This window comes from Pseudoalteromonas sp. NGC95 (assembly GCF_015864705.1).
GTDB lineage: Bacteria > Pseudomonadota > Gammaproteobacteria > Enterobacterales > Alteromonadaceae > Pseudoalteromonas > Pseudoalteromonas arctica.
This window is the reverse complement of record NZ_JADYWR010000025.1, coordinates 1-57,671: the sequence shown is the minus strand read 5'-3', so window position 1 is coordinate 57,671 and position 57,671 is coordinate 1. Positions and strand designations below refer to the sequence as shown.

Sequence of the window (57,671 nt, the reverse complement as noted above, 5' to 3'; positions counted from 1 at the left end):
GCGTACAAATATACAAGATGGCAGTGTATTGCATTTATCTCGCGCAACTAAAAGCAATCCAGATGGTTATCCACTTATTATAGGTGACGATGTAACAGTTGGTCATAAGGTAATGCTGCACGGATGTGTATTAGGAAACCGTATACTTGTAGGTATGGGTGCTATTATTATGGATAACGTGGTTGTTGAAGATGATGTAATTATAGGTGGCGGCTCTTTGGTACCACCAAATAAGCGTTTGGAGTCTGGTTACTTATATGTTGGAAGTCCAGCTAAGCAAGCCCGCCCTCTTACAAAGCAAGAACTTGCCTTCTTAAAAATATCTGCCGATAACTATGTATCACTTAAAGATGAATACTTAGCTGAAATCGCTAACTTAAGTTAATAAGCTTACTTCAATTTGGCCTGCCGAGTTATAGCTCTCTTCTTCGATAAGCTCCTCGGCACGTTCTTCGTAATCAAAACGATACTTTTCAAAATATTCTGTTGCGTGACTTTCGTCTGTTAATTTAAGTGTATTTACTTCTATTATACATTCCACCAGCATGCCACTAACTTGTGCAAAAAAAACTAACTGATGATCGGGCTCTCTAAACTCTAGCCTATCTATAAACTGTATTGCCTGATTCATTTAAGCATTCCTTGTTTGAGCGCATCAACGACGGGAAGTATTTTTGGCATTTTGTTACGCCATACATAATATGCTTGAGCAGCTTGACCAACTAACATTCCACTGCCATCTAAAAGCTTAGCGTTAATATTATGCTGTGCAACCCAATTCATAAAAATGGTATTTTGCAGTGAATAAAACATGTCATAAGCGACTTCACAGTTAGTTATGTGTTTTTCATCAAGAGCAGGAAGCTCATTATTCATACTGCTAGATGTAGAGTTTATAATTAGTGAGTAATCGCTTACTGGTAAATCATCAAAGCCAAAGCCAGATACTGGTCCATATTGAGTAAACAGCTCTGCGAGTTCTTTGGCTTTTTGTGCTGTGCGATTAACTATTATTATTTCCTGAGGGTTATGCTCTAACAAAGGTAAAATAACCCCTCGAGCAGCACCGCCCGCACCTATGATTAAAATGCGTTTATTAGTTATGGCTACTTCATTAGCGAGTAAATCATTTACAAAGCCCACACCATCGGTGTTATCACCGAGTAATGTGCCATCATCTCGTTTTTTTAATGTATTAACAGCCCCTACAATTTTAGCTAATGGCGTAAGCTCATCAGCCATTGCATAAGCTTGCTCTTTAAATGGCATTGTAACGTTAGCACCAACACCACCTTGCTCAAAAAAAGACAATACTGTTTTTTCAAAGTTATCGATAGGTGCTAATATTGCGCGATAGTCGATTTGCTCACCCAGTGATACAGCAAATTGTTTATGTATCGCGGGGGATTTTGAATGTTTAATTGGATTTCCAAAAACCGCATATTTGTCCATTTTAAAGCAACCTCTTTGCAGCTATATACTGCCTATTAACGATGATAAGTAATATGATTAAACGACTTTTTTCTAAATCTAAGCCAGCTCCCGAGCAACAGACTCCTACTCCTGAAAAAACACCGTATGAAATAATAGGTGGAGAGAAAGGGGCGCGAGCTATCTCCAATCGATTCTACGACATAATGGAGTCAGATGAATACGCTAAACCGTTATATGATATGCATCCTCTGCCATTAGATCGAATTCGCCAAGTATTTTTTGAATTTTTATCTGGTTGGTTAGGCGGGCCAAACCTATTTACTGAAAAACATGGCCAGCCAATGCTACGTAAAAGGCATATACCTTTTACTGTAGATAAAGCATTGCGCGATCAGTGGATGTACTGCATGAATAAAACGCTGGATATAGAAATAGACAACCCGTTGTTACGTGAAGGCTTAAAGCAATCATTCTCTCAACTAGCAACGCACATGATCAATCAGCATTAAATTTGTATTTAGCCACAATGCAAAAAGGCGCTAATTAGCGCCTTTTTGATTACTGTGTAATTGTTATAATTGCCATTCTCTGGCTATTAGCTCACTTGGTTGACTAGTTAACCACTCTTGCGGGCGTAAGTAATACTGATATAGGTTAGCTTCTGGACTACTTGGCTCTGGTTTATAATTATATTCCCAGCGTGCAAGTGGTGGCATAGACATTAATATAGACTCTGTGCGACCGCCACTTTGTAGTCCAAATAAAGTGCCTCTATCCCATACTAAATTAAACTCAACATAGCGTCCGCGACGATAAAGCTGAAAATCACGTTGTTGTTCTGTGTATTCGTCATTTTTGCGACGTTCAATAATAGGTAAATAGGCATCTAAAAAGCCATTACCCACCGATTGCATAAACGCAAAACTCTTTTCAAAACCAAGTTCGTTTAAATCGTCAAAAAACAAACCGCCTACTCCGCGAGTCTCATCTCTGTGCTTTAAATAAAAGTACTCGTCGCACCATGTTTTGTATTTTGGATAAACTTCACTACCAAATGGCGCACAAATGTCGTGAGCAACTTGATGCCAATGCTGTACGTCTTCTAATACTGGGTAAAAAGGAGTGAGATCAAACCCGCCACCAAACCACCATATTGGCTCTTCGCCTTCTTTTTCGGCTATAAAAAAGCGCACATTGGCATGACTTGTTGGTACATGAGGGTTTTTAGGATGGATAACTAACGACACACCACACGCATGAAAGCTGCGTCCTGCAAGCTCTGGTCTATGTGCTGTTGCAGAACCTGGCATTGAAGCGCCAAATACGTGTGAGTAATTAACTCCGCCTTGCTCTATTACAGTACCATTCGTGGTTACACGTGTGCGACCACCACCACCTTCTGCTCGCTGCCAGTTATCTTCTATAAATTTAGCACTGCCATCTGCAGCCTCCAAACCTTGGCAAATAGTGTCTTGCAAAGCCATAAAGTATGCTTTTACTTGATCTAATAATTCGCTTTGCATATTAACCTCTAAATATTTTGCCAGTCATGGCGTCTTTTATTGTGCTTGGTTGAGTATTACCACCTAACGGCTCGTCAACGTAAAAGCCAACTTGTTCTGCAAATTGCGCTTTGGCTTGCTCAATACTAATTACTGTTTCTTGACCGGTTAAGTTTGCACTGGTTGATACTAGTGGCTTACCAAACTCTTGGCACAAACGCTTTACTGTTGGATGGTTTGTTACTCTTACTGCAATGGTATCAAACTGCCCTGTGAGCCATTTAGGCGTATTTTTAGATGCAGGCATAACCCATGTAATTGCAGCAGGCCAACTCGAAAAAATATCAGCGCGTTTATCCATTGGTATTTTTGCATCATCTACGTATTTTAATAATTGTCCGTAGTTATCAGCAATTAAAATAAGTCCTTTTTCAACCGGGCGCTGCTTAATAGCTAATAGTGCCTCAACGGCTTGTTGATTATCTGGATCACAACCTAAACCATATACAGCTTCTGTTGGGTATAAAATAACTTCGCCTTGCGTTAAGCATGTTATTGCAGTGGGCGTATTTGAAAGGTCTGACAAAGTAGTCTCCAGATATAATTAAACGTTATTCAGTTGGGGTGAGCTTATGCATGCAGCTTTTTTGTGGGCATTGCAATAATGTGCCGTTTGCCATATTTCTCTCTATGACGATAGGCCAGTTACATTCAGGACACGGGTGTTCAACCGGTTTATTATTAAGTGTGTATTTACAACTTGGATAGCAATCACAAGAATAAAATACTTTACCAAATTTATTACTGCGCGCGACTAAATGACCTTTTTTGCATTTAGGGCAACTTGGCAAAGTGTCTTCGCTTTGTTTTTCTTCATTTTCGTTAGCAATGTAATGGCACTCTGGATATCCCGTACACCCAATAAACATACCGTAGCGGCCATTTTTAACCACCAGCGGTTTGCTGCACTGCGGGCATGCTGAATCTTCAAGAACTTTAATTTCATTACTATCGTGATGTGCCAACGGCCTAATAAAATCGCATTCAGGGTAACTTGCGCATCCTAAAAAAGGGCCTGATTTACTATTGCGGATCACTAACTCTGAACCACACTGTGGGCATATCTCGTATTCTTTTTCGAGAGCGTGCTTGTTCGCCGAGAAAAGCGAATGGTCGATTTTACTCATGGTGATCCTAATAGGTTAGTGAATTTTCGCCTAATATACCCAAACCACTTAAAGATACAAGCAATGCCGTGCTTATCCGTTTAAGTAATTTGAGTACAATTAAGATAATTATCTCTAATGAAGAAGTTCGCTGGGTTCATCAAAAATCAAATCTTCCATTTGCTCATATGCCTCTTCAGAGCCAGGAACATTAAACAAAATCATAAGTACAATCCATTTTAAATCTTCTAGGCTTATGGTTGCTTTATCTAGTGAGGCTAAACAGTCCATTACCATCTCACGAGTTACATTGTTAATTACGCCTATTTGCTCAATAAACATTAAAAAGCCACGACACTCAGCACTGAGCCTTTGGCATTCACTATCGGTAAATATACGCACAGCATCTTTAGGGTTAGTAATAAGATAAGGAGACTCGTCACTGTGTTGTAAATCGGCGAGTTGCTCTAACCAATCGAGAGCTTTAAATATCTCAGGCTTATTAAAGCCCGCGCGCAGTAGCTCATCGGTTAATTCATTTTGCTCTGCAAATATATCCGCTTCGCTATGAATGTAATTTTCAAAAAGATATAAAAGAATATCAAACATATTACCTTCCTGCGCTCAACTTAATATAACCATCTAACACTCGCTCAATCTGATCGTCTAATTCTAAATCGAGCAACCTAGCGAGCACTTTGTCTATTGGCCACTGCGCACGACGTACAATGTCGTCTACGCTGGTTACTTCAAAGCCAATGCTATTTAAAACCTCGCATTGAGAATTTGCCTGAATAGGCTGCTCTTTGTTACATACATTATTGTCGTAAGTAAAACTCACCTCATCAAGAATGTCAGCCACGTTTTCTACCAGCTTAGCACCTTGCTTTATTAAAAAGTGACTTGCCTGCGCTAACGGGTTTTTAATAGAACCCGGTACTGCAAATACCTCTTTATTTTGTTCAAGCGCATAACGTACTGTAATTAACGAACCGCTTTTAATTTCAGCCTCAACAATAAGCACTCCCAACGATAACCCAGAAATAATACGATTTCGGCGCGGAAAGTTATGCGCATGAGCAGCTGCCCCTGGTAAAAACTCACTCACCAACAGGCCGCTTTCTAAAACTTGGTCTGTTAATAGTTTATGGCGTTTAGGATAGTAAATATCAACCCCAGTACCAAGCACCGCTATGGTTTTACCCGTACCAGCAAGAGAGCCCTTATGTGCTGCTCCATCTATTCCCCGTGCCATACCTGAGGTAACTGTAATACCCGCTAAAGTTAACTCGTATGCAAATTCTGATGCTATTTCAAGCCCAGTAGGTGTGGCATTACGACTCCCTACAATTGCAATTTGTGGAGTAGATAATAACGAGACATCTCCCCTACAAAATAGTAATAAAGGCGCACTGGCAATCTGTCGGAGATCTTCTGGATAAAGCGCATCAAAAATACAGACAACGGTAATGCCCTGCTGCGCAATTAATTGCTCATAATGACTGACTTGTTGCCAATTGGTATTGAGTAAATTACTCGCCTGATTAGCGGTTAATCCAAGCTGTAAAAGCTTGTCATGAGGTAAGTCGAATAACGACCCAAGGGAATAATTTGTAGATAGTGCTAAAAGGGTTTTGATACCCAACCCTTTACACATATAAAAGGCAAGCCAGTGGGCTAGCTTGCCAGATGATTGATCCATGCTCTCTCCTAGAGCACCGACTCGCTACTTCTTAATGAATAACTGCAATATCTCCAATGCGAATTGGGTGCTGGTTTTTAGTTATTAATGCATAACTTATTTTGTCATACACTTTAAAGACAATTAGCTCGCCAACTTTTTCTTTAGGCATAGTCCACGTTGTGCTCTCCTCGTCAGACTCATCACCAAATAATTGGCTCACATCAGATAAAAGCTTCTCGTATTTACTAGAATCTTCTGGGTAACGAGGGCCACGAGGACCATCAATAACCGTTGGCGATTGACGTTCTAGATCTAATACATGACCCGCTTCTATGTTTTGTTCACTGCCTAAGTTTAGCACTACAACATCCATTGTGCTGAATTCTCTAACTTGTCGTGGGGAAGCAATAATATTCCCTGTTACGGGCTCAGAAGGACGGTGAATATTAAAGTACGCAGGAAGCATTTGACCTTCCATTGCCGGCATTAAAAAATCGCCTTGCTGAATTTCTCGTTTAACAGACTCAACACGTAATGACGAAGGCACGCCATTGTGTTCATCACCCGCTCTAAACGCACGTGCGATACCCACGTAAGATGCACGCGTTGCTAACACTTCACCGGTTAAATCAGTGTAAGGATCACCTTTATGGTAAATGGCATATGCCTTATGTACTTGTAAGTCGCCTTTAACATATAAAATATGGCCTAACGTTTGTGTTTTAGTATTTTCGTTAGCACCTAAAATATAAGGTTTGCCTTTAATATCGTCACTATTCATTGCTTGCTCGTAACTGATATACGGTTTGATCATTTCAAGCGGCAAAGTAGTAATAGCATTACGCCCTTTTGGTGTAATACGACCCTGAGGAGATAGCTTTCTATATCCTTTATTAATCACTAAACGTGGGTTTCCATCTGCATCGTATATCAGCGCTAATGCATCACCGGGGTAAATTAGGTGCGGGTTGTCAATTTGTGGATTCATTTGCCAAAGTTCAGGCCATAGCCAAGGCTCATCTAAATAGATGCCAGAAATATCCCAAAGTGTATCGCCTTTTTTTACAACATACTGTTTTGGTGCATCTTTTTTTATTTTAAGCACGTCAGCAATTGCGGGAAACGCAGCACTTAACGTAAGCATGACTGCAAGTAATGGAGATTTCATTGAGCTTCCTTGTATTGTTTTTTCATTATTATTGCCCAAAACCTGTTAAAGGTGAACGCGAATGGCTAAAATAAGAGCATACAATACCCTAAATTAAGCACAAGTGAAAAAGGTAACTATGGCTAGGTTAGAAGTTTTAAGATTTCCAGATGAACGTTTACGTACTATAGCAAAAGATGTTGCACAAGTTGACGACACAGTACGCCAAATTGTAAAAGACATGCTAGAGACAATGTACGATGAAAATGGCATTGGACTTGCGGCCACGCAAGTAGATATTCATCAACGAATCGTTGTTATTGATGTATCAGAAGAGCGCGACGAGCCACTGGTATTAATTAATCCACAAATCATTAAAAAAGACGGCTCTACCGTTAGCGAAGAAGGCTGTTTATCAGTACCTAACTCGTATGCAAAAGTAGACCGCGCTGAAACAGTAACAGTCGCTGCACTTAACGAAAACGGTGAAGAGTTTGTACTAGATGCAGATGAATTACTGGCTATTTGTATTCAACACGAACTAGATCACCTTCAAGGTAAGCTGTTCATTGACTACTTATCTCCATTAAAGCGCCAACGTATTCGTAAAAAGCTTGAAAAAGAAGCTAAATTTGCAGATTAGTAATAAGTACCTTAGGAAAACTCAGTGACTCAACCATTACGCATTATATTTGCCGGTACGCCGGACTTTGCAGCACGTCATTTACAAGCGCTGATACAAAGCGAACACCAAATAGTGGGTGTATATAGCCAGCCAGATCGCCCTGCAGGTCGTGGTAAAAAATTAAAAGCCAGTGAAGTGAAAGCGCTAGCGCTTGAGCACAACTTACCGGTTTTTCAGCCACAGTCATTAAAAAATGATGAAGCACTAGCAGAGCTAACAAGCTTAAATGCCGACATTATGATTGTTGTAGCGTATGGCTTAATTTTACCTAAAGCTATATTAGAAGCCCCACGTTTGGGTTGTTTAAATGTGCATGGCTCTATATTACCGCGCTGGCGCGGCGCTGCACCTATTCAACGCGCAATTTGGGCTGGTGATGAGCAAACCGGCGTAACAATAATGCAAATGGATGAAGGGCTAGATACCGGCGATATGTTACATATAAGTCGCTGCCCTATTAGCACGACAGAAACTAGCGCTAGTTTATATACAAAGCTTGCTGAGCTAGGTCCAGACGCGTTAATTGAAACCATTAATAAATTAGCTAATGGCGAGATCACCCCTGAACCTCAAAATGATGAACTTGCTAACTACGCTAAAAAGCTTTCTAAAGAGGAAGCTAATATCGATTGGTCAATGAGTGCACTGCAAATTGAGCGAAACATTCGCTCTTTTAATCCATGGCCAGTGTGCTTTACCCAAATGGGTGGGCAAACAGTAAAGATTTATCAAGCGCAGGTTGTGCTGCAATCAGGTGATCCTGGGCAAATTTTATCAAGCGACAAAAATGGCGTAGTAGTGGCGTGTGGCGAACACGCTTTATGTATTACGCAATTACAGCCGCAAGGTAAAAAACCAATGGCAATTAACGACTTTTTAAATGGTCGTAGTGACTGGGTTACCCCTGGCACAATATTAGGCGAAAACAATGAGTAATGTTCCAAACGTACGAGCGCTGGCCGCTGAAACTTTATATAACGTAGTTGATAAAGGCGCATCGCTTAATCAAGAACTTCCATTTGCAAGCCAAGGCTTGCCGCCTAAAGATAAAGCGTTGCTACAGCAAATTTGTTATGGCGTTTTACGCTACTTACCGAGCCTTGAAAATTACTGCCAACACTTAGTAGAGCAGCCATTAAAAGGTAAACGTAGAATATTTCAGTTTTTATTATACGTAGGTATTTATCAACTGCAGCATATGCGCGTACCACCACATGCTGCAATTTCAGAAACTGTAAACGCACTGGCTCAACTGCGCGCTTTAGGATTAAAAGGGCTGATAAACGCCATTTTACGTAGTTTTCAGCGCCAACAAGCAGAGCTTGAAGAAAAAGCGAAGCTTATTCCGGTATGTTTATACAACCATCCAAATTGGTTTATTAAACAGGTGCAAACAGCCTACCCAGATAGCTGGGAAGCACTACTTGAAGAAAACCAGCAACAAGCACCAATGTGGCTTCGTGTAAATCAAGCACAATTTAGCACGCAAGAGTACAGCGAAATGCTTAGCGCTAACGATATTGAACACACCTTAAACCCTGACTTTATTGATGGGATTAAGCTTGCCAAACCACGTGATGTATTTTCGTTGCCTGAGTTTGATACAGGTGCATGTTCAGTACAAGATGCTGCAGCACAGTTGGCAGCCCGCTTTTTAGAACCTAAAGCAGATGACTATATTTTAGATGCCTGTGCAGCACCTGGCGGAAAAACGTGTCATATATTAGAGCTTGCTGATGCTGATGTACTTGCACTTGATAGCGACTCAACTCGCCTTGAACGCGTTAAGCAAAACTTAACGCGTATTGGCTTAGGTGCAGACCTACAATGTGGCGATGCCTCACAACCACATACTTGGTGGGACGAAAAATTATTTGATCGTATTTTGCTTGATGTCCCTTGTTCAGCCACTGGCGTAATTCGCCGTCACCCTGATATAAAATGGTTACGTCGCGCATCAGATATCGAAGACTTATCTAAGTTACAAAACGATATTCTTGATAGCATTTGGCCACTGTTAAAACCAGGTGGCACATTGGTATATGCTACGTGTTCGGTTCTTCCACAAGAAAACCAACAGCAAGTTGCTAAGTTTTTAGCTAATAACGATGATGTAGAACATATACCTCTACACGAAAATGATACCGTAACAACTCCAGGTTTGCAGTTACTGCCCGGTGAAAGTGATGGATTTTATTACGCTAAGCTAGTTAAAAAAGCCTAATAGCCGTACACTAAATAGTTAGCCATTTATGAAACATTAAATGGCTATTTTTTTAATTAAATTATGATCAATACCACGGGTAAATAATGAAAATAATTATACTCGGTGCCGGGCAAGTTGGTGCTACGCTTGCTGAAAACTTAGTTGGCGAACAAAACGAAATTACCGTTGTTGATATAGACGGTAACCGATTACGTGAACTTCAAGATAAGTACGACTTACAAGGGGTTATGGGCCACAGCGCGCACCCTGATGTATTACGCCGTGCAGGCGCAGAAGATGCCGATATGATTATAGCGGTAACCAGTTCAGATGAAGTGAACATGGTTGCATGCCAAGTGGCGTACAGTATTTTTAAAACGCCCACTAAAATTGCCCGCATTCGCTCAGAGCAATATTTAAAATACCGCGAAAAACTATTTCAAAACGATGATTTACCAATCGACCATTACATTGCTCCCGAAGCACTGGTCACTAAGTATATTCGCCGTCTAATTGACTACCCTGGTGCTCTGCAAGTATTGCAGTTTGCTGATGGCATGCTCTCGTTAGTAGCCGTAAAAGCTTACTATGGGGGTTTATTAGTAGGTTATGCGTTATCTGCACTTAAAGAACATATTCCTAATGTAGAAACTCGTGTTGCCGCTATTTATCGTCAAGGTAAAGCAATCAAACCACTGGGTACCACCGTTATTGAAGCCGATGACGAAGTATTCTTTATTGCCGCTACAAAACATATACGCGCAGTAATGAACGAGCTACAAAAACTTGAGCGTTCGTACAAAAAAATTATGATAGCTGGTGGCGGTAACATTGGGGCAGGCCTTGCCCGCTCACTTGAAAAAAACCACACCGTTAAACTAATTGAACGCAGTAAAGAACGTGCCGAGCAACTCTCAGAAATGCTCGATAACACGGTCGTTTTTTGTGGTGACGCATCTGATCAAGAACTGCTCTCAGAAGAGCATATTGAACAAGTCGATGTATTTATTGCCGTAACCAACGACGATGAAGCAAACATTATGTCGGCCATGCTTGCAAAACGTATGGGCGCACAAAAAACCATGGTACTTATTCAACGTGGAGCTTACGTTGATTTGGTACAAGGCGGCGAAATAGATATTGCCATATCGCCACAACAAGCAACTATATCAGCGTTATTAACGCACGTACGCCGTGGTGATATTGTTAACGTGTATTCACTGCGTAAAGGCGCAGCAGAAGCCATTGAAGCGGTTGCTCATGGTGATGAAAACACATCTAAAGTGGTTGGTCGTGCGATTGCCGACATAAAACTTCCTGCAGGTACAACCATTGGGGCAATAGTACGTAATGACGATGTGTTGATAGCTCACGATGATACAATTATTATGTCGGGCGATCATGTCATCATGTTTTTAATCGACAAAAAACACATTACCGTTGTAGAAAAACTATTCCAAGTAAGTGCTATATTCCTTTAACTAGTTACTCTAATTAGTTAATTTAATACACAAAAAAGCCGCTGACTAAGGCGGCTTTAATGGAGTATGCTTAAATATTGATTACTGTACTTTTGAAAACTCTTCTTTAGAGATTTCACCATTACCATCAGTATCCAAATCATCAAAAATCTTTACAAGCTGAGGGTTAACCTTTGCTTCTTCCATTGTAATAGCACCGTTACCATCTGCATCAAAAGAGGCAAAATCTACTGCGGCATATGCTGCTGATGAAGATGCTAAAACGATAACTGCAAGTGTTGTATTTAATGTTTTCATAATAATATTCCTAGTAATATGGGAAGTCCTTTTCAAAGATCCCTGACTGTGAAAAATGTTTAATCTGAAAAGATTAATTAGTAATTAGCGAATTCTTCTTTAGAAAGCTCGCCGCTACCGTCGGTATCTAGCTCAATAAATTCAGCCATTAAATCTGTATCGACTGCCGCTTCGCTTGGGCTAATTGTGCCGCTACCATCGATATCAAGGCTGTCAAAATCTGATGCTGCAAATGCAGCGGAAGAAGATGCTAGTACTATAAGTGCTAATGCTTTATTTAAATGTTTCATAACTTAATCCTTCAATGTTCTATCAAAAAAATTGCTTCGTTTAACTTAAAACGTAATTTTCCACTTCCTTGTTATCCTCTTTCGTAAGCTCCCTTGCCTACTTAGGTGTCTTTGGCAACTCAGGATAAATACTTTTTAATTAAGCTTCTGAAAATTCTTCTTTTGATAACTCACCATTTTGGTCAGTATCAAGCTCAGAAAACATGCTCATTAGCTTTGCATCTACTGATGCTTCTGCTTGGCTAATTGTGCCACTGCCGTCTACATCCAGTGTGTCAAAATCTGTTGCAGCAAAAGCGGCTGAAGAAGATGCAATAGCGATAAGTGCTAAAGTTTTATTAATACTTTTCATAATATGTATCCTTCAAATTTATGTGTGTGCGATTAAGTATTTCACTTTGAATCACGATTTCGTTCAGTACACTTAGACTATTACAACTTAGATGCCAACATTTAAAAGCTATTAATTTTCAATAAGTTAAATATAAAACGTACAACAAGAAGGCGTTTTTAGAATAGTTATTGTTGCCCTTTAGCAACACGTTTTAAAGAGATGATATTAAAGTCATTAAAAACATATAGTTATGTTTATATAAAAAGATACATTTTTAAATGTACGGTTTTAAAAGGAGGGATTTAAAATAATAATTGAGATAAATTTTAACGAGGTAGCTTTAATAACAAAAAACAAGCTGTAAAAAACAAAACGTAATCAATTGTTTTATTTAAATAATAATTTTAATTATGAAAGAGAGAAAAAACATTTTATAAATACTGACATAAAATGCCTTTTTGTTGCAAATAAGCGAAAACCTATTTATTCAACGGTAGGCTCAAGCGCAGAAGGGTCTATAAAATGCTCTTTCATAAAGGCTTTCATTTCATCCTCGCTTGCTAGTAGCTTAATTCCACAGTGCACACCGGCGGCATGCTCTTTAACACTGCAAATTTCACCTTCAAAATCTTTATCACTGCTATTAAGTACGACAGTGCATTGCATATCTTTAATACTTTCAACTTGCTGATCGCCTCTAATATCAAACATTACACCAGTGAGTGAAATGTCTTTAATAAGGCCTTCAAGTACCCTATCGTCACTTAGCTTTAGCTTTGCAGGTAATAAGGTAGGTATGCGTGTTTGTGAGCGTAGCGCAAATAACTGCACTTGCTTTGGAAAGTTTATAAACACGAGTTTAGCGGGATGAGAGGCTACCGACATAATTTGCTGGCGAAACGCAATAACTTGCCCACCACTACCTTCAATAAGCGCTCTTACAACAACCATTACGCCATCACGTAAATAGTCACTCGCCGCAGGTAAACGCTTTGCATTGGGATAATTTAAAATAATAAACTGTTTATCGAGTAAACCAACTAATTCAGTTTTAACACGCTTACTGCTTGTAGGTGTTAATATTTCTAGGTCGACTAAGCTGCCTACACTTATATGCTTTAGCTTTTCTAAATTTGTTGGCATATCCCTTTCCCAATAGTTCGTAATTTAAAACTTAAGCCGCTCGTTTATCCACGCCAAAAAGTAGGCGTAAATAGCACTAATAAAGTAAATATTTCTAAACGACCAAACACCATTGCAATGGTAAGCAACCATTTAGCACCATCGGTTATAGCGCCATAATGCGATGCTACATCACCCAGACCTGGACCTAAGTTATTTAAACAAGCCGCAGTGGCTGAGAACGCAGTTATGTTATCCATACCCGTGCCCATAAGCGCTAACATAATAATAATAAACACCAATGCATACGCAGAGAAAAATCCCCACACGGCTTCTACTACTTTGTCTGGCAACGCCTTTCGACCCAGCTTGATTGAATATATAGCCCGAGGGTGCACCAAACGATTAAGCTCACGCACACCCTGCAAGTAAAGTAAGAACACGCGCACTACTTTCATACCACCACCGGTAGAGCCTGCACAACCACCAATAAAGCTCGAAAATATAAGTAAAATAGGTAAAAACAAAGGCCATGTTGAAAAGTTATCAGTAGCAAAGCCTGCTGTTGTACTCATAGAAACAGCTTGAAATAATGCCTGATCGAGGGTTTCATCGCCATTAGCAAATATTTCATTAGAGGAAAGTACGGTAAAACAAATAACCACCAGCGCTAATTGAATACACAAAAACACCTTAAACTCAGGGTCTCGAATATAAACTTGTACGTTTCGACTCGCCACTGCAGCGTAGTGCAGGGAGAAGTTAACAGCGGCAATAATTAAAAAGAACACACAAATAAAGTTAATTACAGGGCTGTCAAAGTGCCCCATGGAAGCATCGTAAGTAGAAAAACCACCTATCGCGACCGTTGAGAATGCATGACATATCGCATCAAACCACTCCATCCCTGCTGCCCAATAAGCCAGCATACAAGCAATAGTCAGCGACACATAAATATACCAAAGGTGCTTTGCTGTATCGGCAATTCGCGGGGTCATTTTGGAATCTTTTACAGGCCCAGGTATTTCAGCGCGATATAACTGCATACCACCAACACCTAGCATGGGGAGTATAGCGACAGCGAGTACGATTATACCCATACCGCCAAACCACTGGAGTTGCTGGCGATAAAACAATACCGACTTAGGTAAGTACTCAATACCGGTAAGTACTGTAGCGCCGGTGGTTGTTAAGCCAGAGAATGCTTCAAACACCGCATCGGCGAGCGATAAATTAGGTTCTTGTAAAAATATAAGCGGCAAGGACGCAAACGCCCCAAGTACCAGCCAAAACAAAACAACAATTAAAAAGCCTTCACGTGCTTTTAAGTCACCGTTTTCATGGCGGTTTGGGTAATAAGCCATCATGCCAATAACAACACTAAAGATAAATGCTAAAACAAAAGGAACACCACCACCGTCTTTATATATTAAAGACACCAGTGCCGGAGGCACCATGGTAATACTAAACAGCGCAACAAGTTGGCCAAGAATTTTTATGATGGTACGAAATTGCATTTAGCTTGTCGCTTTTATTATTAGTAAATTCAGGCTGAGTAGTATCAACCAAATTAAATAGGGTCAGTATGCATTACATGCAATTTGTGTAGGTTATTACTCTTTAATAGTTAACTCAACTGCGCCGTGACTTAAATCAAAAATATCTTTGATTGCTTGCTGAGCTTCGCGGCTATCTATTGTAATCACCCATTCAATATTAGCAGTAAATTGCTTATCAATATTAAGCACTTGATACTTTGTTTTTAATAACTGCTCAATCGCACCTTGCATGCTGTACTCACTACTCCCTGTAATTTCAACACTGGGAACTTTAAGTACCGTTCGCAATTTTACTAATGCATTATTTAATGAGCCACCATAAGCACGTACTAATCCGCCCGTGCCTAATTTTATTCCGCCAAAGTAACGTGTGACTACAGCTGTGATTTCGCCAAGGCCTGAACCCACCAGCACATTTAACATAGGTTTTCCTGCAGTGCCATTTGGTTCACCATCGTCCGAAAAACCATAAACATGGCTGCCACCGGGGTTGCCTGCCACATGTGCCCAGCAGTTATGACGCGCATCGCTATACTTTTCTTCAATGCTTTTAATAAATGCTTTAGCTGAATTTAAATCGGGGGTATGTGCAATGTGAACTATAAACGTACTTTTTTTAATTTCTTCTTGATGAAAAACGTCAGCAGCGGGATATTTATATTCAGACATATTTTAAACTTGTAAAAAGGGGGCCAAAAGGCCCCTTCAAATAATGTACGTATTTTAACGTGTATAAACTAATTAGTGTTAACTAGAATTAATCGAGCGCTAAATCTCGTGTCATATTCTCTAAGCTATCTTCGTGAACAATAATGTTATCTTCAATACGAATACCGCCAAATGGTTTAAATGACTCAACCTTTTCCCAATTAATAAACTGCTTATTATCGGTTTGCGCTAAATCGCTAAGTAGTGAATCAATAAAATATAAACCTGGCTCAATAGTAAATACTTGGTTTTTTTCAATCAGGCGAGTACAACGCAAGAACGGATGCCCTTCAGGCGATGGTTGATGTGCGCCCTTTTCGTCACTCATAAAACCGCCCATATCATGCACTTGTAAACCAAGATGATGCCCTAGCCCATGTGGGAAGAAAGTAGAGGTAATTTTACGCTCAACAATTTCTGTCGCTGGTAGGTTAACAATTTTAAAGTCACTGAGTATTTGTGCGATACGGTTATGACATTCAACATGTAAATCACCATAAAGCATACCCGGCTTTAAACCTTTACCTAACTCTATTTGTTGAACTGTCATAGCTTGTACAAGCTCAGCAAACTCACCCTGCTTTTTAAAATCATACGTACGAGTAATATCAGCGGCATAACCATTAAAGTTTGCACCGGCATCAATTAAAAATGAGTTATGAGTGTGTGGCGCTTTTGGATCAAAGTGGGTGTAATGCAAAATAGCGCAGTTTTCGTTAAGCGCAACAATGTTGCCGTACGGCATTTCATTTTCGCTTTGACGTGTTGCCATTAAGTACGCTTGCTGAATATCGAACTCGCTACCACCATTAAAGAATGTGTCGCGTGCAGCTTTATGCCCATCTACTGCAATGCGGTTAGCGTTGCGTAAACATTCAAGTTCGTACTGCGTTTTATAAGCGCGGTGGTAATGAAAATAGTTAAGTACAGGCTCAGGGTTCATAATACTAAAACCAAGTGCTTGCGCTACTTCAATATATTCGCCCATGTAAGCGTATTTAGCTTTGTCGTATGGTAATAACTTTTCAACTTGATCAGGCTGAAGTAATAGCTCTATATCAAAGTACTCAGCCCAAAAGTCACGAGGCTCGTCTGGTACTTTATGCCAAAAATCTACCGGACGATAAAATATTAGTTTTGGTTTGTCGCTGCCATTTACCACAATCCAGCAATGAGGATTATCAATAACCGGTAACCACGCTTTAAACTGTGGATTAACTTTAAATGGATAATACATATCATCTAAAAACTGGCGCTTAGCTTGGCCTGAATGAATTACTAATCCTTCTAACCCTTCGCTATTACAAATTGTACGAGTACGCTGTTGCAGTGTTGCAATATGTTCGGCGTATAAAACGGCTAATTTATCCATTGTTAATCCATCTGTTAAATTTAACTTGCTCTGAGTCTACCACTTAAATACTAAGCGCTCAAAAAAGGGGGATATTTAACATGTAAACATCCCCCTTATTAATACCTATCGTGTTAAGTTATTGGTCGATTGGTCGATTGGTCGATTGGTATCATATATTCAACCGCCCATTTTCATTTCGAGTAGCGGCGCTAATACATTACCTTCTCGGCCCATTCTTGTATGGTAAACCTGCCTGTACGCAAATACATTTTTTACGTAATCGCGGGTTTCGCGATACGGAATAAGCTCTACCCATAACTCAGCCGGAATAGCGTCATCAGGTAACCAACGCTTTATACGGTGATAACCCGCATTATAAGAAGCTGTTGCCAGCACCTCATTGCCATGGTTTTTCTTTTTTAAGTACTGTAAGTAACTCGTACCCAACCTAATATTTGTTTTAGGTTGATATAAACGACTACTTGTCACACTGCCTTTATTTACATACTCAGCAGTACTAGGTAATAACTGCATTAAACCACGTGCATTAGCATGCGAGCGTGCATCTGGCGCAAAAGAGCTTTCGCGCCTTGCGATAGCAATACTCCAGGCAACATCTATCTTGCTACGTTTACTGTAGCGCTCAAAAACATCTTGAAACGCAAACGGAAAACGTTGCTCTACGTTATCCCACGCTTTAATTTTTGCTAAAGTAAAAATAGTACTGTCGTGCCAACCTAAATCGGTAGATAGTTGTGATGCTGCTAGCTTTTCTTCATCGCTAGACGTATCCGTTAAATAATTCCACTCACGGCGCGCCGACGTAAAGCGCTCAATATCATAAAGTGCTTTTGCACGCTTAAAGCCAGGTGCATTACTTACTTTATCTACAAGCACCTTATCGACTGCTAAAGGTTGATTATTTAAATCAACGGGCAAACCTAAACGTGCTGCTGCTAAAAAGCCGTAATAATCACGATTAGCCGCTACTTTTTTCCAAATATCGTCTGCTTTTTGTTGCTCGCCACGTTTAGCATAGCTATAAGCTAACCAATATTGCTGGCCAAGGCTTAAATCCTCTTTTCCTGTAAAAAACGCAGCAATCCCTTCCCAATTTTGGGTTTTGAGCATATTGCCCAGTTGCCATTGAATAAGCTTGCTGTCTAATCGCTCTTTCGGCACTTTATTTAGCCAAAAGCTCGCTTGCTTATGCCCGCTTGAAGCAAGTGACAACGCAAAGGTGTAATACACGTCAGCTTTATCTTCATCACTATACTTAAATATTTTTTCTAGTTTTTCCCATGCTTTTAAAGCAAGCTCTTTATCGCGCCAAACCAAACGCTTAACACCATAAATTGCTATTTGGCCTTCTTTAGCCGACTTATTTTTATATCGATATAATCCAGCTGCCGTGCTTGGATCTTTTCGCACTTTTAGATATAAATCAGCTAAGTAACGATCCTTACTTGGCAATAAAGTTTTTAAGTAAGGTAATAAGCTTTGCGTCCCGCCTTGTGCAGCAAGTGTTACACGCTTCCAAACCGTTTCTTCTTTCATGTAGCCTTTTTTACGCCACGTAGAAAACAAACTATCACAGCCATTAGGTTGCGATTTACCAACGGCCCATAAGTCGGTCACCTGATTTAGAATCGCCTTTTCAGGCGCGCCCAAGTCGAGCTGAAAATCTAAATAAGTACAGGTAAGCCCAGTATTAGAAGTTTCACGGTAGTTGCGTATATACGCCGCTTTTTCGTTGTTCTCTTTTAAATACTCCAACCACGCTTTGCGCACCGGCCACTCAAGCGGTGTATGCTGATATATATTTAAATAGTCTTCTATCTCAGCCTGATGCTTAATACTCGGGTGACGTTGCCAATATGTTTTTTCAACATACGGTTTTAACGGATGATTTAGGTTACTAACCGCTTGTTTAAAGTCTTGGTAACTTCCGTACCTTACTTTTTTTTCGGCATCTAAAAAGGCATCGTTATCGATACTTGCCTCGGCAGAGTGAAGAGGGAAAATGAATGCAGCTGCCGCAACACTTAGTAAATATTTTTTCATAATGTCCTTTAATAAAAATTAAAGTAGTGAATAAAAACTTTTCAACCACCTTAGCACCAAACCAGCTATATTTTAACCAGTCGATTGTAACCGAGTTAAATTTTTCGTTGCATTTTTAATTTAAAGCAAGCACACTGATTGAAATGCAAACTCATCGTACCAGTCTTAGTTCGTCAACTAGGGAGAATAATAATGTTATATAAAAGCGATTCCTTTGAAGTTAGCTTCCTAAAGGAAAACATCGCCGAGTTTAAGTTTTGTGTTGCAGGTTCTGTAAACACATTATCTCAAAAAACTCTTTCAGATTGCGCAGCAGCATTAAAAGAATTAGCTGCCAATACTGATATCAAAGGCATGATTTTTACCAGTGATAAAGACCACTTTATTATTGGTGCCGATATCTTCGAATTTTTACCTACATTTACTAAACCTGAAGAAGAATTAGTAGTGTGGATCAAAAACGCAACCGACGTTTTTGATGCAATCGAAGATTTACCATTCCCAACTCTAAGCGCTATAAACGGTATGGCACTTGGCGGTGGTTGTGAGTGGGCACTTGCTACCGATTATCGTGTGGCAAGCGAAACAGCTAAAATGGGCCTACCAGAAGTTAAGCTTGGCATAATGCCAGGGTTTGGTGGCACAGTGCGCTTACCACGTATCATTGGCGCCGATAACGCGATGATGTGGATTACCTCAGGCGCAGAAAACCGCGCAGCAGATGCCCTTAAAGTAGGTGCGTTTGACGCGGTAGTTAGTGCTGACAAACTTTTAGAGTCAAGTGTATCAACACTTGAACTGGCGATTGCTGGCAAGCTAGATTGGCAAGCAAAACGTAACGTAAAACTACAGCCACTTAAATTAAACCGTGTTGAGCAAGGCATGAGCTTTGCTATGGCAGAAGGTATGGTAATGGGTAAAACCAAAGGCCACTATCCTGCACCGGTTATGGCTGTACGTACTATTAAAGCAGCGGCAAACTGTACTCGCGATGAAGCAATGGCAATCGAAAACGCTAACTTTGCTAAATTAGCACGTACACCTGAAGCAGCTGCACAGACAGGTATATTCCTAGCTGACCAATACATTAAAGGTAAAGCACGTAAATTTGCTAAACAAAGCGATGTAGAAATTAAACAAGCCGCTGTATTAGGTGCTGGTATTATGGGTGGCGGTATTGCATACCAGTCTGCTTATAAAGGCACACCTATTATAATGAAAGACATCCAACAAGATGCGCTTGATTTAGGTATGGGTGAAGCGTCTAAGTTATTAGGTACAAAAGTTAAGCGTGGCCACATGCCAATGGAAAAAATGTTGGCAACACTTAGCAAAATTAAGCCAACACTTAACGCGTCAGACCTACAAAGTGCCAACATTATTGTTGAAGCCGTTGTAGAAAACCCTAAAGTTAAGCAAGCAGTACTCGCTGATCTTGAAAAGACCATGCCAGAAGGTACGGTACTTACTTCAAACACATCAACTATTTGTATTGATTTACTAGCACAAGCGCTAGATAAGCCAGAAAACTTTTGTGGTATGCACTTTTTCAACCCTGTGCCAAAAATGCCATTAGTAGAAATTATCCGTGGCGCAAAAACCTCAGATAAAACAATTAATGCAGTAGTTGATTACGCACTTAAATTAGGTAAATCGCCAATTGTTGTTAACGATTGCCCAGGCTTTTTTGTAAACCGTGTTTTATTCCCTTACTTTGCAGGTTTTAGCAAATTAGTGGTTGAAGGCGCTAACTTTGCAAAAGTAGATAAAGTAATGGAAAACGTATTTGGCTGGCCTATGGGTCCGGCTTACTTACTTGATGTTGTAGGTATTGATACAGCATTCCATTGTACTGGCGTAATGGCTGACGGTTTCCCTGAGCGTATGGCGCGTGCTGATAAAGACCCTGTGACTATTTTTGCCAACGAAAAACGTTTTGGTCAAAAGAACAAAGCCGGTTTTTACAAATACGAAACAGATCGTCGCGGTCGTCTTAAAAAGTCTCATGACGAGACAGCAGTTGAGCTACTAAGCCCAATTACAGACGCACCAAAAGAATTTGATAAACAAGAAATCATCGACCGTTGTATGATTCCAATGATTAACGAAGTGCTACTGTGTTTGCAAGAAGGCATTGTTGCCTCGCCGCAAGAAGCAGATATGGCATTAGTTTACGGTGTTGGTTTCCCTCCATTTAGAGGCGGCGCGTTCCGTTACTTAGATCAAACTGGTTTAGCTAACTTTGTTGCAGCAGCAGACAAATACGCTCACCTAGGTGCGATTTACCAAGTATCTGAGCAAACTCGCAAGTGGGCCGAAGAAGGTCGTGTTTTCTATAAGGTGGAAGGTTAATATCATGAATAATCCAGTAATTGTAGATTGTATCCGCACACCAATGGGTCGCTCTAAAAGTGGTGTATTCAAACATAAACGTGCTGAAGACTTAAGCGCACATTTAATGAAAGGCTTACTTGATCGCAACCCAGCAGTTGATCCAGCATCAATTGACGATATTTATTGGGGTTGTGTACAGCAAACATTAGAGCAAGGCTTTAACGTAGCACGTAACGCAGCATTACTTGCCGGTATCCCACACAGCGTACCTGCTGTAACGGTTAACCGTTTATGTGGATCGTCAATGCAAGCATTGCATGACGCTGCACGCGCAATAATGACAGGCGCTGGCGACACTTACCTAATTGGTGGTGTTGAGCACATGGGTCACGTACCTATGACTCACGGCAACGACTTTCACCCAGGTCTTGCAACAACAATTGCACAAGCATCGGGCTCAATGGGTTTAACAGCAGAATATCTTGCAACGCTTCATGGCATTAGCCGTGAGCAACAAGATGAATTTGCTTATCGCTCACATCAACGTGCACAAGCTGCAACTGTTGAAGGCCGTTTCCGTCGCGAAATTTTAGCAATGGAAGGTCACGCAGCAGATGGTTCTCTTATATTAGTTGAAGACGACGAAGTAATTCGCCCAGAAACAACAGTAGAAGGCCTATCAAAGCTTCGCCCTGTATTTAATCCTGCATCGGGCACGGTAACAGCCGGTACGTCTTCTGCACTTTCTGACGGCGCATCTGCAATGTTAGTAATGAGCGAAGAAAAAGCAAAAGAACTTGGCTTACCAATTCGTGCGCGCATTAAAGCAATGGCAGTCGCTGGTTGCGATCCATCAATTATGGGTTACGGCCCAGTACCAGCAAGTAAAAAAGCACTTGCTCAAGCCGGTATTACAATTGATGACCTAGGCGTAGTAGAACTTAACGAAGCCTTTGCAGCACAATCATTACCTGTAATGAAAGATTTAGGGTTAATGGATGTTGTTGACGAAAAAGTGAATTTAAATGGCGGCGCAATCGCACTTGGTCACCCTCTGGGTTGTTCGGGTTCGCGTATTAGCACATCGCTTATTCACTTAATGGAAGACAAAAATGTACGATACGGTTTAGCAACTATGTGTATTGGTTTAGGCCAAGGCATTGCCACTGTATTTGAACGTGTTCAAGACTAATTAGTTTGAGCATGTAAACCATCTTGGTGATTAAAAAGGCGGACTGATTTTATTCAGTTCGCCTTTTTTATTAGCTTTAATTAAGTGAAAATTATCAGCTATAACACCAGTATGTAGTACTACGGAATTATGTGATCGGGCGTATTATTAAATAACGTGTTTTGCAGCAATAAAGTTTCAAATAAAATGGGTATATTAAGATAAGTAAAATAGTTAAATTACACTTAAAATTGCGTTAAACTCCCAAACTTATTAATTGCTATACTTAAGCACTCGCGTACGCAGCAATCACTTTAATTAAACAGGTCAATTTATTATGAGCTTTGATAATCCCGATCACCAATTAGATGCCATAGGCCTTCGCTGCCCAGAGCCAGTAATGATGGTACGTGCTGCTATTCGTAAAATGAGTGATGGTGAAACTTTATTGATAACTGCTGATGACCCATCAACAACTCGCGACATTCCGAGCTTTTGTACGTTTATGGATCACACGCTGGTGGCTAAAGATGCAGAAGAAGCACCGTATAGATATGTGGTGAAGAAAGGAATTTGAACTAGAGCATATATATAAAACCAGTAACAACCGGAGCTACTGAAATAAAAATTAGAACTTTAAGTACCGCTTCATCATTGGTTTTATAGAAAAAATCTATTTCTGATTTATTTTTAATTTCTAAATACTTATATAAGCTTAAGAAGATAAAGGCTGAGCTGGAACTAATTAAAGCTAAACTAGCAGAAATAGAAGCGAAAAAAAGAACTACTGCTACAGCGAATAAAAGTAACGGCGCTATAAATATTGCTTTATACATTCTTGTACTTAAATTTTTATGTGCCAATGTCGAAAATTGATTACTTTTCCTTAACGCCATAGTAAACATTGTGTTTAATATCAGACTAATGCCAAATAAATTGCTAGCTACAAGAAGTAATATCCTATCTAATTTAGCGCTACCTAAAGCTCGGTAGCATTAGAAAATAAGCGAAACTCGCTCCAGCAGCAACAGAGTAATTAAACCAAATTTCCTTTTTCATAAACCCTCTATATATTTGTACTCTCGACCTACGTAAAATTTATTTCTTTGTCCCATTCTTTAGTTTTCATAAAACGTCCTTGTCACAAATCCATTAATTCACTCGGGCTGCTTTAAAAATACAGCTATCACTTCTTCGTTATCGTCACTTGTGGCTTGTCGTAGTCACTGTAATCAATACTTACTATGTATGTGCCTTTTATTGCTGGTGTGAAACTAAAGTAGTTATAAATAGTATTACAGTCTGCGATAGCTGGTTGGCCGAGTGTTAGGCTTTGCCCTGCTGGTTGTGCGTCGCTGTAACCACAGTTGTAACCTTCACTAAAATCGACATCGGCTATTTTAAATTCGTACACTTTACCAGGCGTCGAAAATTTCACTTCTGCTTGATAAAGCGCAGGGCCAACTGGTGCAAACTGATACTGGGGTTCTGCATCCCACAGTGTAAAGTCACCACGTAAGTAAATTGTGCGATCAAGCTCTTGCTGTGGTAATACATCGTTAATCGAAATTTGGCTTGTACAGGCAGTCAGTAAACCAGCAATTGCTAAAGTTAAAATTCGTTTCATGGAGATCATCAATGGTGTCCTTTGCATACAGTGAAAACTAAAAAGCCAGCAAAACGCTGGCTTTTAAAATTGCTAATCAGTGTTATTTTTGTAAAACAGAAATATCTGCAATACCTAAAAACAATCCGCTTAGCTGGCTTAAAAGCGCAAGACGATTTTGCTTAACTGCTTCATCGTCGGCCATAACCATTACGTTGTCAAAAAAGTTATCAACACTTTCACGAATACCCGCCAATTGGCTTAATGCTTCTTGGTAGTTTCCATCTGCATAAAGTGGTGCAAGGTCAGTGGCAAATTTTGCTACTTGTGATGCCAATACTTTTTCAGCGTCGTCGCTTAATAAGCTCTCATCAACACTACCTTGGCTGGTAATGTCGTTTTTAGCCAGAATGTTACCTACACGCTTATTAGCTGCTGCAAGCGCTTCTGCTGCGTCTAATGTGCGAAAATGGCTTACGGCTTTAACACGGCGATCAAAATCAACAGGTTTAGTCGGACGACGTGCAAGCACTGCTTGAATTACATCTACTTCAATACCTTCGTCTTGATACCATGCACGGAAGCGCCCTAGCATAAATTCAAATACATCAGCTGATACATTTAAGTTAGTTAGCTTGTCGCCAAACAATGTTTGCGATTTAGCTACTAGGTCTAAAATATCGAGTGGTAGCTCTTTTTCTACCATGATACGAAGTGCACCAATAGCAGCACGACGAAGAGCAAATGGGTCTTTGTCACCTTTAGGTGCTTGGCCTATACCAAAAATACCCACCAGCGTATCAAACTTATCAGCAATTGCTACTGCACAGCTAATTAAGTTTGTAGGTAAGTTATCGCCTGCAAAGCGTGGCATGTACTGCTCGTTTTGCGCTACGGCTACATCTTCGGCTTCACCATCGTGGCGAGCGTAATGCATTCCCATTACACCTTGCACGTCGGTAAATTCCATTACCATTTCAGTCATTAGGTCTGTTTTACTTAATAAGCCTGCACGCTGTGCAAGTTCTTTATCAGCACCTAATTGCTCAGCAATGTAACCCGCAAGTTCACTAATACGCTGAGACTTATCTTTAAGCGTACCAAGTTGCTTTTGGAACAATACGCTATCAAGCGATTCTAATCGGCTTTCTAGAGTTTTCTTTTTATCTGTTTCAAAGAAGAACTGTGCATCGGCTAAACGCGGGCGCACTACTTTTTCGTTACCAGAAATAACCACACTCGGATCTTTACTTTCTATGTTAGATACAAACAAAAATTTATTTAAAAGTTTGCCGTTTTGATCTAATAACGGGAAGTATTTTTGATCGTCTTTCATGGTATAGATTAACGCTTCGGCTGGTACATCTAAAAATGCTTCTTCAAATGTTGCCGTTAAAGTAACTGGCCACTCTACAAGTGATGTTACTTCTTCTAGTAAATCTTCATCCATAGCAACAATAGCGTTAACTGCTTTTGCAGCTTCTTCTATTTGTGTACGAATTTGCGCTTTACGTTGTTCGTAATCAGCAATAACGTAAGCAGATTTAAGTACGTCAAAAACGTCATCTGCATGGTTTATACTAATTTTTTCTGGGTGGTGAAAACGATGACCCTGAAGCTGGTTAGTTATTTTCTTACCAAGGATCTCACCTTCAAGTAACTCATCACCAAACAAAATAGTTACCGTATGCACAGGACGAATAAATTGTGTTTTATTCGCGCCCCAACGCATTGGTTTAGGAATTGGTAATTTAGCCAACGCTTTAGTAATTGCACCTGTCATTAGCGTTTTAGTTTCTTGCCCTGCTACTTTAGCAATGTGCAATAACCATGCGCCTTTGTCTGTTTCGAGTGTTTGTGCGTCTTTTACTTCAATACCACAACCACGTGCCCAACCCATTGCTGCTTTTGTTGGGTTACCGTCACCGTCAAATGCGGCTTTAGTTGCTGGACCGCGTTTTTCAACTTCTTTGTCTTGTTGCTTAGCTTCAAGCGCTTTTACTTGTAAACCTAAACGACGAGGCGATGCATACCAGCTTACGCCTTGATGTGCTAACTCTAGTGTTTCAAGCTCTGCAGTTAAGTTTGCAGCAAAGGCTTCTGCTAATTTACGCAGTGCTTTTGGAGGCAACTCTTCAGTGCCAATTTCTACTAATAAATTTTGTGCTGACATACTTACTTATCCTTACACAGCGGGAAACCAAGCGCTTCGCGTTTGTCATAGTAACTTTGTGCACACGCTTTTGATAACGCACGAACGCGTAAAATATAACGTTGACGTTCGGTTACCGAAATTGCGTGGCGTGCGTCTAGTAAGTTAAATGCGTGCGATGCTTTCATTACTTGCTCGTAAGCCGGTAGTGGTAAGTTTGCTTCAATTAACTTTTGGCTCTCTGCTTCACATTTATCAAACTGAGCAAATAAGTCTTCTACGTTTGCGTGTTCAAAATTGTAAGTAGACTGCTCTACTTCATTTTGATGGAACACGTCGCCGTAGGTTACGCGCCCTAGTGGACCGTCTGCCCATACTAAGTCGTAAATACTATCTACGCCTTGAATGTACATTGCTAAACGCTCTAGGCCGTAAGTGATCTCACCCGTTACTGGTGAACACTCAATACCGCCAACTTGTTGGAAGTAGGTAAACTGCGTTACTTCCATGCCGTTTAACCAAATTTCCCAACCTAGGCCCCACGCACCTAACGTAGGTGATTCCCAGTTGTCTTCTACAAAGCGAACTTCGTGAGTTAGTGTATCGATACCCATAGCCGCTAAAGAGCCTAAATAAAGCTCTTGGATGTTATCTGGCGATGGCTTTAAAACTACCTGAAATTGGTAGTAGTGTTGTAAGCGATTTGGATTTTCACCGTAGCGACCATCGGTAGGACGACGACACGGTTGCACGTATGCACTCGCCATTGGCTCTGGACCAATAGACTTTAAAAAAGTTTGCGGGTGAAATGTCCCTGCGCCCACTTCCATATCAAGTGGTTGAATAATGACACAGCCTTGCTGCGCCCAATAATCCTGTAAAGCCAGGATCAAACCTTGAAAGGTTTTTACGTCATATTTTTGCATATTTGGCTTTTTACTATCTAAGAAGTAGCGTGAAAATTACCCTTAGTATACCGTGTGTACACTCAGGTTTTAAGCAGTTTGTGTAATTGAAGAAAATAAAAAAGGAGCCATTAGGCTCCTTTTTCTATATAAGCAATATTTTTTACACGTCTAAGTTAACTACACGTAGTGCGTTCTTTTCAATAAACTCACGACGAGGCTCTACTTGGTCACCCATTAAGGTCGCAAATAATTGATCCGCGCCAACAGCATCTTCGATCGTTACTTGTAACATACGGCGAGCACTAGGATCCATTGTAGTCTCCCAAAGCTGGCTTGGGTTCATTTCGCCCAGTCCTTTATAGCGTTGAATATAGATCCCGCGCTTCGATTCTGTGATCAACCATTCCAAAGCATCCACAAAGTTATCAACAGGTTTTGTTTTCTCACCACGTTGAATATATGCACCTTCGCTAAGGATGTTTGCGATGTTAGTACCAGTCACAGCAATGCGTTGGTAGTCACGTGACGCAATAAAGTCATAATGAAGTACGTGTGCTTTATCTACACCGTGCTGACGAATATTCACAACCGGGTAATACATATTACGCTCAGCATCATGCTCTGTACCAGCATGGAAAATAGTCGCATCTTCATCACGTGCAATCAGGTCGTCAACCAACACTTTAGTCCAAGCAATTACTTTAGCTTCATCTGAAAGGTCATCAGTTTTCAATTCTGTTTGATAAATTAAGCGTTCCATTACCGTGTTAGGGTATTTACGCTTTAAACGCTCAATTACTTTAACTGTGTTTTGATAATCGTGAACGATTTCTTCTAGTGCCTCACCTTCAAGAGCTGGTGCATCTGTACTTGCATACAACGCTGCACCATTAAGAGCAAGCGATGTTAGGTATTCAACTAATGCAGGGTCATCTTTAATATAACGCTCTTGCTTACCTTTTTTCACTTTATAAAGTGGTGGTTGAGCAATGTAAATATAGCCGCGTTCTACAATTTCAGGCATTTGGCGATAGAAGAATGTTAATAGTAACGTACGAATGTGAGAACCATCCACGTCCGCATCGGTCATGATGATGATACGGTGGTAACGTAATTTCTCAGGGTTATATTCGTCACGACCAATACCACACCCTAATGCAGTAATTAGTGTTGCTACTTCTTGTGAAGATAACATTTTATCAAAACGTGCTTTTTCTACGTTTAAGATTTTACCTTTAAGCGGAAGAATAGCTTGGTTTTTACGGTTACGTCCCTGCTTGGCTGATCCGCCAGCAGAGTCCCCTTCCACTATATATAGTTCAGATTGGGCAGGATCTTTTTCTTGGCAATCAGCTAGCTTACCAGGTAAGCCTGCTAAGTCCATTGCACCTTTACGACGTGTCATTTCACGGGCTTTACGCGCCGCTTCACGAGCACGTGAGGCATCAATAATCTTACCTACAACAATTTTGGCATCAGTTGGGTTTTCTAATAAAAACTCAGTGAATTTTTCAGCCATTGCTTGTTCAACTGCAGACTTAACTTCACTTGAAACAAGCTTGTCTTTAGTTTGCGATGAGAACTTAGGATCAGGAACTTTAACACTAACAACAGCCGTTAAGCCTTCACGGGCATCATCACCGGTAGCATTGCTGGTTGTTTTAGCTTTTTTGTTAAAGCCTTCTTTTTCCATGTAGTTATTAAGTGTACGTGTTAGCGCTGATCTAAAACCGGCTAAGTGAGTACCACCATCACGTTGTGGAATATTATTTGTGAAACAGTAAATGTTTTCTTGGTATGCATCATTCCACTGCATTGATACTTCAACGCTAATACCATCTTCTTCACGTTCGTGAGTAAAATGGAATACACCTTTATGTATAGGTGTTTTATTACGGTTTAAGTATTCAACGAAAGCTTGAATACCGCCTTCGTATTTAAAGTGGTCAGATTTATTTTCTTCACGTTCATCATTTAAAATGATGCTCACACCTGAATTTAGGAATGAAAGCTCGCGTAAACGCTTAGCTAAAATTTCGTAATGAAAATCTAAGTTTGTGAACGTTTCACCACTTGGCCAAAAACGCAGTTCTGTACCAGTCGTGTCTGATTCACCAATAACAGCTAAAGGTGCATCTGGAACACCCATAGTGTAAAACTGCTCATGAAGTTTACCTTCACGGCGAACTGTAAGTTTTAGCTTTTCTGAAAGTGCATTTACAACAGAAACACCAACACCGTGTAAGCCACCTGATACTTTATAAGAGTTATCATCAAACTTACCACCGGCATGAAGTACCGTCATAATAACTTCGGCTGCTGATACGCCTTCTTCTTCATGGATAGAAGTTGGAATACCACGACCGTTATCTCGTACTGAGACAGAACCGTCTAAGTGAATCGTTACATAAATATCATCACAATGACCTGCTAAGGCTTCATCGATCGAGTTATCAACGACCTCAAACACCATGTGGTGTAAGCCTGTGCCATCATCGGTGTCCCCAATATACATTCCAGGACGCTTTCTTACTGCGTCTAATCCTTTAAGTACTTTAATACTCGACGAGTCATAATTCTCAGACATGGTTAATCCCACTTATCTTGTTATTAGGTTGCCATGTTTCACGTGGAACATTTGTAGTTCTCGTTGCATGGGTTCCACCACAGCAGAAATACTTTCAGACAAAATTGAAGAGATAAAAATTTGAGAACTGCAGTGAGCAAGTAATTGTCCCACTTTCTCTTTTGTATCTTCGCCTAACTCTGAAGGTAGATCATCTATTAGCAATATAGATTGCTTATCTGTCTCTGACTCAATTAAGCTATTTTGCGTAACTTTTAACGCATATAATAGTAACTTCAATTGACCGCGTGAGAATGTATTCTCCACGCTGTTGCCAGCGACACTAAAACTAAAATCGGCCTTATGAGGGCCTTTACTTGTAAACCCTTGGCGAGCATCTCGCTCAAAGTTTTGCTCTAACGCATCTGCAAGAGATTCGGTCTCTTTCCAGCCTGCGTTAAAGGTCATTTCTAAATCACGTACAAGCGTTAATTCTGCACACATTTTATCAAAAAACTGCTGCTTAAACCTACTTATATACGCCAATCTTAATTTATTTATTTCTTCAGCCAGTCTAACAAATTCTTTGTCCCAAAACTTAATTTGGTCAAAATAATTCTTGGGCTTAGTTTTTAACAATGCATTACGTTGTTTAAGTACTTTATTAAACGATTGCCATAAAAAAAAGAACTCATGTTCCACGTGGAACAAACCTAAATCTAAAAATTTCCTGCGCTCTTTAGGCCCACCAAAAAATAAAGAATAGCTCTCTGGTGTAATAATTTGCACTGGCATGAGTTGAGCTAGTTCGGATATTTTACGGCTCGCCTTACCTTGAATTTTTAAATTAGTTTCACCAGTTTGGGTTTTACTAATACCAATTGGAATAGATAAGTCGTGTATTGTTTTGCGCCCGTGAATTACAAACTGCTCTTGCTGATGCGCGATAATACTTTTGTGTTTTGGAGTACGAAAAGATTTGCCGTGAGAAAGGTAATAGATAGCCTCTAAAAGGCTGGTTTTTCCGCTGCCATTTTCACCATATATTATATTAACGCCGTTAACTGGTTCTAGCGTCAGCGCCTCAATATTACGAAAATATTTGAGGCTCAAATGACTTAAGCTCATTATGTATTTATAGTCTTATAAACGCATAGGCATAACAACGTACATTGCTTCTTCATCGCCTGCACCTTCAATTAATGCACTGCTGTTTGAGTCGGCTAATGTAAATAGTACGTCTTCTGTTTTTAATGTGTTTAGTACGTCTAATACGTAAGACACGTTAAACCCTATTTCTAGGTCAGCACCTTCGTAACTTACTTCAACAACTTCTTCAGCTTGTTCTTGCTCTGGGTTGTTGGCCGTAATTTTTAATAAACCATTTGACAAGTTTAAGCGTACGCCACGAAACTTTTCATTAGATAAAATAGACACTCGTTGGAACGCATTACGTAACCATTCTCGGTTAGCTGTAATTACTTTGTCGCCACCACGGGGTAATACACGACGGTAATCGGGAAAACGCCCATCAACCAGTTTACTTGTAAATGTAAACTCAATATCAATAATACGGATATGGTTAGCACCAAACTGAATTGTTACCAATTCATCGTCAGCTACCATAAGGCGCATAATTTCTTGCACACCCTTGCGAGGTATAATTAATTGACGTTGTGTATTAAGCGATTGCGTTAATTGCTTTTGCGCTATAGCTAAACGGTGACCATCTGTTGCTACTGTTTTTATGTCGGTATTATCTACTTCAAACGACATACCATTTAAGTAATAACGTACGTCTTGATTTGCCATCGAAAAATGCGTGCTTTCGAGTAACTTACGAAGCTCTAAACGAGTTAGTTGAAATTCAACCTCTCCGTCCCACTCTTCTAAATTAGGAAAATCATCAGCCGATAAAGTCGTTAATGAAAAACGGCTTTTACCACTGGTTAAAAGTAATTGATGCTCTTGCAAGCTTAAAGTAATGTCTGAACCATCTGGTAGACTTTTACAAATATCGAGTAACTTTTTAGCGGGTAACGTTAGTTTTGTATCGGCAATATCATCACCTACAAATACGCCAGAAACTAATTCAATTTCAAGGTCAGTACCCGTCATTGAAAGTTGTCCGTTTTCTACCACTAACAAAACGTTAGATAAAATTGGCAACGTGTGTTTGCGCTCTATTGCGCCCGACACTTGCACCAATGGCTTTAAAAATTGTTGTCTTGATATTGTTATTTGCATAATAAAGTCAGCCCTAAGATGACAATGTTCTTATTAAGTTTTGGTAATCTTCTTTAATTTCGTGGCTTTCGTCACGTAGTGATTTTATCTTACGACATGCATGTAATACGGTCGTATGATCGCGTCCACCAAATGCGTCACCAATCTCAGGTAAGCTGTGATTAGTTAATTCTTTAGATAATGCCATAGCTACTTGGCGCGGCCTCGCTATAGAGCGACTGCGGCGCTTAGATAACAGGTCTGATATACGAATTCGATAGTACTCAGCAACAGTTCGCTGAATATTGTCTATGGTAACCAGTTTATCTTGCAAGGCAAGTAAATCGCGTAGCGCTTCTTTTACAAAATCGATTGAAATAGGACGACCGGTAAAGTTCGCATTAGCGATTACACGGTTAAGTGCACCCTCTAGTTCACGAACATTTGAGCGTAATTTTTTGGCAATAAAAAAAGCAACTTCGTGTGGTAAGTTAATCTTACTTTGCTGGGCTTTTTTCATTAAAATAGCAACGCGTGTTTCAAGCTCTGGTGGCTCAATCGCAATTGTTAATCCCCAACCAAAACGTGATTTTAGCCTGTCTTCAACGCCTTCAATCTCTTTAGGGTAACGGTCAGAGGTTAAAATAATTTGTTGGTTGCCTTCAAGCAATGCATTAAAGGTATGAAAAAATTCTTCTTGTGAACGCTCTTTGTTAGCAAAAAATTGAATATCATCAATCATTAATGCATCAACACTACGGTAATAACGCTTAAATTCTTCTATCGCATTATTTTGAAGTGCCTTTACCATGTCTTGAACAAAGCGTTCTGAATGCATGTAAACAATTTTAGCATCTGGCTTATTTGCCATAATGCCATTACCTACTGCATGTAATAAGTGAGTTTTACCTAAACCAGTACCACCGTATATAAATACAGGGTTAAAAGCAGAGCCAGGATTGTCGGCAACCTGTGTGGCCGCAGCTTTTGCTAATTGGTTTGATTTACCTTCAACAAAGCTATCAAAAGTATAGTTTTCTTTAATGTTAGATTTGTAACCTGACTTAGGTGCAGGTTCAACAACTGGCTTTTGCTCGCGAGGCTGTTGTTTTGCTGAAGCGTGTGCACTTGGTGCCGATTGAGTTTCTATAACCGGTGCAGCTTGTGCATTTAATAAAGGTTTACTACCTACATCAAAACGTAGTTTTGGTGCTTCAACACCACAAATCTCTACTAGTAATTCGTTAATTCTATTTAGGTACTTTTCTCTCACCCAATCAAGCACAAAGCGATTAGGTGCATAAATCGTCAAGGTATCTTCGGTACTTTCTGCTTGTAGCGGTCTTACCCACATACTGAATTGCTGCGAAGGCAGCTCATCTTGCAATACATATAAACAACTTTGCCAAACCGACAGATACACAGTTAAACTCCCAGAGATATAATTTTTATTCCCGCACATCATTAATGATTATAAATCATACATTTATTGCGTTCAAATGGTCCAATAAGCGACCCAAGACCGCGTATTATGAAGACACTTTATCCACAAGTAAAAGATTGATTTTTATAAAATTGTTGATATCGATGTATAAAATCATTAACAAGCTGATTTAAAACAGTTTTTATTTTAGATCCTGAGAGGAGATCATAACAAAATAACACCAAGATCGCGAACCAAATTTACGATCCAATTTACTTTTCCCCCGCTTTTATTCACTTTTTATACAGGGGCTGTGGAAAACTTCTTATTTATGATGATCCTAACAGATCGCCTTATATGATCTCTTATATAGTAGTAGGTGGGTTATATACCCTTAACGTAATTATGATTGACTTTACATTACTTACTCTATAATATCTCGCGCTCGCAATGGCACCTATGCCAGGATCGCGACCTGTATAGGATGTTTTAACTTTAACCGATCGGATGAGATTGTTATGAAAAGAACTTTTCAACCTAGCGTTTTAAAACGCAAACGTGCACACGGCTTCCGTGCTCGCATGGCAACTGTAAATGGCCGTAAAGTATTAGCACGTCGCCGCGCTAAAGGCCGCAAAGTTCTTTCTGCTTAATTTATAAGTGGAAGACTTTAGCTTTGGCAGGGAGTTACGTCTGTTAACTCCCTCGCATTACTCTCGCATATTTAATGAACCCGCTCGGGCTGCAACTCCTTTCTTTACTCTATTAGCTAAACCAAATGACCAAGAAAAACCTCGGTTAGGTCTTACTGTTGCTAAAAAACGTGTAAAAAAGGCATGCCAACGAAACCGTATTAAACGTCTCGCTCGCGAAAGTTTTCGTTTAAATCAACACAGCATCGATAATATTGATATTGTGCTTATGGTTAAAAATGGTATTGATGAGCAGTCTAATGAAGAAATAACCAAACAACTTACTAAATTATGGCGAAAAATTAACGAACGCTGTAAACCAGGTGCACCTAAACCGCCACCTTTTAAGAAACGCCCAAACAAATCAGCTAAATCTAACAAACAAACCTAATTGCAATAGAATTGCAGGGTTAATTAATGTATCTTTAGCTCACCTTTTAATCATGCATTTAAATTTTCTAATTGAGTCTTTAAATACATGATATCTATCTCACTAAACTTAAGTAGGGGCATAAACATCATGAGGTTACTTAAACCACTTGTTGCTTTACCAACTTTTTGTTTAGTGTTATTTATCCGCGGTTATCAAAAGTGGATTAGCCCGCTGTTAGGTCCGCATTGTCGTTTTAATCCAACCTGTTCTAGTTATGCTATTCAAGCAATTAAATTGCATGGATCGGTAAAAGGTAGTTGGTTAGCTTTAAAACGCATATTAAAATGCCATCCTTTACATTCAGGCGGAGACGACCCCGTTCCTGAAAAATTAACCCATATTAACCACCAACACGAGAAATAAGAGCTGTTATGGAATCGCAACGCACGTTTTTATTAATTGGCCTAATGCTAGTGTCGTTTTTATTGTTCCAAGAATGGGATAATGATTACAACAAGCCTAAAGTCGATCCAAGTGCCACAACACAAACACTACAAGCAAATTCACCAGAGTCGGATGATTATATTCCTTCATCGTCAGATTCAGAGTTCCCTGCTTCAGCAACTTTAGCTAAGCGTTCAGTTATTGAAATTACAACTGACGTCTTTAAAGTTAAAATTGACACCAAAGGCGGTGACATTGTTGAAACAGACCTTCTTCAATACGAAGAGACAAAAGGCAGTGACACGCCTTATATGCTTCTTGGTCAGCTTGATGGTGGCAAACAATACTTTTCACAAAGTGGCTTAATTGGTTTAAATGGCCCTGACGGATCAGCTAATGGTCGCCCTACTTATAGTACCGAACAAAAATCATATACCTTAACGGGTGATGAGCTTCGCGTTCCACTTCAGTTTACTGATAGTAATGGTGTTAGTTTTACTAAAACGTATGTATTCAAAAAAGGTCAGTATGACGTAGGCCTAGAATACAAAATTAACAACACTACCAGCGCACCTCTTCAAGTACAGCTATACACGCAAATTAAGCGTACCGTACAAGAAAAAGGTAGCATGGTTGATCAAAACTATTTAGGTGCTGCATACGGTACTGATGAAGAAAAATACGAAAAGTATAGTTTTTCAGATATGGCTGATAAAAACCTAAATAAAAGCACACAAGGTGGTTACGTTGCCTTTATTCAACATTACTTTGTAAGTGCTTGGGTTCCAATGCAGGATCAATCAAATACACTTTATAGCTTAATTACAAAAAGTAATGCCGCTATTATTGGTGCTAAAGATCCCGCTGTAAATATTCAAGCTGGTAGTGAGCAAATACTAACTGCTACCTATTATATGGGCCCGAAAGAGTCAGATATTCTTGAAGCGATTCACCCAGACCTAGACCTAACCGTAGATTACGGTTGGTTATTTTTTATCTCGCAACCTTTATTTGTATTGCTAAAATGGCTACACAGCATTTTAGGTAACTGGGGTGTAGCAATTATTGCCATCACTATTATCGTTAAATCGTTAATGTATCCACTTACTAAAGCGCAATACACTTCAATGGCAAAAATGCGTGCCCTACAGCCTAAAATGGCAGCCCTTAAAGAAAAGTTTGGTGATGACCGTCAAAAGTTCGGCCAAGCAACTATGGAAATGTACAAAAAAGAAAAAGTTAACCCAATGGGTGGCTGTTTCCCTATTTTGCTACAAATGCCAATTTTCTTAGCCTTGTTCTACGTATTCTTAGAGTCTACTGAACTTCGCCATGCTGAATTCATTTTTTGGTTAACTGACCTTTCTGCGAAAGACCCGTACTACGTATTGCCAATATTATTTGGTGCGAGTATGTTTGTGACGCAAAAGCTACAACCTATGACGGTTACTGATCCAATGCAGCAAAAAATGATGACCTTTATGCCGGTTATCTTCTCTGTATTCTTCTTATGGTTCCCATCTGGTTTAGTTCTTTACTGGTTAGTGTCTAACCTTATTTCTATTGTCCAGATGTTAATCATCTACCGTGGCATGGAAAAGAAAGGAATTAAAGTAAGAGGCTAACTAAGCTCCTACTTATATAAAGGCGACTTCGGTCGCCTTTTTTATTGCCTGTTTTTCACCACAGCTATTCGCTACAAATAAATCGATAGGTTACAATACGGGCATAAAGTTACTCATCGTTGGCAAATTAATAGCATGATCAATCAAGATACAATTGCAGCACAAGCAACAGCACCTGGACGTGGTGGTGTTGGTATTATTCGCGTTTCAGGTAGCCTTGCTAAAAGTGTCGCCGAAAAAGTAGTAGGTAAAATACCTAAAGTTCGCTACGCCGATTATGTGCCATTTAAAAGCCTTGCTGGCGAGCAACTTGATCAAGGTATTGCCATTTACTTTGCAGGTCCTAACTCATTTACTGGTGAAGACGTACTTGAATTACAAGGCCACGGCGGTCCTGTAGTACTGGATATGTTACTTAAAGAAATTAGTAAAATAGAGGGCGTTCGTTTAGCAAAGCCTGGTGAGTTTTCTGAGCGCGCATTTATGAATGACAAGCTTGATTTAACACAAGCAGAAGCCATCGCCGACTTAATTAATGCCACTAGCGAGCAAGCCGCTAAAAGCGCCCTACAGTCTCTCCAAGGTGAGTTTTCTAAGCACATAGAAACACTCGTAGAAAAAGTAATTCACTTACGCATGTATGTAGAAGCGGCAATAGATTTTCCTGATGAAGAAATTGATTTTTTATCAGATGGTAAAGTGTCAGGCGACTTAGACGCGATTATTACTCAGCTTAACACTGTAACCAACCAAGCCAAGCAAGGCAGTATCATGCGCGAAGGTATGCGTGTTGTTATTGCAGGTCGCCCTAATGCGGGTAAATCAAGCCTGCTTAACGCTCTAGCCGGTCGTGAAGCCGCAATCGTAACAGAAATAGCCGGTACCACTCGCGACGTACTACGAGAGCATATACATATAGATGGTATGCCACTGCATATTATAGATACAGCAGGCCTACGCGAAAGCCCTGACCGCGTAGAACAAATAGGTATTGAGCGTGCATGGGATGAAATAAACCAAGCCGACCGCGTTTTATTTATGCTTGATGGCACTGATACTATAGATACTGACCCGCACAAAATTTGGCCTGAATTTATGGCAAAATTACCAGAAGGTATGGGGGTTACGGTCATCAGAAATAAAGCTGATTTATCGGGCGACATAGTCGGAATGGAGCAAGAGCAACAATACCCGGTCATCAGCTTAAGTGCTAAAAATGCTGACGATATTGAACTTGTTCGCGAGCATTTAAAGGCTTGTATAGGTTTTCAAGGCGCAACAGAAGGTGGCTTTATGGCGCGCCGTCGTCATTTGGATGCACTAGAAAGTGCTGCGTATCATTTAGAAACGGGTAAAACACAGTTAGAAATGCACATTGCTGGTGAAATACTCGCTGAAGAACTGCGTTTAACACAGCAGTATTTGAATGAAATAACCGGTGAATTTACCTCAGACGACTTACTTGGCAAAATATTTAGCTCGTTTTGTATTGGTAAATAAACACCCTATTACAGATATATTTTTATTATAAGAGCACTTAGGTGCTCTTTTTTTATGTAAAATATTCTGCTGTAAAATATGTATTTATACACCTGATGTCTGCAAATTACTGCCAATAAAATCATATCCAAAACTATCTTTATTACGTGCTAAGAGAGGTCTGATTATATAGAGTAGACAATACTGAGAGTGCTTATTGAGGAATTAATAGCACAAATCACACCTATTATTAAGGTTAAAATCGATACATTTTTAAACAACCGCACGCTTTAATAGCGTTATATGTCATACAAAAAGTAGTTATAAATGGCTTCCTTATACTTACTTTAGCGCACAAAAATGCACTAAAACACACCTGATACACGCAATAAATGATGCTATTCGCTCAATTAAAGAGCTAAAAAACACTGATTAGTACTCTAAAAAGCTTACTTTTGACAACATATAATTTGATAATCACTGTGATTTTTAAATAAAATAACTCAACTGCTAAGTATTCAAAACTTTTGATCTGCTAACTCCACCAGCAAAATTAATAAAAATAGCAGCTCTTAATTCGCATAAAATTAAAAATACCGAGATCACTTATCCACAATACCTAATTTTCAGCTCAAATAAATACCAAAACTAGGTAAATCAGTCGCAAAAACCTCATGATCAATTGTAATTTATCTATTTATGAACTTATTTTTAATTAATTTCATTAGATCTGCTTTATTAGATCATTTTAAAAAATTATTTTCGATCTAAATTTAAGGTTATCAACAGGCTTTATATCCACATTATGATCAACATGTATTTTTAATTGAGATATTTACAATTTAATTTTTTACTGACAAGTAATATCAATAACTTAGCGAATATAAAACAAACTAAAAAAACAGTTTAAGCAGAGCTTTCCCCACTGTTATCAACAACTTGATCAGAAGATTACATTTAAAGATAATTTGTTAAACACTATATTATCAACAACTTAAATAAACAATTTTGAATGAGTGTAAAATTACCGCAAAAATAGTTATACAAAAAAGCACTCTTAACTTTACTGTTATCCTCACTCAGTTATCATAGGCGGCAATTATAACCAATGTGATCACTAATATTCATGAGTTCAGTAAATCTTATTGTCGGCAGCCAAATGGGATCAGCCGAGTATGTTGCAGAGCAATTAAGCGACGCGCTTAATAACCTTGGTATTACTACGCAACTACATGATCAACCTGAATTTAGCGATATTGATCAGCAAAATACCATTTGGTTAATCTGCACATCAACTTATGGTGCAGGTGATTACCCTGAAAATCTTATTAGTTTTGTTGAAGATGTAACTCAAGCAGATGATTTATCTGAATTAAAATATTCAGTAATCGCTTTAGGCGACACTAGTTATGATACTTATAACCTAGCAGGACGTAATATAGATGCCTTATTAACTCAAAAAGGCGCTATAAAAGTAGCAGAACGTTTAGAGCTTAATATTCTCGATGAAGCACTACCAGAAGACACTGCATTAACATGGTTAGACTCTTGGATAGCTCAAACAGGCATAAAATAGATAGATCAAGTAAAAAGTTATATATAAAGTTACCCACAATTTACTAATAATTTAATAGGTTTTGTGGATAAAGATTGAATAAACTGCGTTTTAAAGCATGCTTATCCATTGGATAAGATCCAACTGATTCAACCCTGTGCATAAAGTGCCTTTTTGATCAGAGCTTATTTGCTGGATGATCCGATCATATTAACACCTTTAGATCTGATCTAATTTCATGTTTTAAATGAAGATCTAAACCTTATCAACAGAAAAGTCGATCAGTAGTAGTAATAGTAATAAAAGATCTCTTTAAAAGATCCTTTATATTATTAGAGATCACATACTTAGATCTTGCCCTTTGTTTAATCATTTATCTTCTGCCAATTTCTAGGTAGAATACGCTCCCTTTTGAAGTTTACCGGTTTGATTTAAGTAGGATCCCATTAATGATTTTTCACGAAAATTTTGACGTTATCGTAGTAGGTGGTGGACATGCTGGCACTGAAGCCGCATTAGCAGCTGCCCGTATGGGGATGAATACCCTGCTACTGACTCACAATATGGATACCCTTGGTCAAATGTCTTGCAACCCAGCAATTGGTGGGATTGGCAAAGGTCATTTGGTAAAAGAGATCGACGCGCTTGGTGGTGCAATGGCACAGGCCATTGATAAAGGCGGGATCCAATTTCGTACACTAAATTCTTCAAAAGGACCTGCTGTTCGTGCTACTCGAGCACAAGCAGATCGTGCTTTGTACAAAGCGGCTATTCAAACAACATTACAAAACCAAGATAACCTTAAGATTTTTCAACAATCATGTGATGATCTTATTGTTGAAAACGATCGTGTTACTGGCGTAGTAACTCAAATGGGTTTACGTTTTAGTGCACCAAGTGTTGTTTTAACCGTGGGTACTTTTTTAGGCGGCTTAATTCATATTGGTTTAGAAAATTATAAAGGCGGTCGTGCAGGCGATCCTCCTTCAATCGCTTTAGCTGATCGCTTACGTGAACATCCATTTAGAGTTGATCGTTTAAAAACAGGTACACCTCCACGTATTGATGCACGTACTGTTGATTTTACAAAAATGGAAGCACAGCCAGGTGATACACCAACTCCTGTGTTTTCGTTTATGGGTAAACAATCAGATCACCCACAACAGATACCGTGTTACATAACTTACACAAACGAAAAAACACACGATGTTATTCGTAAAAACTTACATCGCTCACCTATGTACTCAGGTGTTATTGAAGGTATTGGTCCACGATACTGCCCTTCAATTGAAGATAAAATTGTTCGTTTTGCAGATAAAGATAAACATCAAATATTTGTTGAGCCTGAAGGTTTAACATCATACGAATTATACCCAAATGGTATTTCGACTAGTTTACCGTTTGATGTACAACTTGAAATTGTGCAATCGATTACAGGTTTTGAAAATGCACATATTTGTCGACCTGGTTACGCAATTGAATATGATTACTTTGATCCACGTGATTTAAAACAATCTTTAGAAACTAAATTTATTGAAGGTTTATTTTTTGCGGGTCAAATTAACGGTACTACCGGCTATGAAGAAGCGGGTGCACAAGGCTTAATTGCAGGTATGAATGCTGCACTAAAAGTACAAGGCAAAGATTCTTGGACACCACGTCGTGATGAAGCTTACGTTGGTGTATTAATCGACGACTTAGCAACACTGGGTACAAAAGAACCATACCGCATGTTTACCAGTCGTGCCGAATACCGTTTATTACTTCGTGAAGATAATGCTGATATTCGTTTAACTGAAAAAGGCCGTGAACTAGGTTTAGTTAATGACGAACGCTGGCAGGCATTTAACGAAAAAATGGAAGTAATCGAAAAAGAGAAGCAACGCATTAAAGATACGTGGATTCATAAAGATCACGCCGTTGTAGATCAAGTAAATGCATTACTGAAAACACCGCTTACACGTGAAGCAAGTTTAGAAGAATTACTTCGTCGCCCAGAGATTCGTTATAACGATCTTATGGCTATAGAAGGATTAGGATCTGAATTTACAAACAAAGCGGCACTTGAACAAGTTGAGATCCATACTAAGTACGCAGGTTATATTGCGCGTCAACAAGATGAGATCAACAAACAGCTTCGTCATGAGCAAACAATTTTACCAAAAGAGTTTGATTATAAAACCGTATCAGGTTTGTCAAATGAGGTAGTTGCCAAGCTTATTGAGTCGCGTCCTGACACTATTGGTCAAGCATCGCGTATTTCTGGTATCACCCCAGCGGCGATTTCGCTATTATTAGTGTATCTGAAGAAGCAAGGCTTATTACGCAAATCCGCGTAACGGTAAGGGTACATAGTGTTACAGCAACAATTAACTACATTGTTAGCGCAAACTGATATTGCGCTAACAGAAAAACAACAGCAACAGCTAGTTCGTTACGTCGAGTTATTGAATAAGTGGAATAAGGCTTATAACTTAACCTCAGTACGCTTACCTGAAGAAATGATGATTAAGCATATTATGGATAGCTTAGTTGTTGCGCCTCACTTACCCGGTCATCATTATATTGATGTTGGAACGGGTCCTGGATTACCGGGTATCGTATTAGCAATTGCATTACCTAATACACATTTTGTGTTATTAGATAGCTTAGGTAAACGTGTACGATTTTTAATGCATGTTAAACATGAGCTTGGTCTTGATAATGTAACCCCGGTTCAGTCAAGAGTTGAAGAATATCAACCAAGTGTTAAATTAGACGGCGTACTAAGTCGTGCTTTTGCTTCATTACAAGATATGATTGACTGGTGTTCGCACTTAATCGATCATTCGGGTAAATTTATAGCACTTAAAGGCGTGTTCCCTAGCGAAGAGCTAGAGTCACTACCTGCAGGCGTTAAGTTTGAGCAAAAAATTGCATTAGAAGTACCTAATTTAGATGCACAACGACATTTAATTATTCTTTCTAAAGACTAGGGATCAGAGACACCGTGGCAAAAGTCATCGCATTAGCAAATCAAAAAGGTGGTGTGGGTAAAACTACAACCGCTGTTAACCTCGCTGCGTCTATGGCTGCAACGAAACGTAAAGTGCTGTTAATTGATCTCGATCCGCAAGGTAATGCGACTATGGGTAGTGGCGTAGATAAATATGGCGACGTGCCAACTATTTACGACCTACTTATTGAAGATAAACCTATAGAAGACGTTATCATTAAAGAAACGTCTGGTGAATACCATATGATTGCTGCAAACGGTGATGTAACCGCTGCAGAAGTTAAATTGATGGAATTATTTGCCCGTGAAGTGCGTTTACGTAATGCACTTGAAAAAATTCAGGACCAGTACGAATTTATTTTTATCGACTGTCCACCCTCTCTAAATATGTTAACTGTTAATGCAATGGCCGCAGCTGATTCTATTTTAGTGCCAATGCAGTGTGAGTATTATGCACTTGAAGGGTTAACCGCATTAATGGATACGATTACGCAGCTTGCTAAGTTAGTGAATCCTAGCTTACAAATTGAAGGCATACTTCGTACTATGTACGACCCGCGTAACCGTTTGGCAAATGATGTATCAGAACAATTAAAACAACATTTTGGCGATAAAGTATACCGTACGGTGATCCCGCGTAATGTTCGTTTAGCTGAAGCACCTAGTTTTGGTACTCCTGCTATGTACTATGACCGGGCATCAAGTGGCGCTAAAGCATATTTAGCACTCGCTGGTGAAATGTTACGCAGAAAAGAAAAAACAGCGTCCGTTGTCGCCTAACTTTGAGGTAAAAAAATAACATGTCTGCTAAAAAACGAGGTTTAGGCCGAGGACTCGATGCACTTTTAAGTTCGTCAAAGCCTGCACCGAGCGCAAGCAAGGAACAAGACACATCAAACGTGACTGACGCTGTGCAAAATGCCGCGGCTAATAATAGTGAATTACAAAAACTTCCAATAGAGTTTTTACACTCTGGTAAATACCAACCTCGTAAAGACATGTCTGAAGAGGCGCTAGAAGAGCTTGCTAGTTCTATTCGCTCACAAGGTATTATTCAACCCATTGTTGTGCGCCCTATTGCACACAATAGCTTTGAAATTATTGCTGGTGAGCGTCGTTGGCGCGCAGCGCAAATAGCTAAGCTTGAAACAGTACCTTGTATTATTAAAGATGTACCTGATGAAGCTGCCGTTGCGATTGCACTGATAGAAAATATTCAGCGTGAAGATTTAAATGCCATGGAAGAAGCAGTTGCACTTAATCGTTTACTAATAGAATTTGAATTAACACATCAGCAAGTAGCAGATGCGGTGGGTAAATCACGTACGACTGTAACTAACTTATTGCGTTTAAATAACTTAAATAGTGATGTAAAAATTCTGTTAGAACATGGCGATATTGAAATGGGCCATGCTCGTTGCCTGTTAGCCCTTGAAGGTGAAGCGCAGTCAGATGCTGCTCGTTTAGCTGTAGCTAAAGCATTAACAGTTCGAGAAACTGAAAAGCTCGTACGCTCAATTTTAGAACCTTTACCTGCTAAAGAAATAACCGAAAAAGATCCAGATGTTAAGCAGTTAGAACAACAACTCGCTGAAAATCTAGGTGCTAAAGTAGAGATTAACTACAATAAAAAAGGCAAAGGTAAACTGGTTATTTCGTATACTAACCTAGATGAACTTGACGGCATTTTAAATCGTATCAATCACGACAATACCCACCATTAGTTTTCTACATGTCTAAAAAGGGACATTTGTAGCTATTTCGTGTTACAAAGCATCTACTCAAGTTGCAAAACTGGCAGGATTAAGTATAATTTCGCCAGTTTTCACACCCTAACAATTAGAACGCAATAAAGGTTAACTAAACGTGACTGATAAGTTAGCGAGTCCATATCGACTTGCCGTATTAAAGTTAATTTGCCTTCAGGGTGTTGTAGCATTAGTTGCTGCTGTAATTATTTTTTTTAGTTCGGGAGTCAATGCCTCGCTTTCATCACTCGCTGGTGGAACTGTAGCAGTACTTCCGCACTTTGTATTTGCACTTTATGCATTCAGATATATGGGTGCAAGTCGAGCAAATCAAGCGTATGCCTCGTTGAAACGCGGCAACGGATTAAAGTTTATGCTAACAATTGTATTGTTTGCGCTAGTACTGAAGCATTTTCCGGTAATTTTATTACCCTTTTTTAGTACTTATATACTGGCGCTCTTTACTGGATTGTTCGCACCCGTTTTTTTTAAACATTAACTTTTGGGATATAACATGGCAGCAGAAGAAGTTACTCTATCTGGCCATATCCAGCACCATTTGACCAATGCTAAGATGTGTTCGACCGATACAGGTCTCGCCTTCAATAAAGCATGTACGGACAGTGGATTCTGGACATGGCATATAGATACCCTTGCATGGTCTATCGGTTTAGGTCTTATATTTTTATGGATCTTTCGTAGTGCCGCTAAAAAATCAACACTAGGTGTACCTGGAAAATTTCAGTGTTTTATTGAAATAATCGTAGAATTTGTTGGTGACAACGTACGCGATACTTTCCATGGTAAAAGCAAGCTTATTGCACCATTAGCCTTAACGATTTTCGTTTGGGTGTTCTTAATGAACTTAATGGATTTAATACCAGTTGATTTCCTTCCAGCATTTGCAGGTTTCGTTGGTGAGACTGCATTTGGTATGGATTCACACGATGTGTACATGAAAATTGTACCAACGACTGACATTAATATGACTTCAGCGCTAGCGCTGGGTGTATTTATACTAATGGTTGGCTTTTCAATCAAAATAAAAGGTATTGGCGGGTTTATTAAAGAGTTAACGCTTCATCCGTTCAGCTCAAATAACATGTTTGTTCAAATTATTTTGATACCATTTAACTTATTACTTGAACTGATTGCACTCGTTTCTAAACCGTTTTCATTAGCACTACGTTTGTTTGGTAACTTATATGCTGGTGAGTTGATTTTCATCTTGATCGGCGCTATCGGTTTTATGCAACTACCGTTGCACTTTGTTTGGGCTGTATTCCATATTCTAGTTATTACATTACAAGCATTCTTATTCATGATGCTTACGATTGTATACCTAAGCATGGCAAGTTCAGATAATCACTAATTTTTAGATTTACAATTTTACTTTTACTTTTAACTTTACAATTGAAACTTTGGAGAAATAAATGGAAGCTTTAGAATTATTAACAGGCTTAAAATACATCGCAGTAGCTTTACTAATCGGTTTTGGTGCAATCGGCACAGCAATCGGTTTTGGTAACATGGGCGGTAAATTCCTTGAAGCATGTGCGCGTCAACCTGAGCTTGCACCTTCGCTACAAGTTAAGATGTTTATTCTTGCTGGTCTAATCGATGCTGTAGCAATGATTGGTGTTGGTATCGCTATGGTATTGTTGTTCGTACTTTAATTTTATTCTTTGAACAGCTTACTATTTAAGGAGGAGCGGTTGTGAATTTAAACGCCACTCTTATCGGTGAATTGATTGCGTTTACGGTGTTCGTATTATTTTGTATGAAATACGTATGGCCACCACTAAACGGTGCAATTGAAGCTCGCCAGAAAAAAATCGAAGATGGTTTAGCTGCCTCTGATAGAGCCGAAAAAGACTTAGAACTTGCGCAAAAGAAAGCTGCTGAACAGCTTAAAGATGCAAAAGCTCAAGCGGCTGATATCATTGATCAAGCTAAAAAGCGTGCAGTGCTAATTGTTGACGAAGAAACACTTCGTGGTCAACAAGAGCGTGAAAGTATCATTGCTCAAGGGCACTCTGAAGTTGAGTCTGAACGTAATCGCATAACAGAAGAACTACGTAAGCAAGTAGCAACTCTGGCAGTGATTGGCGCAGAACGTATTTTAGAGCGTGAAATTAATCAAGCCGCACATAGTGACATCGTTGAAAAACTTGTCGCTGAGCTGTAATTAGGAGGGTATGAGCATGTCTAATTTGACTACTATCGCTCGCCCATACGCTAAAGCGGCTTTTGAACTTGCCGTTGAGAAAGGCACTCTAGAAAGCTGGAATGATATGTTGTTCTTTGCAGGCCATGTAGCCAGCAATGAGCAAGCATCGTCTGTTTTAGCGAGTATGCCTACAGCTACTGCACAAGCTGAATTATTTATTCAACTTTGTGCTGAGCAGCTCAACGAACAAGGTCAGAACCTAGTTAAGGTGATGGCTGAAAATGGACGTTTGACAGCTCTACCTGAAGTTGCACAGTTATTTGCTGAATTTAAAGCAGAATACGATAAAGAAATCGAAGTAGATGTGATTTCTGCAACTCCTCTTGTTGCTGCGCAACAAGAGTCATTGGTAGCGGCACTTGAAAAACGTTTCGCACGCAAAGTTAAGCTGAATTGTAGTGAAGACGCGTCAGTGGTTGGTGGACTTATTATTAGGTCTGGCGACACTGTAATCGACGGTACTATTCGCGGTAAATTAAACCGCTTAGCTACAACACTACAATCGTAATTGGGAAAAAGAGCATGCAACTTAATTCCACTGAAATTTCAGATCTGATCAAACAACGTATTGAGAAGTTCGAAGTTGTAAGTGAAGCTCGTAACGAAGGTACTATTGTATCTGTTACTGACGGTATCATCCGCATCCACGGTCTTGCTGACTGTATGCAAGGTGAAATGATTGAGCTTCCTGGCAGCCGTTATGCTATCGCACTAAACCTTGAGCGCGACTCAATTGGTGCAGTAGTAATGGGTCCGTACGCTGACCTTACTGAAGGCGTAAAAGTATATACAACTGGTCGTATTTTAGAAGTTCCTGTTGGTCCTGGTTTACTTGGTCGTGTTGTAAACACACTAGGTGCTCCAATCGATGGTAAAGGCGCTCTAGATAACGACGGGTTTGAACCTGTAGAAAAAATTGCACCAGGTGTAATCGAGCGTAAATCTGTAGATGAGCCAGTTCAAACTGGTTATAAATCTATTGATGCGATGATTCCAGTTGGTCGTGGTCAACGTGAACTTATCATTGGTGATCGCCAAACAGGTAAAACTGCACTAGCAATCGATGCAATCATCAATCAAAAAGACACAGGCGTTAAGTGTGTGTACGTTGCGATTGGTCAAAAAGCATCTACTATTGCAAACGTAGTTCGTAAATTAGAAGAGCATGGTGCACTAGCAAATACTATCGTAGTTGTTGCATCTGCTTCTGAATCTGCGGCACTTCAGTACTTAGCACCGTTCGCGGGCTGTACTATGGGTGAATACTTCCGTGACCGTGGTGAAAACGCATTAATCGTATATGATGATTTGTCTAAGCAAGCAGTTGCTTACCGTCAAATTTCATTACTACTTAAGCGTCCACCAGGCCGTGAAGCATACCCAGGTGACGTATTCTACCTTCACTCTCGTCTTTTAGAGCGTGCATCGCGTGTAAACGCAGATTACGTTGAAAAGTTCACTAATGGTGAAGTGAAAGGTAAAACTGGTTCATTGACGGCATTGCCAATCATTGAAACTCAAGGCGGCGACGTTTCTGCGTTCGTACCGACTAACGTTATCTCTATCACCGATGGTCAGATCTTCTTAGAAACTGACTTATTCAACTCAGGTATCCGTCCGGCAGTAAATGCTGGTATCTCGGTATCGCGTGTTGGTGGTGCTGCACAAACTAAAATCGTTAAGAAACTAGGTGGCGGTATCCGTCTAGCCCTAGCTCAGTACCGTGAATTAGCTGCGTTTTCGCAGTTCGCGTCTGACCTTGATGATGCAACTCGTGCTCAACTTGAGCATGGTGAGCGTGTAACAGAGCTAATGAAGCAGAAACAGTACGCGCCAATGTCTGTTGCTGATATGTCTTTGTCGTTATTTGCTGCTGAAAAAGGCTTCCTTCAAGACATCGAAATCGCGAAAATCGGTGACTTTGAAGCAGCTTTACTTTCGTATGCAAATAGCACATACGCAGTGCTTGTGGCTCAAATCAATGAAACTGGTAACTTGAATGCCGAGATCGAAGCGCAGCTTAAAGAACTTCTAACGAAGTTCAAGTCTACGCAAACTTGGTAATTTAGTTATTAATGGTGCGCTTTAGGAAACTAAAGCACACCTTGATTCGGAGAGAGAGTCATGGCCAGCGGAAAAGAGATTAAAAGCAAGATCGGGAGTATTAAAAATACTCAAAAGATCACTAGCGCAATGGAAATGGTTGCTGCGTCTAAAATGAAAAGGGCGCAAGAACGCGTTGCTTCAAGCCGTCCATACGCTGACAAATTACGTGAAGTAATTGGTCGTGTTGCTCAAGCAAATCTTGATTTTACTCACCCGTTCTTAAAAGATCGTGAAGTGAAACGAGTTGGTTATATTGTTATCTCTACAGACCGTGGTCTGTGTGGCGGTCTAAACTCAAACGAGTTTAAGAAAGTTGCACTTGATGTTAAAGCGTGGAAAGAAAAAGGTGTTGATGCTGAATTTGCTACTTTAGGTAGTAAAGCAGCTGGCTTCTTTCAACGTTTTGGTGGTCAACTACTCGCTAAAAAAGCGGGCCTAGGAGATAAACCTTCAGTACAAGACGTTATTGGTCCTGTAAAAGTTATGCTTGATGCATTTTCTGAAGGCAAAATAGACCGTTTATTCTTGGTATATAACAAATTCGTTAATACCATGAGGCAAGAGCCAATTATAGATCAGTTACTCCCTTTGCCAAAAGCTGAAGAAGAAGTATCTGCTCACACATGGGATTACTTATACGAGCCAAATCCAGAGGCTATTTTAGAGTCTTTGTTAGTACGCTTTATTGAGTCTCAAGCATACCAAGGTGTGGTAGAAAATGCTGCCTCTGAACAGGCTGCTCGTATGGTTGCAATGAAAGCTGCAACTGATAACGCAGGTGACCTTATGGACGAGCTACAGCTTGTTTATAACAAGGCTCGCCAAGCAGCAATCACACAAGAAATTAGTGAGATTTGTTCTGGCTCAGCAGCAGTTTAATGCTTCGGGTAAAGATTAACGAGAGGAATAGACATGAGTTTAGGTAAGGTCGTCCAAATTATCGGCGCCGTTGTGGATATTGAATTTCCACAAGATAGCGTGCCAGCGGTATACCACGCACTAAGAGTAACAGATGGCGATTTAGCTGGTTTGACTCTAGAAGTTCAACAACAGCTAGGTGGCGGTGTAGTGCGTACTATCGCTATGGGTACTACTGATGGTTTACGTCGTAGTGCTTTAGTTATGAATACAGGTGAATCGATTCAAGTTCCAGTTGGTAAAGCAACACTTGGTCGTATCATGAACGTACTTGGTGAGCCAATCGATGAAGCGGGTCCAATCGGCGAAGAAGACCGTATGTCTATTCACCGTGCAGCACCTTCATACGAAGAGCAATCAAGTTCAGTTGAACTTTTAGAAACTGGTATCAAGGTTATCGACCTTGTATGTCCGTTTGCTAAAGGTGGTAAAGTTGGTTTATTCGGTGGTGCCGGTGTTGGTAAAACTGTAAACATGATGGAACTTATCCGTAACATCGCAATCGAGCACAGCGGCTACTCAGTATTCGCAGGTGTTGGTGAGCGTACACGTGAGGGTAACGATTTCTACCATGAGATGAACGATTCAAACGTACTTGATAAAGTATCGCTTGTATACGGTCAGATGAACGAGCCTCCTGGTAACCGTTTACGCGTAGCGTTAACTGGTCTTACTATGGCTGAAAAGTTCCGTGATGAAGGTCGCGATGTACTTTTCTTCGTAGATAACATCTACCGTTATACTCTTGCTGGTACAGAAGTATCTGCACTACTTGGTCGTATGCCATCAGCGGTAGGTTACCAGCCTACACTTGCTGAAGAAATGGGTGTGCTTCAAGAGCGTATCGCTTCTACTAAGACGGGTTCAATTACATCAATCCAAGCGGTATACGTACCTGCGGATGATTTAACGGATCCATCTCCAGCAACTACCTTTGCTCACTTAGACGCAACAGTAGTACTTTCACGTGATATCGCGTCACTTGGTATCTACCCAGCGGTAGACCCACTTGATTCATCTTCACGTCAACTTGACCCACAAGTAATTGGTCAAGAGCACTACGATACAGCACGTGGCGTTCAAACAGTTCTTCAGCGTTATAAAGAACTTAAAGACATCATTGCAATCCTAGGTATGGACGAGCTTTCTGACGAAGATAAGCAACTTGTATCTCGTGCACGTAAAATCCAACGTTTCCTATCTCAGCCATTCTTCGTGGCAGAGGTGTTTACAGGCGCGTCTGGTAAGTACGTATCACTAAAAGATACAATTTCTGGCTTTAAAGGCATCTTAAACGGTGAATTTGATGATATGCCAGAGCAAGCGTTCTACATGGTTGGCTCTATCGAAGAAGCTCAAGAAAAAGCCAAAGGCATGTAACTAGGAGGGTAGTATGACAGCTATGACTGTACATCTTGACGTAGTAAGCGCTGAGCAGAGTTTGTTCTCTGGTCTTGTTGAATCGATTCAAGTATCTGGTAGTGAAGGCGAGCTGGGTGTAAACCTAGGCCATGCTCCACTACTAACTGCCCTTAAACCTGGTATGGTACGTTTAGTTAAGCAATTTGGTCACGAAGATGTGATATATGTTGCTGGCGGTACATTAGAAGTTCAACCAAATCACATCACGATTCTTGCAGATACTGCGGTTCGTGGTGAAGATTTAGATGAAGATTCTGTACAAAAAGCTAAACGTGAAGCTGAAGAACATATGGCGAATTCGTCAGCTGTTGAGTTTGATTATCAGCAAGCGGCTACGCGACTGGCAGAAGCAGTTGCTCAGTTACGCGTAATTCAGCAATTACGTCACAAGTAAGCCTATCCGGTTTGTAAAAAGCCCACTTTAAGTGGGCTTTTTTGTGCCTGTTACTTTTGTATTTACACTAAATACCTTAGTCCGATTATTATCTACACTTTTACACTTATATCCTGCCGGAATACTCGCTACAATAACGCCATTCAATTAAGTGTGTTTTCAGTCAAGATTCAGTACTAATAAACTAACCTACTGAGTATCTGCACAAGAAGTGATTTACGTAATCTTCTGATCGAACATAAGACTTATTTAGCTAAAACAACGAAAAAAGGAAATTGTTTTAATGGCTCTAACAACTATTATTCTTGCTGCGGGTAAAGGTACTCGTATGCGCTCTGCTTTACCTAAAGTTTTGCACAAAGTTGCAGGTAAACCAATGGTGCAGCACGTTATTGATAATACGATGGCATTAGGTGCAACGACTACAAACCTAGTTTACGGACACGGCGGCGAACTATTACAACAACAACTCGCCGATAACAATGTAAATTGGGTACTTCAAGCTGAACAACTTGGTACTGGCCACGCAGTAGCGCAAGCCAACTCTCATGTTAATGATGAAGACACGGTATTAATTTTATACGGTGATGTACCACTAACAAAGCAATCAACACTAGAGCGTTTATTAGCCGCAACACCTAAAAATGGTTTAGCTGTATTAACGGTAAATTTGGTAAACCCAAATGGCTATGGTCGAATGCTTCGTGCCGGTGGTAAGTTAGTTGGTATTGTTGAGCAAAAAGATTCAAGCCCAGAGCAGTTACTTATTAACGAAGTAAATACAGGCATTATGGCTGTTAACGGTAAGCTATTAAAAACATGGTTAGGTAACTTATCTAACAATAATGCACAAGGCGAGTACTACTTAACAGATATCGTTGCAATGGCTCACAGTGAAGGCGTAGAAATCACTTCAGCTCAGCCAGACCATGCAATGGAAGTTGAGGGCGCAAATAACCGCGTACAACTTGCAGGCTTAGAGCGCGCTTACCAAGCATGGCAAGCAGAAGAGTTAATGTTAAATGGCGCAACACTTGCTGACCCTGCGCGTATTGATGTGCGAGGAACAGTTACCACCGGTGAAGATGTACTTATCGACGTAAACGTTATTTTTGAAGGCACGGTCACGCTTGGTAATAATGTACAAATAGGTCCTAACTGTGTCCTTAAAAATTGTAGTATTGGTGATAACGTTATTATTAAAGCTAATACACTGATTGAAGATGCCACAGTTGCAGATAAGTGTACGCTTGGTCCTTATGCTCGCCTTCGCCCAGGCGCTGTAATGGAAGAAGACTCACACATTGGTAACTTTGTTGAGATGAAAAAAACCCGTCTAGGTAAAGGCTCTAAAGCCAACCACTTAAGTTATTTAGGTGATGCTGAAATTGGCGAAAAAGTGAATATTGGCGCTGGCACTATTACCTGTAACTACGATGGTGTTAACAAAGCAAAAACTATTATTGGCGATAATGCCTTTATTGGTTCTAATTCATCACTCGTTGCCCCAGTAAATATAGGCGCAACTGCAACAATTGGTGCAGGCTCTGTGATCACCAGTACCGTTGAAGATGACCAATTAGCAATTGCACGCTCTAAACAGCGTAATTTAACTGGTTGGAAACGCCCAGTTAAAAAATGACAATAGAGGCTACTTAGGTAGCCTTTTTTATTTTAGTTGAAGTTTAAATTGCTCTTTATAGCGTCTAGACAAGTTAAGTACTTTACCTGTAGTTAATTTTATTTCACTGTCGCCACTGGGTAGTGGTGTAATAGACTCCACTTTATCGAGTTTTACGCCATGGCTGCGGTGAATTCTACAAAACCCCTGCACTTCAAGTTGTTTACTTAATGCTGTAAGCGTTGCCCTTAACGGATATATACGTGAGCCTATATGTAGGTTTACATAATTACCCGACGATTCAAGCCAATCAACATCCTCTATTTTTATAATGAATTCTTTTCCGAGCTTTTTAACTAATAGGCGGTTTATGGTCGATGTTGTTTGCTGCTCACTTTCTTCAATTGAAGAGGCTTCACCTAGTAACTGCTGCACCACATATTGATATACTTTGATAAGTACGATGAAAAACACAAAGCTTATAGCGTCTTTCTGGTATTCATAAATAAGCTCAAACCAGCTAAGTCCAAAGTTGTAAGACCTATCATTCAACAAATATATGAATTTACGAACCCCTACCATAATACCAACGTGTAACACGCTAAATATAATAGAGGCACCAAAGTACATACCTAATGAGGCCGTAATATTTTGCCAATTAAAAGATAAGTGTCTTAAAAACCAAATTAAAATAGGGAATATAAGCAAAGTACTCAAGGCACTTGAATACTCCCAAACAAATGGCTCCCACATTAAAAAAGTTAAAGCCCCTTCTCTTTGGGCTTCCATTATTTGGGTTGTAGCGTTTACTGTATTATTAATTAATACGTAAGCACACAGTAATACTGATGCGTAAATGCTTTGAAAACGTTGAAAGTGCTGAAGGTTCATAAATGTATGCTTATTGCTGACGTGGCACGCTTATCCCTGTATACCACCTTTTATCACTATTGCTTGTAATATAAGCACTTATAGATAGTTTTAGCGAGAGCTTTAGGTATGAATAACGCATAACATACATAAAGTAGTAAAAGCATGAGCACTCAAGTACAACAACCTTCATTAGTTAATTCGCGTAAATATTATCTTGATTGGCTTAGGGTAATCGCATTTGCGTCGCTAATTTTTTATCACATTGGCATGTTGTATAGCGAAAACTGGGGATTTCATTTTAAAAGTAATTATACATCACAGTATGTTGAATATTTAATGTTGGTGTTTTCACCTTGGCGCATGTTGCTCATTTGGTTTATTTCGGGCGTAGCACTGCGTTTTATGATTGATAAAGTAAGCAGCTTTAAATCTTGGTTACATTTCACCTTATACCGTTCTATTTTTTTACTATTACCCTTGCTGGTGGGACTATGGCTAATAGTGCCTTTACAGCTGTTTGCAGAAATGTCACAGCACGGTGTTATTGATATTAGCTATTGGCAATTTTATTTAGCTTTTATAGAGACAAACAATACGCTTTTTATTAATTATCAGTCTGGAGTGTGGCCGAATGTGGATGTAAATCACTTATGGTATTTGCGCTCGTTGTGGCAATTTATGCTGATCATTATCGTTTTAACTCTTTTTGCACGCTTGCCTTTTCTTACGCCTTTAAAAACATTTGTTAAAGGGGATATGTCATTTGGGCTTTTAATTACCTTGCTCACTATTGCCGTACTATTTACAAGCCATTACTTAACTGGCGATTCAATCAGAGAGACTAACGGCTTAATACTGCTACTCGCAGGATACATACTTGCCAAAAACACTTACTTTTGGAACTGCTTAAATAAAAACTTGGTATTACTAGCTTTGAGTTTTGCGGTTTTGTTTGTACTTATAATATTAAGTTATCAGAAGGTGTTTACTCTTCCTCATTTTATTTTAAGCGCTAGCTACAATATTCAACGTGTTGTAGGTGTATTTTTTGTACTCGCGTTCGCTCACCGATTTTTAAATTTTAATACTTACTATTTAAAACAGCTCAATGTATGGGTGTTTCCCTTTTATTTATTGCATCAAAGCATTTTGATTATTTTGTGTTTTTTACTACAGCCTTTAAGTTTAGGGCCTGTTGCTGAACCATTCATCATTATTACAGGGACTTGGTTTTTTTGTGGTGCTTTTACATGGGGTATAACACGTATTGATGTATTTAGACCTTTGCTAGGAGTTGCAATTAAAAGAGAGTATTCCTCGAGTGTAAAAATTATTGGCTATACGGCCGCTTTAATTTTAATAACTCCGCTAGCGTATAAGCTAATTACTTAGAGTAAGAGGCTGTATTAAAAATGCCATAATCTTGTCATACCTGTGTGTTGATATTTAGCAAATACAATACTAAGGAAAATCACATGTTTAAAAAATCAATTATTGCGCTGTCACTTATATCTGTTCTTACTGGTTGCTCACTTGATGGTGACGATGGTCAAAACGGTTCTCAAGGATTACAGGGAGAACAGGGCACACCTGGAACTAATGGGTTAAATGGTATAAATGCCAATTCAGCATTAAATATTAACCTTGTGGGAAGAGGTGTATTAAATGCACAAAGCCCAGAAGGTGCAGCTGAAATAGTTGCATATCAAGCATCTAAAAAATGGATTTACGCTATTAACAGTTCAGGTGATGACGCTGTTGTTAATATTTTACCCGCCGACACCTTTGATACTGCCGCACTCGTTAAAGATAACGAAGGGGTTATAAACGGCACAAATTTAACATCCGTTATTACGTTGCCTTTAAACGAGTTCACCCAAGGCGATGCGAACAGCATTGCTATTGATGAAAATAACAATCTACTTGCAGTGGCAATGGCTGCTGAAAGCACGGGTGATACAGGTCAAATTGCTTTTTACGATATAAGCGGCGACTCACCTGTATTTATTAAAAATGTTACAGTCGGATTTTTACCAGACATGGTGACGTTCACCCATGATGGCGCAAAGGCAGTGGTTGCTAACGAAGGTGAACCAAGTGGCGACTACAGCGTAGATCCTGAAGGTTCTATTAGTATTATCGATATAACAAATAATGTAATAGCCGATACAGCAATAAATATTGATTTTAAAGCCTATAACAACAAACAAACCGAACTAGAAGCGCAAGGGGTAGTTTTTGCAAACCCAAATGGTCGTACTATTAACGGTAATCTAATAAATACCACCGTAGCTATGGATTTAGAGCCCGAGTACGTTAGCATTTCTAAAGATAACAAATATGCTTATGTATCTATTCAAGAAAACAATGCACTTGCAATAGTTAACCTACAAGACAACAGTCTTGAGCTAAAGGGCTTAGGCTTTAAAGATTGGTCAAGCTTACAACTTGATGCCTCAGATAAAGACGGCGGCGTGAATTTTAAATCATACCCAGGGCTCTATGGTATGTACCAGCCCGATACTATTTCAAGCTTTAGTTGGAAAGGCGCTAACTTTATAGTCACTGCCAACGAAGGTGACGCAAGAGAATACTTTTTTGATACAGCTGATGAAGCAGACTGTATAGCAAAGGGCGGGCTTGATTACGATAAAGACGATGGCTGCTTAGCTTATATAGATGAAAGCCGCGTTGAAGACTTAACGCTTGCTGCTAATTTTGATTACTTAAATAATGACGATGATGATATTGGTCGCTTAAAAGTAACAACAATAAAAGGCGATACTAATAACGACGGACAATACGAATCGCTTTACGGCTATGGCGCACGTTCTTTTACTATTTGGGATAGCAATGGGCTGGTGGTTTTTGATTCAGGTGACGATATAGCACGTATAACAGCATCTGTGCATGGTGAATCATTTAACAATAATGAAGATGAAAACAAAGGTGACTCACGTTCAGATGATAAAGGCGCAGAGCCTGAAGCGCTGACTATTGGTAAAATTGACGATCGTACATTTGCTTTTGTTGGATTAGAACGTATGGGCGGTATTATGGCTTACGACATTACTAATCCATACAATGTGCAATTTGAAGACTACTTCTATAATAGAGGCTTAATTAAAGGAGCGAATATGACAGGCGATTTGGCACCTGAAGGAATGGCATTCGTTTCAGCAGAGCAAAGTGCAACAGGAAATCCACTCTTAATTGTTGGAAATGAAATATCAGGTTCTATTGCCGTATGGGAAATAGCATCTAAATAAATCTTTAATTTTAAATAAAGCTGTGTGTTGTTTGTTTAACATACAGCTTAGTTTAAACCTTACTAATACATCATCAATTGATACATAAATTATGAGTGTTTTTTAAACTAAAAGTATCCTGCAGCCCTTTATTTGTATAGCTTTCATACTAAATTCATTTAATTGTCAAAAAGCTGAAATAAAACATTGACCCCCGCTCGAATCTCCCTATAATGCGACCCCACTGAGACGGGAAACGCCAACGCATAGCGAGGCACGAACAACTCAGGGTGTTAAGTAAAACTTAGTTTGAATCTTTTTATAAAATTTAAATTTAAGTGTTGACAAAAAAATAGGAAAGCGTAATATGCTCAGCCCTAGCGAGATAAAGTTTAACTTTATAATCGCAACGTTCTTTAACAATATAAAGCAATCATCTGTGTGGGCACTCGTACAGATTGAGTTCTAACAGCCAACCTACTTAGGTAGCGAGGCAAACAAATTAGAGTCTCAATTGAAAACTGAGTGA

General features: G+C 39.7%; 56 protein-coding genes (1 of these 56 running past the window's edge). 31 read left to right on the top strand and 25 right to left on the bottom strand.

Annotated features, from left to right (window positions below; translation table 11 throughout):
- Positions 1-385, top strand: partial view of a gamma carbonic anhydrase family protein gene (locus I6E70_RS17855; RefSeq protein WP_007584141.1) — the 3' portion only. It extends 161 nt beyond the left edge of the window; the window shows 385 of its 546 coding nt (coding positions 162-546); the start codon falls outside the window, past its left edge; it ends in the stop codon at positions 383-385.
- On the opposite strand, the gene I6E70_RS17850 is transcribed toward I6E70_RS17855, so the two are convergent.
- Together I6E70_RS17850 and aroE are read right to left on the bottom strand one after the other, a co-directional pair.
- Complete coding sequence (locus I6E70_RS17850; protein ID WP_007584142.1) at positions 377-631, bottom strand: DUF1488 family protein; 255 nt, start codon at positions 629-631, stop codon at positions 377-379. The two genes, I6E70_RS17855 and I6E70_RS17850, sit on opposite strands and share 9 nt — an antisense overlap.
- Positions 628-1,452, bottom strand: a complete 825-nt coding sequence (gene aroE, locus I6E70_RS17845) for a shikimate dehydrogenase (RefSeq protein ID WP_007584143.1) — start codon at positions 1,450-1,452, stop codon at positions 628-630. Before aroE ends, I6E70_RS17850 begins: the two co-directional genes overlap by 4 nt.
- A 53-nt stretch (positions 1,453-1,505) precedes the next feature.
- On the opposite strand from aroE, the gene I6E70_RS17840 reads away from it, so the two are divergent.
- Entirely contained in the window at positions 1,506-1,943 is a 438-nt protein-coding gene (locus tag I6E70_RS17840; RefSeq protein ID WP_007584144.1) for a group II truncated hemoglobin, read from the top strand.
- Between the two features lie 63 nt (positions 1,944-2,006).
- Here I6E70_RS17840 and hemF read toward each other — a convergent pair whose 3' ends face one another.
- The 6 genes from hemF to I6E70_RS17810 all read right to left on the bottom strand — a co-directional run bounded on the left by hemF (position 2,007) and on the right by I6E70_RS17810 (position 6,954).
- Positions 2,007-2,957, bottom strand: a complete 951-nt coding sequence (gene hemF, locus I6E70_RS17835) for an oxygen-dependent coproporphyrinogen oxidase (protein WP_024591292.1) — start codon at positions 2,955-2,957, stop codon at positions 2,007-2,009.
- 1 nt (position 2,958) lies between these two features.
- A complete protein-coding gene (locus I6E70_RS17830; RefSeq protein ID WP_004335153.1) occupies positions 2,959-3,522 on the bottom strand; it encodes an L-threonylcarbamoyladenylate synthase in 564 nt (187 codons plus the stop codon).
- A gap of 25 nt (positions 3,523-3,547) precedes the next feature.
- Positions 3,548-4,123, bottom strand: a complete 576-nt coding sequence (locus tag I6E70_RS17825) for a DNA topoisomerase family protein (protein ID WP_024607303.1) — start codon at positions 4,121-4,123, stop codon at positions 3,548-3,550.
- 114 nt (positions 4,124-4,237) lie between these two features.
- Positions 4,238-4,711 (bottom strand): DUF494 family protein, encoded by a 474-nt coding sequence (locus I6E70_RS17820; RefSeq protein WP_101162962.1) that lies wholly within the window; start codon positions 4,709-4,711, stop codon positions 4,238-4,240.
- Between the two features lies 1 nt (position 4,712).
- The gene (gene dprA / locus I6E70_RS17815) at positions 4,713-5,804 is read right to left on the bottom strand and encodes a DNA-processing protein DprA (protein ID WP_010555160.1); all 1,092 of its coding nucleotides are present in this window, start codon (positions 5,802-5,804) and stop codon (positions 4,713-4,715) included.
- A gap of 31 nt (positions 5,805-5,835) precedes the next feature.
- A complete protein-coding gene (locus I6E70_RS17810; RefSeq protein WP_197189309.1) occupies positions 5,836-6,954 on the bottom strand; it encodes a LysM peptidoglycan-binding domain-containing protein in 1,119 nt (372 codons plus the stop codon).
- 118 nt (positions 6,955-7,072) lie between these two features.
- Between I6E70_RS17810 and def the strand changes: the two genes are divergently transcribed.
- The 4 genes from def (at position 7,073) to trkA (ending at position 11,305) form a co-directional block, all read left to right on the top strand.
- Complete coding sequence (gene def / locus I6E70_RS17805) at positions 7,073-7,576, top strand: peptide deformylase (RefSeq protein ID WP_007584168.1); 504 nt, start codon at positions 7,073-7,075, stop codon at positions 7,574-7,576.
- 24 nt (positions 7,577-7,600) lie between these two features.
- Positions 7,601-8,554 (top strand): methionyl-tRNA formyltransferase, encoded by a 954-nt coding sequence (fmt, locus tag I6E70_RS17800; protein ID WP_010555158.1) that lies wholly within the window; start codon positions 7,601-7,603, stop codon positions 8,552-8,554.
- A complete protein-coding gene (rsmB, locus tag I6E70_RS17795; protein WP_007584175.1) occupies positions 8,547-9,842 on the top strand; it encodes a 16S rRNA (cytosine(967)-C(5))-methyltransferase RsmB in 1,296 nt (431 codons plus the stop codon). Before fmt ends, rsmB begins: the two co-directional genes overlap by 8 nt.
- An 86-nt stretch (positions 9,843-9,928) precedes the next feature.
- Positions 9,929-11,305: a Trk system potassium transporter TrkA gene (gene trkA, locus I6E70_RS17790; RefSeq protein WP_004335170.1), complete on the top strand. Its 1,377-nt coding sequence runs from the start codon at positions 9,929-9,931 to the stop codon at positions 11,303-11,305.
- A gap of 81 nt (positions 11,306-11,386) precedes the next feature.
- On the opposite strand, the gene I6E70_RS17785 is transcribed toward trkA, so the two are convergent.
- The 8 genes from I6E70_RS17785 to I6E70_RS17750 all read right to left on the bottom strand — a co-directional run bounded on the left by I6E70_RS17785 (position 11,387) and on the right by I6E70_RS17750 (position 19,033).
- Positions 11,387-11,602, bottom strand: a complete 216-nt coding sequence (locus I6E70_RS17785) for an EF-hand domain-containing protein (protein WP_007584177.1) — start codon at positions 11,600-11,602, stop codon at positions 11,387-11,389.
- A 77-nt stretch (positions 11,603-11,679) separates the two neighbouring features.
- Positions 11,680-11,892, bottom strand: a complete 213-nt coding sequence (locus I6E70_RS17780) for a calmodulin (protein WP_004335174.1) — start codon at positions 11,890-11,892, stop codon at positions 11,680-11,682.
- Between the two features lie 139 nt (positions 11,893-12,031).
- Entirely contained in the window at positions 12,032-12,244 is a 213-nt protein-coding gene (locus tag I6E70_RS17775) for an EF-hand domain-containing protein (protein WP_004335175.1), read from the bottom strand.
- 465 nt (positions 12,245-12,709) lie between these two features.
- Positions 12,710-13,369, bottom strand: a complete 660-nt coding sequence (locus I6E70_RS17770; RefSeq protein ID WP_007584185.1) for a flagellar brake domain-containing protein — start codon at positions 13,367-13,369, stop codon at positions 12,710-12,712.
- A gap of 44 nt (positions 13,370-13,413) precedes the next feature.
- Positions 13,414-14,865, bottom strand: a complete 1,452-nt coding sequence (locus tag I6E70_RS17765) for a TrkH family potassium uptake protein (protein WP_121953916.1) — start codon at positions 14,863-14,865, stop codon at positions 13,414-13,416.
- 96 nt (positions 14,866-14,961) lie between these two features.
- Positions 14,962-15,576 carry a YigZ family protein gene (locus I6E70_RS17760; protein WP_169045282.1) on the bottom strand — a complete coding sequence of 205 codons (615 nt, stop codon included), beginning with the start codon at positions 15,574-15,576 and terminating at the stop codon, positions 14,962-14,964.
- Positions 15,577-15,664: 88 nt separating this feature from the next.
- Entirely contained in the window at positions 15,665-16,987 is a 1,323-nt protein-coding gene (pepQ, locus tag I6E70_RS17755) for a Xaa-Pro dipeptidase (protein ID WP_169045283.1), read from the bottom strand.
- 159 nt (positions 16,988-17,146) lie between these two features.
- Positions 17,147-19,033 carry a transglycosylase SLT domain-containing protein gene (locus I6E70_RS17750; RefSeq protein WP_197189308.1) on the bottom strand — a complete coding sequence of 629 codons (1,887 nt, stop codon included), beginning with the start codon at positions 19,031-19,033 and terminating at the stop codon, positions 17,147-17,149.
- A gap of 192 nt (positions 19,034-19,225) precedes the next feature.
- On the opposite strand from I6E70_RS17750, the gene fadB reads away from it, so the two are divergent.
- From fadB to tusA, 3 genes are all read left to right on the top strand, one after another.
- Positions 19,226-21,385, top strand: a complete 2,160-nt coding sequence (fadB, locus tag I6E70_RS17745) for a fatty acid oxidation complex subunit alpha FadB (RefSeq protein ID WP_197189307.1) — start codon at positions 19,226-19,228, stop codon at positions 21,383-21,385.
- Positions 21,386-21,389: 4 nt separating this feature from the next.
- Positions 21,390-22,559, top strand: a complete 1,170-nt coding sequence (gene fadA, locus I6E70_RS17740; RefSeq protein WP_007584192.1) for an acetyl-CoA C-acyltransferase FadA — start codon at positions 21,390-21,392, stop codon at positions 22,557-22,559.
- Positions 22,560-22,875: 316 nt separating this feature from the next.
- A complete protein-coding gene (gene tusA / locus I6E70_RS17735) occupies positions 22,876-23,115 on the top strand; it encodes a sulfurtransferase TusA (RefSeq protein ID WP_166421568.1) in 240 nt (79 codons plus the stop codon).
- 1 nt (position 23,116) lies between these two features.
- Here tusA and I6E70_RS17730 read toward each other — a convergent pair whose 3' ends face one another.
- From I6E70_RS17730 to dnaA, 8 genes are all read right to left on the bottom strand, one after another.
- Complete coding sequence (locus I6E70_RS17730) at positions 23,117-23,374, bottom strand: hypothetical protein (protein WP_197189306.1); 258 nt, start codon at positions 23,372-23,374, stop codon at positions 23,117-23,119.
- A gap of 350 nt (positions 23,375-23,724) precedes the next feature.
- Positions 23,725-24,174 (bottom strand): hypothetical protein, encoded by a 450-nt coding sequence (locus I6E70_RS17725; RefSeq protein ID WP_101163031.1) that lies wholly within the window; start codon positions 24,172-24,174, stop codon positions 23,725-23,727.
- A 73-nt stretch (positions 24,175-24,247) separates the two neighbouring features.
- Complete coding sequence (gene glyS / locus I6E70_RS17720; protein ID WP_197189305.1) at positions 24,248-26,317, bottom strand: glycine--tRNA ligase subunit beta; 2,070 nt, start codon at positions 26,315-26,317, stop codon at positions 24,248-24,250.
- A 2-nt stretch (positions 26,318-26,319) separates the two neighbouring features.
- Complete coding sequence (glyQ, locus tag I6E70_RS17715) at positions 26,320-27,222, bottom strand: glycine--tRNA ligase subunit alpha (RefSeq protein ID WP_007584197.1); 903 nt, start codon at positions 27,220-27,222, stop codon at positions 26,320-26,322.
- Positions 27,223-27,364: 142 nt separating this feature from the next.
- Positions 27,365-29,791: a DNA topoisomerase (ATP-hydrolyzing) subunit B gene (gene gyrB / locus I6E70_RS17710; protein ID WP_008172005.1), complete on the bottom strand. Its 2,427-nt coding sequence runs from the start codon at positions 29,789-29,791 to the stop codon at positions 27,365-27,367.
- A 12-nt stretch (positions 29,792-29,803) separates the two neighbouring features.
- A complete protein-coding gene (gene recF, locus I6E70_RS17705; protein WP_008138030.1) occupies positions 29,804-30,898 on the bottom strand; it encodes a DNA replication/repair protein RecF in 1,095 nt (364 codons plus the stop codon).
- 15 nt (positions 30,899-30,913) lie between these two features.
- Positions 30,914-32,017 carry a DNA polymerase III subunit beta gene (gene dnaN / locus I6E70_RS17700; protein ID WP_010555149.1) on the bottom strand — a complete coding sequence of 368 codons (1,104 nt, stop codon included), beginning with the start codon at positions 32,015-32,017 and terminating at the stop codon, positions 30,914-30,916.
- 13 nt (positions 32,018-32,030) lie between these two features.
- Positions 32,031-33,419, bottom strand: coding sequence for a chromosomal replication initiator protein DnaA (gene dnaA / locus I6E70_RS17695; protein WP_010555148.1), 1,389 nt, complete (start codon positions 33,417-33,419; stop codon positions 32,031-32,033).
- A 518-nt stretch (positions 33,420-33,937) separates the two neighbouring features.
- Here dnaA and rpmH point away from each other — a divergent pair.
- The 20 genes from rpmH (at position 33,938) to glmU (ending at position 53,042) form a co-directional block, all read left to right on the top strand.
- Positions 33,938-34,072: a 50S ribosomal protein L34 gene (gene rpmH / locus I6E70_RS17690; RefSeq protein ID WP_004335215.1), complete on the top strand. Its 135-nt coding sequence runs from the start codon at positions 33,938-33,940 to the stop codon at positions 34,070-34,072.
- A 7-nt stretch (positions 34,073-34,079) separates the two neighbouring features.
- Entirely contained in the window at positions 34,080-34,502 is a 423-nt protein-coding gene (gene rnpA, locus I6E70_RS17685) for a ribonuclease P protein component (protein WP_007584204.1), read from the top strand.
- Between the two features lie 129 nt (positions 34,503-34,631).
- Entirely contained in the window at positions 34,632-34,907 is a 276-nt protein-coding gene (gene yidD, locus I6E70_RS17680; protein ID WP_008138026.1) for a membrane protein insertion efficiency factor YidD, read from the top strand.
- An 8-nt stretch (positions 34,908-34,915) separates the two neighbouring features.
- Positions 34,916-36,553 (top strand): membrane protein insertase YidC, encoded by a 1,638-nt coding sequence (gene yidC, locus I6E70_RS17675; RefSeq protein WP_007584207.1) that lies wholly within the window; start codon positions 34,916-34,918, stop codon positions 36,551-36,553.
- A 135-nt stretch (positions 36,554-36,688) separates the two neighbouring features.
- Positions 36,689-38,053 (top strand): tRNA uridine-5-carboxymethylaminomethyl(34) synthesis GTPase MnmE, encoded by a 1,365-nt coding sequence (gene mnmE, locus I6E70_RS17670; protein ID WP_197189304.1) that lies wholly within the window; start codon positions 36,689-36,691, stop codon positions 38,051-38,053.
- Between the two features lie 1,105 nt (positions 38,054-39,158).
- Positions 39,159-39,608, top strand: coding sequence for an FMN-binding protein MioC (gene mioC, locus I6E70_RS17665; RefSeq protein ID WP_024591277.1), 450 nt, complete (start codon positions 39,159-39,161; stop codon positions 39,606-39,608).
- A gap of 428 nt (positions 39,609-40,036) precedes the next feature.
- Positions 40,037-41,926, top strand: coding sequence for a tRNA uridine-5-carboxymethylaminomethyl(34) synthesis enzyme MnmG (mnmG, locus tag I6E70_RS17660; protein ID WP_007585991.1), 1,890 nt, complete (start codon positions 40,037-40,039; stop codon positions 41,924-41,926).
- 15 nt (positions 41,927-41,941) lie between these two features.
- Positions 41,942-42,562, top strand: a complete 621-nt coding sequence (gene rsmG, locus I6E70_RS17655) for a 16S rRNA (guanine(527)-N(7))-methyltransferase RsmG (RefSeq protein WP_197189303.1) — start codon at positions 41,942-41,944, stop codon at positions 42,560-42,562.
- A 14-nt stretch (positions 42,563-42,576) separates the two neighbouring features.
- On the top strand, positions 42,577-43,362 hold the full coding sequence (locus I6E70_RS17650; RefSeq protein WP_004335235.1) for a ParA family protein: 786 nt from the start codon (positions 42,577-42,579) through the stop codon (positions 43,360-43,362).
- 20 nt (positions 43,363-43,382) lie between these two features.
- Complete coding sequence (locus tag I6E70_RS17645; RefSeq protein ID WP_007585985.1) at positions 43,383-44,306, top strand: ParB/RepB/Spo0J family partition protein; 924 nt, start codon at positions 43,383-43,385, stop codon at positions 44,304-44,306.
- Positions 44,307-44,448: 142 nt separating this feature from the next.
- Complete coding sequence (locus I6E70_RS17640) at positions 44,449-44,829, top strand: ATP synthase subunit I (protein ID WP_197118497.1); 381 nt, start codon at positions 44,449-44,451, stop codon at positions 44,827-44,829.
- Positions 44,830-44,844: 15 nt separating this feature from the next.
- Positions 44,845-45,702 carry a F0F1 ATP synthase subunit A gene (gene atpB / locus I6E70_RS17635; RefSeq protein ID WP_004335244.1) on the top strand — a complete coding sequence of 286 codons (858 nt, stop codon included), beginning with the start codon at positions 44,845-44,847 and terminating at the stop codon, positions 45,700-45,702.
- A gap of 61 nt (positions 45,703-45,763) precedes the next feature.
- Positions 45,764-46,006: a F0F1 ATP synthase subunit C gene (gene atpE / locus I6E70_RS17630; protein ID WP_007585980.1), complete on the top strand. Its 243-nt coding sequence runs from the start codon at positions 45,764-45,766 to the stop codon at positions 46,004-46,006.
- Between the two features lie 41 nt (positions 46,007-46,047).
- Complete coding sequence (atpF, locus tag I6E70_RS17625) at positions 46,048-46,518, top strand: F0F1 ATP synthase subunit B (protein ID WP_004335264.1); 471 nt, start codon at positions 46,048-46,050, stop codon at positions 46,516-46,518.
- Between the two features lie 16 nt (positions 46,519-46,534).
- Positions 46,535-47,068: a F0F1 ATP synthase subunit delta gene (atpH, locus tag I6E70_RS17620; RefSeq protein ID WP_007585978.1), complete on the top strand. Its 534-nt coding sequence runs from the start codon at positions 46,535-46,537 to the stop codon at positions 47,066-47,068.
- Between the two features lie 14 nt (positions 47,069-47,082).
- A complete protein-coding gene (atpA, locus tag I6E70_RS17615) occupies positions 47,083-48,624 on the top strand; it encodes a F0F1 ATP synthase subunit alpha (RefSeq protein ID WP_197189302.1) in 1,542 nt (513 codons plus the stop codon).
- A gap of 60 nt (positions 48,625-48,684) precedes the next feature.
- On the top strand, positions 48,685-49,545 hold the full coding sequence (gene atpG, locus I6E70_RS17610) for a F0F1 ATP synthase subunit gamma (RefSeq protein ID WP_007585974.1): 861 nt from the start codon (positions 48,685-48,687) through the stop codon (positions 49,543-49,545).
- A gap of 33 nt (positions 49,546-49,578) precedes the next feature.
- Positions 49,579-50,964: a F0F1 ATP synthase subunit beta gene (gene atpD / locus I6E70_RS17605; protein WP_007585971.1), complete on the top strand. Its 1,386-nt coding sequence runs from the start codon at positions 49,579-49,581 to the stop codon at positions 50,962-50,964.
- A gap of 13 nt (positions 50,965-50,977) precedes the next feature.
- Positions 50,978-51,400, top strand: coding sequence for a F0F1 ATP synthase subunit epsilon (locus I6E70_RS17600; RefSeq protein WP_007377666.1), 423 nt, complete (start codon positions 50,978-50,980; stop codon positions 51,398-51,400).
- Between the two features lie 283 nt (positions 51,401-51,683).
- The gene (gene glmU, locus I6E70_RS17595) at positions 51,684-53,042 is read left to right on the top strand and encodes a bifunctional UDP-N-acetylglucosamine diphosphorylase/glucosamine-1-phosphate N-acetyltransferase GlmU (protein ID WP_197189301.1); all 1,359 of its coding nucleotides are present in this window, start codon (positions 51,684-51,686) and stop codon (positions 53,040-53,042) included.
- A 27-nt stretch (positions 53,043-53,069) separates the two neighbouring features.
- On the opposite strand, the gene I6E70_RS17590 is transcribed toward glmU, so the two are convergent.
- Positions 53,070-53,912 carry a LytR/AlgR family response regulator transcription factor gene (locus tag I6E70_RS17590; RefSeq protein ID WP_101163104.1) on the bottom strand — a complete coding sequence of 281 codons (843 nt, stop codon included), beginning with the start codon at positions 53,910-53,912 and terminating at the stop codon, positions 53,070-53,072.
- A gap of 144 nt (positions 53,913-54,056) precedes the next feature.
- On the opposite strand from I6E70_RS17590, the gene I6E70_RS17585 reads away from it, so the two are divergent.
- Both I6E70_RS17585 and I6E70_RS17580 read left to right on the top strand, forming a co-directional pair.
- Entirely contained in the window at positions 54,057-55,286 is a 1,230-nt protein-coding gene (locus I6E70_RS17585) for an acyltransferase family protein (protein ID WP_197189300.1), read from the top strand.
- Positions 55,287-55,369: 83 nt separating this feature from the next.
- Positions 55,370-57,163, top strand: coding sequence for a choice-of-anchor I family protein (locus I6E70_RS17580; protein ID WP_197189299.1), 1,794 nt, complete (start codon positions 55,370-55,372; stop codon positions 57,161-57,163).
- The last annotated feature ends 508 nt before the right edge of the window (positions 57,164-57,671 follow it).

Excerpts from the sequence above, each read along its gene's own strand:
- mnmE (WP_197189304.1), top strand. The coding sequence starts at position 36,689 with ATGATCAATCAAGATACAATTGCAGCACAAGCAACAGCACCTGGACGT.
- I6E70_RS17645 (WP_007585985.1), top strand. The coding sequence starts at position 43,383 with ATGTCTGCTAAAAAACGAGGTTTAGGCCGAGGACTCGATGCACTTTTA.
- atpA (WP_197189302.1), top strand. The coding sequence starts at position 47,083 with ATGCAACTTAATTCCACTGAAATTTCAGATCTGATCAAACAACGTATT.
- I6E70_RS17580 (WP_197189299.1), top strand. The coding sequence starts at position 55,370 with ATGTTTAAAAAATCAATTATTGCGCTGTCACTTATATCTGTTCTTACT.
- I6E70_RS17750 (WP_197189308.1), bottom strand. The coding sequence starts at position 19,033 with ATGAAAAAATATTTACTAAGTGTTGCGGCAGCTGCATTCATTTTCCCT.
- dprA (WP_010555160.1), bottom strand. The coding sequence starts at position 5,804 with ATGGATCAATCATCTGGCAAGCTAGCCCACTGGCTTGCCTTTTATATG.
- I6E70_RS17770 (WP_007584185.1), bottom strand. The coding sequence starts at position 13,369 with ATGCCAACAAATTTAGAAAAGCTAAAGCATATAAGTGTAGGCAGCTTA.
- I6E70_RS17820 (WP_101162962.1), bottom strand. The coding sequence starts at position 4,711 with ATGTTTGATATTCTTTTATATCTTTTTGAAAATTACATTCATAGCGAA.
- yidC (WP_007584207.1), top strand. The coding sequence starts at position 34,916 with ATGGAATCGCAACGCACGTTTTTATTAATTGGCCTAATGCTAGTGTCG.
- rpmH (WP_004335215.1), top strand. The coding sequence starts at position 33,938 with ATGAAAAGAACTTTTCAACCTAGCGTTTTAAAACGCAAACGTGCACAC.
- I6E70_RS17590 (WP_101163104.1), bottom strand. The coding sequence starts at position 53,912 with ATGAACCTTCAGCACTTTCAACGTTTTCAAAGCATTTACGCATCAGTA.
- I6E70_RS17825 (WP_024607303.1), bottom strand. The coding sequence starts at position 4,123 with ATGAGTAAAATCGACCATTCGCTTTTCTCGGCGAACAAGCACGCTCTC.
- rsmB (WP_007584175.1), top strand. The coding sequence starts at position 8,547 with ATGAGTAATGTTCCAAACGTACGAGCGCTGGCCGCTGAAACTTTATAT.
- I6E70_RS17585 (WP_197189300.1), top strand. The coding sequence starts at position 54,057 with ATGAGCACTCAAGTACAACAACCTTCATTAGTTAATTCGCGTAAATAT.
- hemF (WP_024591292.1), bottom strand. The coding sequence starts at position 2,957 with ATGCAAAGCGAATTATTAGATCAAGTAAAAGCATACTTTATGGCTTTG.
- I6E70_RS17850 (WP_007584142.1), bottom strand. The coding sequence starts at position 631 with ATGAATCAGGCAATACAGTTTATAGATAGGCTAGAGTTTAGAGAGCCC.
- gyrB (WP_008172005.1), bottom strand. The coding sequence starts at position 29,791 with ATGTCTGAGAATTATGACTCGTCGAGTATTAAAGTACTTAAAGGATTA.
- I6E70_RS17725 (WP_101163031.1), bottom strand. The coding sequence starts at position 24,174 with ATGATCTCCATGAAACGAATTTTAACTTTAGCAATTGCTGGTTTACTG.
- dnaN (WP_010555149.1), bottom strand. The coding sequence starts at position 32,017 with ATGCAAATAACAATATCAAGACAACAATTTTTAAAGCCATTGGTGCAA.
- atpE (WP_007585980.1), top strand. The coding sequence starts at position 45,764 with ATGGAAGCTTTAGAATTATTAACAGGCTTAAAATACATCGCAGTAGCT.
- atpB (WP_004335244.1), top strand. The coding sequence starts at position 44,845 with ATGGCAGCAGAAGAAGTTACTCTATCTGGCCATATCCAGCACCATTTG.
- glyS (WP_197189305.1), bottom strand. The coding sequence starts at position 26,317 with ATGTCAGCACAAAATTTATTAGTAGAAATTGGCACTGAAGAGTTGCCT.
- I6E70_RS17600 (WP_007377666.1), top strand. The coding sequence starts at position 50,978 with ATGACAGCTATGACTGTACATCTTGACGTAGTAAGCGCTGAGCAGAGT.
- I6E70_RS17730 (WP_197189306.1), bottom strand. The coding sequence starts at position 23,374 with ATGTATAAAGCAATATTTATAGCGCCGTTACTTTTATTCGCTGTAGCA.
- I6E70_RS17765 (WP_121953916.1), bottom strand. The coding sequence starts at position 14,865 with ATGCAATTTCGTACCATCATAAAAATTCTTGGCCAACTTGTTGCGCTG.
- atpG (WP_007585974.1), top strand. The coding sequence starts at position 48,685 with ATGGCCAGCGGAAAAGAGATTAAAAGCAAGATCGGGAGTATTAAAAAT.
- def (WP_007584168.1), top strand. The coding sequence starts at position 7,073 with ATGGCTAGGTTAGAAGTTTTAAGATTTCCAGATGAACGTTTACGTACT.
- trkA (WP_004335170.1), top strand. The coding sequence starts at position 9,929 with ATGAAAATAATTATACTCGGTGCCGGGCAAGTTGGTGCTACGCTTGCT.
- tusA (WP_166421568.1), top strand. The coding sequence starts at position 22,876 with ATGAGCTTTGATAATCCCGATCACCAATTAGATGCCATAGGCCTTCGC.
- pepQ (WP_169045283.1), bottom strand. The coding sequence starts at position 16,987 with ATGGATAAATTAGCCGTTTTATACGCCGAACATATTGCAACACTGCAA.
- glmU (WP_197189301.1), top strand. The coding sequence starts at position 51,684 with ATGGCTCTAACAACTATTATTCTTGCTGCGGGTAAAGGTACTCGTATG.
- atpD (WP_007585971.1), top strand. The coding sequence starts at position 49,579 with ATGAGTTTAGGTAAGGTCGTCCAAATTATCGGCGCCGTTGTGGATATT.
- I6E70_RS17840 (WP_007584144.1), top strand. The coding sequence starts at position 1,506 with ATGATTAAACGACTTTTTTCTAAATCTAAGCCAGCTCCCGAGCAACAG.
- glyQ (WP_007584197.1), bottom strand. The coding sequence starts at position 27,222 with ATGCAAAAATATGACGTAAAAACCTTTCAAGGTTTGATCCTGGCTTTA.
- mioC (WP_024591277.1), top strand. The coding sequence starts at position 39,159 with ATGAGTTCAGTAAATCTTATTGTCGGCAGCCAAATGGGATCAGCCGAG.
- I6E70_RS17810 (WP_197189309.1), bottom strand. The coding sequence starts at position 6,954 with ATGAAATCTCCATTACTTGCAGTCATGCTTACGTTAAGTGCTGCGTTT.
- I6E70_RS17780 (WP_004335174.1), bottom strand. The coding sequence starts at position 11,892 with ATGAAACATTTAAATAAAGCATTAGCACTTATAGTACTAGCATCTTCT.
- mnmG (WP_007585991.1), top strand. The coding sequence starts at position 40,037 with ATGATTTTTCACGAAAATTTTGACGTTATCGTAGTAGGTGGTGGACAT.
- yidD (WP_008138026.1), top strand. The coding sequence starts at position 34,632 with ATGAGGTTACTTAAACCACTTGTTGCTTTACCAACTTTTTGTTTAGTG.
- fadB (WP_197189307.1), top strand. The coding sequence starts at position 19,226 with ATGTTATATAAAAGCGATTCCTTTGAAGTTAGCTTCCTAAAGGAAAAC.
- I6E70_RS17760 (WP_169045282.1), bottom strand. The coding sequence starts at position 15,576 with ATGTCTGAATATAAATATCCCGCTGCTGACGTTTTTCATCAAGAAGAA.
- recF (WP_008138030.1), bottom strand. The coding sequence starts at position 30,898 with ATGAGCTTAAGTCATTTGAGCCTCAAATATTTTCGTAATATTGAGGCG.
- I6E70_RS17785 (WP_007584177.1), bottom strand. The coding sequence starts at position 11,602 with ATGAAAACATTAAATACAACACTTGCAGTTATCGTTTTAGCATCTTCA.
- aroE (WP_007584143.1), bottom strand. The coding sequence starts at position 1,452 with ATGGACAAATATGCGGTTTTTGGAAATCCAATTAAACATTCAAAATCC.
- atpH (WP_007585978.1), top strand. The coding sequence starts at position 46,535 with ATGTCTAATTTGACTACTATCGCTCGCCCATACGCTAAAGCGGCTTTT.
- I6E70_RS17775 (WP_004335175.1), bottom strand. The coding sequence starts at position 12,244 with ATGAAAAGTATTAATAAAACTTTAGCACTTATCGCTATTGCATCTTCT.
- fadA (WP_007584192.1), top strand. The coding sequence starts at position 21,390 with ATGAATAATCCAGTAATTGTAGATTGTATCCGCACACCAATGGGTCGC.